We start from the raw sequence: 56563 nt of genomic DNA, 5'->3' as shown, positions 1-56563 counted from the left end.
GGACGGTCAAGCCATCCACGCCCTCGACGAACGCAAGCTGGCAGCGGTGCGCCGACGGCGGGTCGGCTTCATCTTTCAGGCCTACAACCTGCTGCCCGCACTGACCGCCCGACAGAACGTGACCCTGCCGGTCGAGCTCAACGGTGAGCGGCCCGACCGGCGTCTCGTCGACGAGGTCATCGCCGCGGTGGGCATGACCGAGCGTGCCGAACACCGGCCAGCGCAGCTCTCCGGCGGTCAGCAGCAGCGCATCGCCATCGCTCGCGCCATGGTCACCCGGCCCGCCGTCATCTTCGCCGACGAGCCGACCGGCGCACTCGACAGCCAGTCGGCCATGGACGTCCTACAGCTGCTAAGGGAGGCGGTCGATCGGCACGGCCAGACCATCATCATGGTCACCCACGATCCGAGCGCGGCGGCGTACGCGGACCGGGCCGTCTTCCTGCGCGACGGCAAGCTGGCCGGGTCGCTGACGAGCCCCTCCGCGGACCGGATCACCGGGTGGACCCAACAGATCGACGCGGTACTCGGAGGTGGTTCCGGTGTGGCGAATTAGCCAGCGCATGCTGCGGCACCACCGTCTCGCGTTCATCGGCAGCTTCGTCGCGATCCTCTTCGGTGTCATCCTGGTCCAGGCGTGCGCCGGGCTCGCCGAGACCGGCATCCGCGCGGCGGCGAGCCCTCAGCGCTACGCAGCCGCGCCGGTCGTGGTCGTTGGTGACCGCGGCATCCGGATCGCCGCGCCCGGCGGCAACGAGTACGACACCGTCAGCCTCGGTCAGCCGGTCCAGGTTCCCCCGGACGTGGCCGGGCGGCTGTCCAGGGTCGCCGGTGTCGCGCGCGCCGTCGAGGTCGTCACCGGCCCGATCGCGGTGATCCGGGGCAGCGAGGTCGTGCTGCCCTCGGCCGTGGCACTGGACTGGCGCACGGCCGAGCTGGCGCCGTACCACATCGCCGCCGGGACCGAACCGAGGCCGGGCGGCGTGGTGATCGACAAGAGGACCGCTGACGAACTGGGCGCCCGGCCGGGTTCGCCCATCACGTTGCAGTCACGCGGTGTCACCCGCGGCTTCACCGTTGCCGGGCTCGCCGGCGGGACCGACGGTGCCGAGGCACCGGTGTTCTTCACCGGCGACGACCTGACCTCCTTCGTCGGGCCGGCACCGGTGACCGCTGTCGGCGTGCTGCTCACCGAGGGCGCCGCCCCGGAGCGGGTCGCCGACGACATACGCACCGCGCTGAAGGGCACCGCCGTCGAGGTGCTCACCGGTGACGACCGCGGCGGCGCGGAGTCGACCCAGGTCGTCGCCGACGCGTCGGACCTCGTGGCGCTCGGCTCCGTCATCGGCGCGATGGCGGCGATGATCGTTATGTTCCTGGTCACCGCCATGACCGGGGTGTCGCTGCAAAACCGCCGCCGCGAGCTCGCCGTGCTCCGAGCGGTCGGTGCAGCGCCCCAGCAGGTCCGGAGCCTGCTGCTCAGCGAAACCCTCACCGTGGCCACGGCCGCCGGGATCCTCGGCTGCCTGATCGGTTCGTTGCTCGGCCGCTGGCTGCTGCGGGCGCTGACCGGGCTCGGCTTCGCGCCGGCACAGATCGAGTACCGGCAAAGCTGGATCACTGTCCTGATCTCCCTGGGCATCGGCACCGTCACGGCCACCGTCGCGGCTCTCGTCGGCACCCGCCGCATCGTCCGGTCGGCACCCCTGCACGACCTCGCCGACACGGCCGTGCCGCGCCGTTGGCTCAGCTGGCCGCGGTTGCTCGTCGCGCTGCTCTTTGCGGCCGGTGGGGTAGCCCTGATGATCGTCACGATGTCGGTGATGGAGGGCGAGTTCATCGCGGCGACCGCCGGTCCGACCTTCCTGCTCTGGGCGGTAACCGTAGCGCTGCTCGGCCCGCCACTAGCTCAGGGTGTGCTGCGGTTGGTCGGACCGGCGGCCCGGGCGATGGCCGGCTTCGCGGGCCGGATGGCCGTTCGCAACGCGAAGGCCTCCCCCGTCCGGTTCGCCGCCGTGGTCACCCCGATCATGCTTGCCAGCAGTTTCATCCTGAGCAACTACTACCTGCAGACCACGGTGGACGACTCGACAATACGCTCACATGCCCGCAGCACCGTGGCTGATTTCGTGCTGACCTCGGCGACCGCGGCTACCACGTCCGGGCTGGCGGACCGGGTCCGGGCGGTCACCGGTGTCCGCGGGGCCGCCGAGGCGGTCAACACCGTCGGTTTCGTACGAGAGCCGCGCGACTCGTCACAGCAGGACGACGGCTACATCGTCACCGGGATTGAAGGCGCACACGCCGCTGCCGTCATGACCCCGCCGTCGGCCGGTTCACTGACCGCCCTGCGGGGCTCCACTGTCGCTCTGACCGAGCGGCACGCCGATCGGCTCGGGCTGCACCTCGGCGGCACCCTCCGTCTGACCATGGACGACGGCGCCGATCTCACCCTCCAGGTGGTGGCGCTGTTCCAGGCGGCACCCGGCGCCGACAGCATCCTGCTGCCCGTGGACGTGGCGGCGGCGCACACCCCGTCGCGACGGCCGGACACCATCCTGGTCAGGGCCGCACCGGACGCCGACAAGGACGCCCTGGCGCGGAACCTACGTGACGTGACCGCAGCCGAACCCGGCGTGGTGGTGGCCGATCGGTCCGCCCTGACCGCACAGCTCGAGGAGCAGCTGCGCCGCGGCAGCGCGGTCAACTACCTACTGCTTGGCCTGATCGCCGCATACACGGTCATCGCGGTGGTCAACACGCTGGCCACCGAGACCCTGCGTCGCCGCCGGGAGTTCGCCCTGCAGCGTCTGGTCGGCGCGGACAGGCGCAACGTGCTGCTCATGGTCGGGGTGGAGGCCGTACTGGCCACCACGGTCGGCCTGGTACTCGGAACCCTGGTGTCGCTGACCACCCTCATTCCGTTGAGCCGCGCGCTGACCGGAAGCCTGCTGCCCACCGGTCCGGTCCTCACCACCGCCGCCGTCGTGGCCGGCGCTTTCGCGCTCAGCGTCGCGACGGCGCTGACCGCGGGCCGGGCCGCGGTCGCCGGACGGCCGGTCGACGACCTGGCCACCGAGTAGCGGTCCCCCGTGCGCGGAACGCCCGGCGCGCCGGCGAGACGCAGTGATCCGTCTCGCCGGCCCGCTCCGACTTTCCTTTCAACCCTTCAAGAGCTGGCGCGCCATGACGATCCGCTGCACCTGGTTCGTACCTTCGTAAATCTGGGTGATCTTGGCGTCCCGCATCATCCGCTCCAGCGGGTAGTCCCGGGTGTAGCCGTAGCCGCCGAGCAGTTGCACCGCGTCGGTGGTGATCTCCATGGCGGCGTCCGAGGCGAAGCACTTCGCCGCCGCGCCGAAGTACGTCAGGTCCGCGTCGCCGCGCTCGGACTTGCCGGCCGCCGCGTAGGTGAGCTGCCGGGCCGCCTCCAGCTTCATCCCCATGTCGGCGAGCATGAACTGGATGCCCTGGAAGTCGGCGATCGGCTTGCCGAACTGCTTGCGCTCGGTGACGTACCCCTTGGCGTAGTCCAGCGCGCCCTGGGCGATGCCGATCGCCTGCGCGGCGATGGTGACCCGGGTGTGGTCCAGGGTGCGCATCGCGGTGCCGAAGCCGGTGCCCGGCTCGCCGACCAGCCGGTCGGCCGGGATCCGGACGTTGTCGAAGTAGACCTCGCGGGTCGGCGAGCCCTTGATGCCGAGCTTCTTCTCCGGCGCGCCGAAGCTGACCCCCGGGTCGGACTTCTCCACGACGAAGGCGGAGATGCCCCGGGACCGGGCGGTCGGGTCGGTCACCGCGAACACCGTGTAGTACTCCGACACGCCGGCGTTGGTGATCCACCGCTTGACGCCGTTGAGCACGTAGTGATCTCCGTCACGCACCGCCCGGGTGGTCATCGAGGCGGCGTCGCTGCCGGCCTCCGGCTCGGAGAGGCAGTACGAGAACATCGCCTCGCCGGACGCGACCGGGGTCAGGTACCGCCGCTTGAGTTCGGCCGAGCCGGCCAGCAGCAGCGGCATGGTGCCGAGCTTGTTCACCGCCGGGATCAGCGACGACGAGGCGCAGGCCCGGGCCACCTCCTCGATCACGATCGCGGTGGCCAGCGCGTCGGCCCCGGCGCCGCCGTACTCCTCCGGAATGTGCGGGGCGTGGAAGTCGGCCGCGCGCAGCGCGTCGTACGACGTCTTGGGGAACTCGGCGGTCTCGTCCGCCTCGGCGGCGTTCGGGGCGACCTTCGCGTCGCACACCTCCCGGACCGCCGCACGGATCGCCTCGTGCTCCTCCGGCAGGCGGTAGACGTCGAACGATGACTCCACGGCGGTGCCTCCCCTTCAGCGTGTGGCCACAGTTGTACCGCGCCGCCGGCGCGCTGTGACTACCGGTCGGTAGTCAAGTGTCCATCACCACCGTCCGTCGGCCCACCCCGACATGCGCCACCCGGCCCGATGCCGCCCGCCGCCGGCCGCGCCGGGGCCGACCGGCACCGGCCCGGGCGCGGTCGGACGCCCCGGCCGCCGGGGTCGTGTCGCCGTACCCCATGTAGAACATGTCGTAGTTGAAGTAGCACTCGGTGCTCGAATCGTCGCGGCAGGCGCCGTTGTAGCCGAATCCGGCGGCGTTGGCGGTGCCGATCCGGTTGATCCAGTCGACCACCTCACCCGCGATTTCGTGGTGGATCGGGTCGGCATTCGGCGGGAAGAAATACTGCCGGCCGCCCATTTCGTGCGCGTCGACGTACACCTGCGGCGGACAGCGGCGCAGCAGTTCCAGTTTCGCGTCGGTCTCCGGCCGGGACCGGACGAACCAGTCCCGGTTCAGGTCGAAGCCTGCCGCCGGCCGGCGTCCCGACCGTCCGGGTCCTGGGTCGGCACGATCACCGTGACCACTACCCGGTCGGAGGCGGCGTCCACCGCCCGCAGGTAGCCGCCGATCTCCTCGTTGGTGACGGTCCGTTGCTGGCCGGCCCCGAGCGGGAACCCGAGAAACGATTCCGGGCTGGGCACCGCGGCGGACCGGGTGCCGGCGACCGGATCGCGGGCCGGGAGACGGAGGTGACGGCGGGGTGGCAGTCTGCGTGACACGTCACGCATACTGGCGACGCGGCGCAGAGTGACGTAAAAATGACCAGCCGCGCCCGCGGCCGCCCGGCCGGCCATGCGGATGCAGACCGACTCCACCGGGCCGCGTAGGCTCATCCCCGGTCAGCCACGACAGGCGGCCGAAACGGTGAACATCTACAAATGACCCAAATCGGCACCAAAGCCACCGGTGCCGTCCTCCCCACCGCGACGCGAGGAAGCGCCGCCAGTGCGAGCGGAGAACACAGGCGTGACCATCCCGTACCCGAGCTCCCAACCCCTGCCGGCCATCGCCGCCGTCGCCCCGCCGTCCGGGGCGGCCCGCCCGCGGCTTACCTTCCTCGGCACGGGATACCTGGGCGCGACGTACGCCATCTGCTTCGCCGAACTCGGTTACGAGGTGATCGGATTCGACGTCGACGCGGAGAAGATCGCCAAGCTGTCGGCCGGCGAGGTGCCGTTCCACGAGGCCGGCCTGGACGAACTGCTGCGGCGCAACCTCGCCGCCGGCCGGTTGCGGTTCAGCACCGACATCGCCGAGACGGCCGCCTTCGGGGACGTGCACTTCATCTGCGTCGGCACCCCGCAGCGCGCGGACGGCATGGGCGCCGACCTGTCGTACGTCGAGGCCTCCGTCACCGGGTTGGCCCAGCACCTGACCCGCAAGGCGCTGATCGTCGGCAAGTCCACCGTCCCGGTCGGCACCGCCGAGTGGATCGAGCAGTTGGTCGGCAAGCACGCCCCCGCCGACCTCGGCGTGGAGGTCGCCTGGAGCCCCGAGTTCCTCCAGGAGGGCTTCGCGGTCGAGGATGTGCTGCGACCCAACCGGATCGTGGTCGGCGTCAAGAGCGAGTGGGCCAACGGCATGCTCTACGCGGCGCACAAGGGCGTGTTCGACCTGGCCGCGACCGAGGACCGCGAGGTCCCGGTGGTGGTCACCGACTTCGCCACCGCCGAGCTGGTCAAGGTGGCCGCCAACGCGTTCCTGGCCACCAAGATCTCGTTCATCAACGCGATGGCCGAGGTGTGCGAGGTGGCCGGCGGTGACGTCACCCAGCTGGCCCGGGCCATCGGCTACGACCCGCGGATCGGCAACCGCTTCCTGCAGGCCGGCGTCGGGTTCGGCGGCGGCTGCCTGCCCAAAGACATCCGCGCCTTCCAGGCCCGGGCCCAGGAACTCGGCGCCGGCGAGGCGCTGCGCTTCCTGCACGAGGTCGACCTGATCAACCTGCGCCGGCGCAGCCGGGTGCTGCAGTTGGCCGCCGAGCTGCTGGGCCGCCGCTACGGGCCGGCCGGTCCGGACCTGTCCGGCACCCGGGTGGCCGTCCTCGGCGCGACCTTCAAGCCCAACTCCGACGACGTACGCGACGCGCCGTCGCTGGCCGTCGCGGCGCTGCTGGCCAAGGCCGGCGCGGACGTGCGGGTCTACGATCCGGAGGGCATGGAGAACGCCCGGCGGGCACAGCCGGACCTCAGCTACGAGCCGACCATGACCGACGCGGTCCGGGGCGCCGACCTGGTCTGCGTACTCACCGAGTGGGCCGACTTCCGCAACGCCGACCCGGTCGCCCTGGGCGAGCTGGTCGCCGGCCGCCGCGTGGTGGACGGCCGCAACTGCCTCGACTCCGCACTGTGGACCCAGGCCGGCTGGGACTACCGGGGCATGGGCCGCCCCTGACCCCCAACGTCCAAAGGAAACGCCGGCCGCTGCGCGGCCGGCGTTTCCTTTTACCTCCCAGCCCTGCCATGGGGGTGTTGATCATGAAGTTGTTGACGACAAATCAGACACAATTCGACAATAACATCATGATCGACCCGAGGGGGTCGGGGTGGGAGGTCCTTTTCGGATCTTTGCGGTTTGGGGCTGTTCAACCGTTGCCTGGCTTGGGCATGCTTCGTTAGTAGTCCATGCGGCGGGCCGCCGTGCGAAGGAGGGGCACCATGACCCGGTTCCGGTGTGCTTCGTGCGGCCGCGACATCGAGGCGGCGCCCCGCTGTCCGCACTGCGGCGCCGAGCAGGGCCAGTCGGTCGACGAGGTGCAGCGGATCGAGCGGTCCATCGCCGAGATGAAGGCGCGCGACGCGGAGATCGCCAGCGAGCGGGCGAAGATCGCGGCGCAGATGCAGGCGGCCCTGTTCCAGCGGGACATCCTCGCCCACGCGAACGAGGAGAAGACCAAGCAGGCGACCCGGTCGCGCCGCTTCCGGCGTACCCCCGGGCGGCGGCCACCGAAGGCCGGCGCCGCCCCGCCGCCCCGGACCACGACGGGCGCGGCGCCGCCCCGGGTGCCCCGCCAGGGCGCGGGCGGCCGGGACCGGACGGCTCCGCCACCCACCGCGCCGCCGCCGGACGGGCCGGACCTGCCCACCGACGCGGCGTTCCCGGCCACCGACCCGGACCTGGGAACCCGGACCCACCCGTCCTCCGACACCGACGCGACACGGGGCAGGGGCGGCACCGGCGGCGCGACGGACGCCGGCGGAAGGGACACGGCGGGCGGCGCGCGCGGCTGGAGCGGCGTTCGCGCCCGCCGGGGCGCCCGGGGGCCGGCCGGCGCGGGCGCGTCGACCGGCGCCGGCTTCCGCACCGGTCCGGGCTTCCGGGACGGTACGAACCTCCGGGGCGCCGCCGACTTCCCGGGCAATGCCGACTTCCCGGCCGGTGCCGACTTCCCGGACGGTGCCGGGCACGAGCCGGAGGCCTCGCCCCGCGAGGTGCAGAACGTGCTGCTCGGCCTGGGCGCGCTGCTGCTCGGCGTCGCCGCGGTGGTGTTCGCGGTGGTGGCCATCACGTCGTTGGGCGCGGGCAGCCGGCTGACCATCCTGATCGCCGCCACCGCGCTGATGCTGGCCGGCGCCCCGATGGTGGCCCGACGCGGGCTCACCTCCACGGCGGAGACCGTCGCCGCGATCGGCCTGCTGCTGGTGCCGCTCGACGGGTACGCGGTGTGGACCCTCGACGCGGTTTCCACCAGCGGGCTGTCCGGCGCCGTCTTCGCCAGCCTGACCCTGCTGGTCACCGCGCTGATCGCGGGCGGCTACGCGGGCGCCACCGGGCTCGCCGTGCCGCGCTACGCCACGGTCCTGGCCGTGCAGCCGGTCGTCCCACTGCTGGCCTACGAGTGGATCACCGGGGCGGCCGGCTGGGCGTTGGCGCTGACCGCCGTGGCGGCCGTCGACCTGGTCCTGGCCCGACTGTTCGACCAGGACGGTCGGCTGGTACTGACCCCGTGGCTGGCCCGCCAGCCGGGCCCACCCGTCCCGGACGATCCCGCCCCGGTCGATCCGGGCCGGCCGGAGTCGGCCGGCGAGGAGGCCGACGCGATTCTGACCGCACCGGGCGCCGGCCCGCGCCGGCGTCCGGGCACCGCCCCGGCCGACGGCCTCGCCGGACCGGACCTCGCGGCACCGACCACCACCGGCGCCTCGACGTACTGGCTGCGCGAGCTGACCTGGGGACTGCACGCCCTGGCCGCCGTGCTGGCGGTGGTGTGCGCGGTGGCCGCCCTGGTCGACGCGGGCGCCGTGCCGACCGCGGTACGGGCGGCCAGCGCGCTGCTGCTGGCCGCCGCCGTCGCGTTGGCCGGTGCGCTGAGCCTGGACCGCCCGACGGTACGGGACCTCGCGGCCGGACTGATGACGCTGGCCGTGATCGGCGCGTTCGGTCGGGTCGCCGCGGTGGCCCTGCCCGGCCGGGCGCTGCTGCTCATCGCCGCGGTCGTCGCGGTCGTCGGGCTGGGCGTACGGGCCGTGCCGGAACACGCCCGGCGCGGGCCGCAGTTCGCCTCGGCGGTGGCGCTGGCGGTGATCGGCGTGGTGGTCGCCGGGGACGCCATCCGGGCCGCGCTCGCGCCGATCCGGGCGGCCCTGCCGCTCTGGGCCGCCGACCTGTCCACCTACCCGGACCGGCTGGCCGCCTCGGTCGGCGCGACGACGTGGCAACTGGCCGCCGCCGCGTTCCTGCTCACCGTCGCCGCCGCGCTGGCCCTGCCGCCGGACCTACGGCGCGAGTGCGCCGTGGCCGGTGCCGGGCTGACCGCGCTGGCCGCGCCCGCCTCGTTCGGGCTGCCCTGGTCGGCCGCGCCCTGGCCGCCGGTGCTCGCCGCGATCGGCATCGGACTGCTCGGGCTGTCGGCGGACAGTGAACGCGCCGCCCGTACCCATGCGGCGGTCGCCGGCGTGGTCGGCCTGGCCGGGGCCGCGATGGCGGTGTCCCGACCGAGCCTGACCGCGGCGGTGCTGTCCGTGCTGGCCATCGCCGGGATCCTGATCGCGCTCGCGCCGACGGTGCCGACCAGCGTGCTGGGCCGCACCGCCCCGACGGTGGCCGACTGGGCCGCCGGTGGTGCCGCCTTCGCCACGCCCGGCGCGGTGGCCGCCTTCGTGGCGGCGGCCGTGCCGCTCGGCCCGGAGCCGTCCACCGCCGCGGTGGAACGGGCCAGCCTGACCGTGCTGGCCGCCAGCTTCCTGGCGGTCTGCGCCACCCTCGGGTACGCGGCGGTCACCCAGGTGGCGCACCGGCATCTCAGCATGCCGCTGACCCTGGGCACCGGCCTCGGCGCGCTGGCGGTCACCGCCGCCGCGTTCGGCGCGCCCGGCGCCACCCTGGTCGACGCGCTCGTCGGCGCGCTGTTGCTGGTGGCCGCCGTGCTGCTGTTCCTGGCACCGTCGATCGACGCCGGCCGGCGGGCCGACCGGATCCTGGACGGCCCGGACCTCGCGGCCGCCGCGGCCACCGTGGCGCTGGTCGCCGCGCTGGCCCGGATCGCGGCGATCCTGGTGCCCGGCGCCGAACTGGCCGCCGCCGCCGGGCTGCTGCTCGTGGTGGCCGCCGGAGTACGGGCCATGCCGGCGGACTGGCGTCGCGGTCCGGTGCTCGGCATCGTGCTCGGCGGCGCGCTGGTCGCCGCCATCGCCGGCTGGACCACGCTGCGCGGCGGGATCCGGGTGCTGGCCACCCCGGGCCCCCTCTGGGCCGGCGACCTGAACGCCTGGCCGGCCGGTACGCCCGGCGGGCACGGCTGGCAGGCGCCGCTGGCCCTGCTGCTGCTCGCCGGGGCGGCCGCGATGGCCCTGCCCCGGCCGTGGGGCTACGACGTGGCCGGGGCCTGCGTCGGGCTGGCCACCATCGGCACCCCGGCGGCCCTCGGCCTGCCCTGGTGGTCGCCGATCCTGGTCGGCGGCGTGGTCGCCACGGTGTGCGCGGTGACGGCGGTGGCGACGACCGACCCACGGGCCGGCCTGACCCGGATCGCCGTGGCCGGGGCGGTCGCCCTGCACGCCGTCGGGGCGGGCCTGGTCCGCCCGTGGACCACCGCGCTCGCCCTCGGGCTGGTGACCCTGCTCGGGGTGGTCGTCGCGGCGCTCGCCCGGGTGGTCGGGGCGCCACCGGACGAGTTGCCGGTCGACCGGCCGGACGTCGACCCGATGCCGCTGCACCTGGCCCAGATCGGTGGGCTGGCCTGCGGGGCCGCCCTGCTGGCCTGGCCCGGCGCGCTGGCCGCCCTGGCCGCCGAGTTGGGTTGGCCGGCCGAGATCGTCCTCGCCGCCGCCCTGGCCGGGTCGAGCCTGGGCGTCGCCGTGCTCGCCGCGGCCCGCCGGCAGGTGCCGCACTACCTGCCGTACGCCACGATCGGGATCGCCGGTGGGGCGACCGCGGCTGCCGTCGCCGCCGTGCCGACCGACCTGCCGGCCGGTGTGTTCGCCGCCGCCGCGGCCCTGCTCGGGGTGCTGGCCGAGTTGCTGCGGGCGGCCACCCCGCCGCCGGGCCGCACGCCCGCGCCGACCGGCCGCTGGTCGGGGATGCTCGGTGGCGCGCTGCGCCGGATGCCCGGACCGGTCCCGGGCCGCTGGTCGGTCTCCCCCGCCGTCGGCGCGCTGCTGGTGGCCGTCGTGCCGACCCTGATCGCCCTGGTCACCCTGGCGCCCGCGCTGGTCGCCGCGCTGGTCGCGCCGTACGCCGTGCTGTCCCGGATCTGGCAGGGGCCGCCGCCGGAGCTGATCAGCCCGCCACCGGAGGCGGTGGACGGCACCAACGTGCTGGCCGCGCTGCTGCTGACCATCGCGGCGGCGTTGGCCGCGACCGGGTTCAGCGGCGGCCGCCCGGCCCGGGCCGTGCCGGTGGTGCTGCCCGGCGCGGCGGTCACCCTACTGATCACGCCGATCTCGCTCGGCCTGGGCTGGCCGAACTCGACAATGGCCGCGCTCACCGTGTTCACCATCTCGATGCTGGGCCTGGCGCTGACCCCGCCACCACCGGCGTCGGAGCGGGCCCGGTCGCTGCGGGTGGCCCGGATCCTGGTCTTCGGCATCGGTCAGGCCGCCGGCGGGGCGGGCCTGGCCGGCAGCCTGGCCACCCGGCCGATGACCCTGTTCACGGTGGGCAGCGCGGTGGGGGTGGGCGCCGTCGCGGCGTTCGCCGGCCGGACCCAGACCGCCCGGATCCTGGGCTGGCTGTTCGCGTCGGTGATGGCCCAACTCTTCGTGCTCACCGTCAGCCTGGTCACCGGCCTGTCCCCGGTCTGGTCGGCGTTCGGGGTGCTGGCCGTCGGCGCCGTGCTGCTGGTGGTCTCGGCCACGCTGCCCCGGTTGCGCCGGCCCGAGGCGACCCGCGAGGCGGCCACCGTGGAGTGGACCGGGTACGGGTCGGCGCTCATCGCGCTGGCGTTGGCGTACCAGTCGCCCCGGCACATCGCGGCGCTGCTGGCCGCCTGGGGTGCGGTGGTCGGGGTGGCGGCGACCCGACCGAACCGGTCGGCGGCCGAACGGCGGGTGCTGTTCTGGTCGGCGGTGGCCTGCGAGATCAGCGCCTGGTGGCTGTTGATGTGGGTGTCGGACGTCGCGCTGCCGGAGGCGTACACCCTGCCGTTCGCGGCGCTGGCCATGCTGGTCGGGGTGCTGGAGCTGCGGCACCGGCCCGACCTGAGCAGCTGGCTGGCGTACGGCCCGGCGCTGGTGGCGGCGTTCCTGCCGACCCTGGTGATCGTGCTGACCTCCGACACCAACACGCTGCGACAGGTGCTGCTGCTGCTCGGCGCGGTGGCGGTGCTGATCATCGGTTCGATGACCCGGCAGCAGGCCCAGGTGGTGGTCGGCGCCGTGGTCACCGCGATCGCCGCGCTGCACGCGCTGACCATGTACGGTCCGTGGCTGGTGCTGATCCCGGTCGGCGTGGTGCTGCTGGTCCTCGGCGCCAGCAACGAGCGGCGCCGCCGTACCCAGGAGCGCCTGCGCGGCGCCCTGCGCGGCATGCGCTGATCGGCTCCCCTGCGCGGCATGCGCTGATCGGCTCAGCCGAGCGAGGCGCGCAGCGTCGCCTCCTTGTCGGCGACGAGGGCCTCCAGGGCCTTCTGGAAGTCGACCATCCGGCCGCGCAGGGCCGGGTCCGTGGCGGCCAGCATCCGGACCGCCAGCAGCCCGGCGTTGCGGGCGCCGCCGATCGACACGGTGGCCACCGGTACGCCGGCCGGCATCTGCACGATCGACAGCAGCGAGTCCATCCCGTCGAGGTGTTTCAGCGGCACCGGCACCCCGATCACCGGCAGCGGGGTGGCGGCGGCGACCATGCCCGGCAGCGCGGCGGCACCGCCCGCCCCGGCGATGATCACCTTGATTCCCCGGTCGGCCGCGCGCTGCGCGTAGTCGATCATCTTGACCGGGGTACGGTGCGCCGACACGACGCCGACCTCGTAGCCGACGGCGAACTCGTCGAGCGCCTCGGCGGCGCCCTTCATCACCGACCAGTCCGAGTCGCTGCCCATGATCAGGCCGACCTGCTTCACGCGCCCTCCCGCAACCACCGCGCGGCCCGTACGGCACGGGCCCGCGCCTTGTCCAGATCGTCGCCGAGCACGGTGACGTGCCCGATCTTGCGGCCCGGCCGCACCTGCTTGCCGTACAGGTGGACCTTGACGCCCGGGTCCTCGGCGAACATGTGGTGCAGCCGCTCGTCGATCGACATCCCGCCCGGCTCGCCGCCGAGCACGTTGGCCATCACCACGGCGGGGGCGGTGAGCCCGGTGTCACCCATCGGGTAGTCGAGCACCGCCCGCAGGTGCTGCTCGAACTGGGAGGTCCGGGCCCCCTCGATGGTCCAGTGCCCGGAGTTGTGCGGCCGCATGGCCAACTCGTTGACCACCAGGCCGGCGGGGGTCTCGAACAGCTCGACGGCGAGCAGCCCGACCACGTCCAGCGCTGTGGCGAGGTCGATGGCGAGCTGCTGGGCGGCCACCGCGCGGTCCTCCGGCAGGCCGGGCGCCGGCGCGAGCACCTCGACGCAGATCCCGTCCCGCTGCACGGTCTCCACCACCGGGTACGCCGCCACCTGGCCGAACGGGGAGCGGGCCACCTGCACGGCCAGCTCCCGGGTCAGCGGCACCCGCTCCTCGACGATCAGCTCGGTGCCCCCGGCGAGCAGCCGGTCGACCTGCTCGGTGGCGGTCGTCGGGTCGGCCAGCGGCCACACCCCGCGCCCGTCGTAGCCGCCCCGGGACGCCTTGAGCACCACCGGCCAGCCCACCTCGGCACCGAAGGCGCGTACCTCGTCGGCGGCGGTCACCGGGCGCCAGCGCGGCACCGGTGCGGCCAGGGCGGTCAGCCGTTCCCGCATCACCCGCTTGTCCTGGGCGTGCAGCAGCGCGTCCGCGGCCGGGTGGACGGGCACCCCGGCCTCGGCCAGCGCCCGGACGTGCCCGGTCGGCACGTGCTCGTGGTCGAAGGTGACCACGTCGCAGCCCTCGGCGAAGGCGCGCAGCGCGGCGAGGTCGGTGTGGTCGCCGTACCGCACGTCGGCGGCGACCAGGGCGGCGCCGTCGTCGGGTGTCAGGGCGAGGACGCGGAGCGACTGGCCGAGGGCGATCGCCGCCTGGTGGGTCATCCGGGCAAGCTGGCCCCCGCCCACCATGCCGACCACGGGCAGACCGGTTCGAGAATCCATAACGGCCGTCAGCCTAGTTGATCGGCTCTGGCACCCGCGCGGCTCGTGGGCGAGGACCGGACCCGCCGGGGATCAACGCACGGCGGGGCTGGTGACGGTGACCGCCGGGCGGGTGGCGGCGATCTCCCGAGCCGTCCGCCGGGCGATCAGCAGCGAGCCGATCACGGTCGGCGCGATCCAGGCGATCAGGTTGCCGTGCGTGGTCTGCGCGGCGAACCCGGTGACGAACGAGATCACCGTGCTGCCCATCAGGTTGAGGTGCCAGATCCGCCAGCCGCGCGGCCCGAGCGACCGCGGCCGGCGCCGGGCGAACCACAGGCCGCCGGCCAGCCAGCCGAGCGTCAGCACACCCAGGATCGCCAGCCCGAACAGCTCGGCCGGCCGGTAGGCGAACAGGCCGAAGCCGCTCAGGCTGAGCCCGAGCGCGGCCACCGCGTACGCCCGGCCCAGCACGGTGTGCCGGCCGCGTCGCTTGGGTGCCAGCAGCACCGGTACGGCCAGCAGCAACCCGAGGGCGCCGCAGGTGGCGTGGACCGCGACGAGAACGGTGTGCATGATCGGATCCCCCGTTCCGACCTCCCACATTGGGATGTCGCCCGACTCAGGTTGCAACCTGACACAATGGAATGTCAAGTCCTTCCCGAGGAGAGCCATGCCGGACCGTCCGTTGAACGCCACCGCCGCGTCCCTGCTCGGCTTCCTGCACGAGGGGCCAATGACCGGCTGGGACCTGGTCGCCGCCGCGAAACAACGGATCGGCGACTTCTGGTCGTTGACGCAGAGCCAGGTCTACCGGGAGTTGACCTCGATGGCGGCCGCCGGTCTGGTCCGGGCCGGCGAACCCGGCCGACGGGACCGGCGACCGTACGAGATCACCGACGCCGGCCGGGCCGCGTTCACCGAGTGGGTCACCCGTCCACCCGGGCCGGAGACCATCCGCATCCCGCTGCTGCTCACCGTGCTGTTCGGCCGACACCTGCCGGCCGATCTGCTGCGCGGTCACCTCGCCGAGCACCGCCGGGCACACGCCGAACGGCTCGCCTTCTACCAGCAGGTCGACGAGCAGCTCCCGGCCGAGGCGGCCGAGGAGGAACCGTACGGGGTGGCCACCCTGCGCTTCGGCCTGGCCTACGAACGCGCCGTGCTCGACTGGTTCGACGCGCTACCGTCGCACCTCAGCCCGACCCCCGACCCGCCCCCCTGACCGACCCCGCGCCTTCCGGTGTTCTGACAATGTCAGGGATATTGCTGCTTCAGCGACCCGGCGAAGCAGCAATATCCCCGATATTGCGGCTTCGCCCGCGATGCGGGGCGGTGCGGGTCAGGTGAGCTGGGTGGTGAGGTCAGGGACGGTGGTGACCGGGCGGTCGCAGACGAAGCCCCGGCAGACGTACGCGGTGGGGACGCCGTCGCGCGCGGACCGGCCGGCCAGCAGCGGCACGCCGGGGCGGTCGGCCTCGCCGGCCACCACCACCGCGCCGGGCGGCGCCAGCCGGTGCGCCGCCGCGCGCAGCGGGTCGGTCGCCGGGTCGTCGGTGACCACCGCGATCTCGTACGGCCCGGAGAGCAGCGCCTCCCCGACGGCGGCCGACCAGCCGGTGAACCGGGCGTGCCGGTCCACGATCGGTGCCACCGTGGCCAGCGCCCGTTCGGCCGCCTCCCGGTAGCGCGGCTCGCCGGTCAGCGCGGAGTAGGTGGTCAGCGCGGCGGCGATGGCCGCGAGACCGCTCGGGGTGGCGTTGTCGGTCGGGTCGGCCGGTCGGGTGACCAGCCGCTCGGCGTCGTCGGCGGTGTCGAAGAAACCGCCGTTGTCGGCGGCGAAGCGGGCCAGCGCGGTGTCGATCAGCTCGCCGGCCAGGGTGAGCCACCGGCCGTCCGCGGTGACCTGGTGCATCGCGCAGAACGCCTCGGCCACGCAGCCGTAGTCCTCCAGCACCCCGGCCGGCTCGCCCACGGTGCCGTCCCGGGACACCCGGCGCAACCGCCCGTCGACCAGATGCACGGCGGCGAGATGCTCGGCGGCGTCCCGCATCGCCCGCCGGGCCGCGTCGACCACCCGCGCCGGCGGCTGTGCCGGGCCGTCCTGGCTCGCCCGGGCCGGGGTGCTGTCGGAGATCTCCCCACCGTCCGCCGGTCCGGTCACCGCCAACGCGTCCGCCAGCTCCACGAACTCGGCGAGGGCGGTGATCGCCAGGCCGTTCCAGGCGGCCACCACCTTGTCGTCCCGCAGTGGCTGCGGGCGCCGGTCGCGGGCCGCCGACAGCCGGGCGCGGACCGACTCCCAGCGGGCCCGGATCGCCGGGTCCGCGTCGTCCACGTCCCGGGCCAGCCGCAGCACGGTGGCCGGGGTGTGCCGGCCCGGCGTCTCCAGGGTGAAGTTGCCCTGTTCGGTGACCCCGAACAGGTCGGCGGCCCACCGGCCGTCCTGCTCGCCGAGCACCTCGACCAACTGCGCCGGGGTCCACACGTAGGTGGCGCCCTCCACCCCGTCGGTGTCCGCGTCCAGGGCGGAGACGAACCCCTGCCCGGGTACGTGCATCCCGTCGGCCAGGAACCGGGCGGTGTCGGCGGCGACCCGGGCGGCCAGGCCGTCGCCGGTCAGCCGCCAGAGGTGGGTGTAGAACCGCAGCAGCAGCGCGTTGTCGTAGAGCATCTTCTCGAAGTGCGGCACGGTCCAGTGCCCGTCCACCGAGTAGCGGGCGAAGCCTCCGGCCAACTGGTCGTGGATGCCGCCGCGGGCCATCGCCTCGGCGGTGTGCCGGGCCACCTCCAGGCTGGCCGCCCGGCCGGTGCGCTGGTGGTGGCGCAGCAGGAACAGCAGGTTCATGTGCGGGGGGAACTTCGGCGCGCCGCCGAACCCGCCGTTCGTGGCGTCGTACTCGGTGTCGAGTTGCGCGGCGGCGGCGTCCAGTTTCTCGGCGGTGAGCGGCGCGGTGATTCCGCCCACGGCCTGCGCGCCGCCGATCGCCTCGACCACGGCGGCACCCTGCTGCACCACGGCGTCCCGCTGGTCGCGCCAGGCGGTGGTGACCGACTCCAGCAGCCGGAGGAAGTTCGGCCGCGGGAAGTACGTGCCGCAGAAGAACGGCGTGCCGTCCGGCGTGGCGAAGACGGTCATCGGCCAGCCGCCCTGGCCGGTCATCGCCTGGGTGGCCGTCATGTAGACCGCGTCGACGTCGGGGCGTTCCTCCCGGTCCACCTTGATCGACACGAAGTTGTCGTTCATCAGCCGGCCGACGGTCTCGTCCTCGAACGACTCGTGCGCCATCACGTGGCACCAGTGGCAGGCCGCATAGCCGACCGAGATCAGCACCGGTACGTCCCGCCGCTTCGCCTCGTCGAACGCGTCGGCGCACCACGGCCACCAGTCCACCGGGTTGCCGGCGTGCTGGAGCAGGTACGGGCTGGTGGCATCGGCCAGTCGGTTCACGACTTCCACCCTCTCACGCCAAGGATGCACGCCGCCGGTATGGCTTCCTCCCCGGTCGCTGTAGTCGGTCGGCGCGGCGGGGGAACATTCTGATCTCCAAATCGTCATGTAATCTAGTAGAGCTATGACGATCGGGAGGCTTGGGGACCGTAATGGCCAGACGCACCATCGAGGTCGATGACGAAGTTTTCACCTTCCTACAGCAGCACTGCGAGCCGCTGGTCGACACACCGAACGATGTGCTGCGCCGGCTGCTTCTCAGCGGAGACTCCGAGGAATCGCCGAAGAAGTCCGCACCAACCGTAAGGCGTTTGCCTCGACGGCCAGGAGCCCTGTTGCCGTTGATCAACGCCGGCGTCCTCACTCCCGGAGACGTTCTGAGGCACGAGCAGCCGAGACGGCGCATGGTTCACGAGGCAACCGTCACGCCGCAAGGCTGGCTCGAGCTTGCGGACGGAAGGTCGTTCTCGACTCCGTCACGAGCGCTTGCGGAGCAGACCGGCACAACGATCAACGGCTGGTTCTATGTCCACGTGCCTAGCGGCGAGCCGCTTCATAAGCTCCGACGCCAAGTTGAGCAAAGTTAGACTCGCTCTCCCAATCTTCAACCTCTACGATTTGGAGAGCTAGCCTCGGCGGTCGCTCACACGGGACAGCCATAGGCCCATCTGATCGGGACTTAGTACGTACAAAACCCCGGCGGCATGCCCTCACAGGCAGAGGCGGACCGGGGTCTTCGTGCTGAATCATAGCGTATTTTGGCCAGGAGCGGGAGACAGGGATGCAGGCGGAAGAGCTGATGGTGCTCGAACGACGCCTCTCACCTGAACGCCTTGGTCCCTACAAGGTGGCATGCGGCGGCGATCTGCGGGCAGCACTCGCGCTGTATCGGTGGAACGTCGAGGTCACCGCAGCGCTCTCGGCGACCTTGGGCCACGTCGAAGTGCTGTTGCGAAACGCCCTACACTGCGAGCTCGAAGCCTGGTCTGCCCGTACCTTCGGCGAGCCACGCTGGTACCTGAATCCCCGATCTTCGGCGCTACCGCACGGTTTCCTGTTCGCCGAGGCTCTCGATGACATCGCTAAGGCGAGGGCGCGTGCCGTACGTAACGGGCGGCCAGAAACGCCTGGACGCGTCGTCGCAGAACTGAACCTTGGGTTTTGGCGGTTCCTTCTCGCTCGTCGGTACGACCGTGGGCTGTGGCATCCCTGTCTTCACAAGGCTTTTCCTCGTCAGCGGCGGGTAGCCGTCTTCGATGCGGTCGGCTTGCTACACAAGGCACGAAACCGGATGGCCCACCACGAACCGATGTTCAATCGGTCGCTGGTCAGCCTGTACCAAACTTCGCTGCAAGTCGCCGACTGGATTTGTCCCACGAGTCGACGCTGGGTCGAGCAGGGCAGCCGGGTCACCACCGTTCTCACGGCCCGACCCGGCCGCCGTTGGCCGGTTACTCAGAATGACCGACGTGGCGTCACGGATGCCTGATGTGGTGTGGCGTCACGGAAAGGTGGCGCAGATGGCCCGTGCTGGATTGCCACTGTAACGTGTGCTATATAGGAACTAGCTGGCGTGCCAGATAGGCAGGGCAGGGCGTGCCAGATCGTCACCTACTGGAGTCATCGCTGAACGCCTACGTCTCTCGCATCGCCGACACGGAGCTCGCCGAGATCCTGGCGACTCATCCCGCCGCGCTCGTCGTCGGCCCGCGCGCCTGCGGAAAGACCACCACGACGCGGCGATTGTGCCGTTCCATCCTGCGGCTGGACGTCCCTGCTCAGGCTGCGGTCGTTCGCGCCGATCCCGACGCCGCACTCCGTGCTCTCGACGAGCCGATCCTCGTCGATGAGTGGCAGATGGTCCCCGAAGTCCTCGGCGCGGTCAAGCGGGCTGTCGATGACGATCCGCGCCCCGGCCGATTCGTTCTGACCGGTTCCTCCCAGACCGACCTGACCACCGCGGGCTGGCCCGCCACTGGTCGGATCGTCCGACTGACGATGCACCCGCTCGTCGGTCGAGAACGGCACGGTGACCCGTCCGCGCCATCACTGATCGACCGAATCCTCGCCGACGGCTCCGACAGCTTCAGCGACCCCTCGGCCGAGTGGGACGTGCACCGGTACGTGGCAGAGGCACTCACCAGCGGCTGGCCGGAAGCTCTCCGCGCCCCCACCGAGCGAGCGCGCGACCGGTGGCTGACCAGCTACGTCGATCATCTGGTCACCAGAGAGGCCGCAGCGCTCGGCATCTCCCGAGACCCGGTCCTGATGCGTAGATATCTACAAGCACTCGCCGCCAACACCGCCGGCGTGCCGAACCACAAACTGCTCTACGACGCCGCCGGCATCACCCGGCACAGCGCGGTCGGCTACGACGACCTCCTCGACACGCTCATGATCACGCAACGCGTGCCTGCCTGGGCCGGCAACCGGATGGATCGCGCCGTTCGGCTACCCAAGCGGTACCTCACCGACCCGGGCCTGCTCGGCCCGCTGCTCCGCATCGACCAGCGCCGCGTTATGCGCGATGGCGACCTCCTCGGGCGCGTCCTGGACACCCTCGCCGCCGCCCAACTACGAGCCGAATGCGCCGCCAGCATTGTCGGCGCTGATCTGTTCCACTATCGCGATGCGAACGGCCGGCACGAGGTCGACCTGCTCATCGAAGCCAGAGACGGTCAACTGATCGCTGTCGAGGTCAAAGCCACTGCCGCCCCCGCAGCCGCCGACGCTCGGCACCTGGAATGGTTCGCCGAACGCGTGGGCTCGGCCTTCGCGACCGGCATCGTCCTCCACACCGGCCCTCACGTCTTCCGGCTGGCCGAACGGATCGTCGCCGTACCAATCGCCAGCTTGTGGGCATGACAAGTGGCTAATTGAGTCCTGCTACACAGCCAGCGACGCCGCTCCGCCGCGTCGACGGCTACGACGCGCCGTCGGCGCGCAGCGGGAAGATCCGGGCCTGGGCCGAGTCCAGCAGCGAGTGCAGCACCGTCACAATCTTGTCGGACGGCATCGGCTTGAAGAAGTGGTAGCCCTGCGCGGCGGTGCAGCCGAGCTGGGCCAGCGCGGCCCGCTGGTCGGCCGTCTCCACGCCCTCGGCGACCACCCGCAGGCCGAGTTCCCGGCCCAGGTCCACGGTGGTACGGACGATCGCCGCGGCCTCCGGGGACTCGGCCATCGCGGTGACGAACGACCGGTCGACCTTGAGTTCGTCGACCGAGATCCGGGTCAGGAAGGTCAGCGACGAGAAGCCGGTGCCGAAGTCGTCCACGGCGAGCTGGACGCCCAACGTCCGCAGCGCGGCCAGCACCTCGTCGATGACCTCCAGCTCGCTCATCACCACGGTCTCGGTGATCTCCAGGACGAGCAGGTCCGGCGGCACCTTGTGCCGGCGCAGCGACTCGGCGACCTCGGCGGGCAGTCGGGGGTCCAGCAGGCTGCGGGCCGACAGGTTGATCGAGATGGGCACCTCGACGCCGTGCCGGCCCCAGTCCGCGGCCACCGCGAGCGCCTGGTCGACGACGTACCGGGTGAACGCGCCGAGCAGTTCGCTGCCCTCGATGGTGCGGACGAAGTCCGCCGGGTTGAGCCAGCCCCGACGGGGATGGTTCCACCGGATCAGCGCCTCGACACCGGTCGGCGCACCGGTGGTCAGGTCGACCGCGGGCTGCAGCGCGAGGACCAGTTGGTCGGTCACCTCCAGCGCCTCGCGCAGCTCGGCGAGCAGGGCCAGCTGATCGGTGCTGGCGGCGTCCCGGGCACTGTCGTACCAGGCGATGCTGCTGCCGCCCTCCTTCGCCTGGTACATCGCGATGTCGGCCCGGCGCAGCAGCTCGGTCATGTCGGCGGTGCCGGCACCGGCGACCACCACCCCGAGGGACGCCTCCACCGAGATCCGGACCCCGGCCACCTCCAGCGGGGTGGTCAGCAGGTCCACGATGTCGCGCGCCCGGCGCAGCGCGAACGGCATCGGCGACGGCCGGTCGCCGAGCGCCGTCGTGTCGTCCTCGTCCGGCACCAACGTCGTGATCATCAGGGCGAACTCGTCGCCGCCGAGCCGGCCGAGCAACTCGCCGGGCTGGGCCAGGGCGCCCAGCCGGACGGCCATGGCCTGCAGCAGTTCGTCCCCGGCGGCGTGCCCGAGGGTGTCGTTGACCTCTTTGAAGTGGTTGATGTCCAGCAGCAGCAGCGCCACCGGGTGGTCGTGGGTGAGCTGGTGCAGGGCGGCGTCGCCCTTGCCGAGCATCGCCGACCTGTTGATCAGGTTGGTGAGCGGGTCGTGGACCGCCTCGTAGCTGGACCGGGCGGTCACCACCCGCAGCTCCCGGTGGGTGGCGGCGTCGTGCAGGGCGGCGCCCAGGGCGTCCGCGAAGGCGGACAGCGCCGCCTGGTCCCGCTGCCCCGGGACGACCTGGCGGGGGAACCGGACCCGCAGCTCGCCGACGTGCACCGGGCCGACCACCAGCGTGCGGACCAGTTCCTGCTCACAGCCGGCCGACCAACCCTCGGCCGGGGCGGCCGGCCCGTCGTCGGGCTCGTCGTCGGGGTCGTCCCGGTGGACGATCACCCCCTCGGCGTCGCCGCGGTAGCGCCGGAGCTGACCGTCCGGTCGGACCACGTCGATCTCCACCAGCTCCGCGCCGAACAGCGCGAGCGCCCCGTCGACGCCGGCGGTCGCCACGCCGCGCTCGTCGAGCTGGTTGAGCGCGCTGGTGGCCTCGGCCAGGGCCCGCCAGGTGCGGCGCTCGTCGTCGGCGCGCAGCCGGTGGCCGTAGGTCTGCTGCAACAGCCACAGGGCCGGCGGCAGGAGCAGCAACCAGCGCGGTTCCGTGTCGACCATGATGATCACGACGAGGCCGACCACCACGTTGCCGACGACCATGAGCAGCTTGCCGCGCAACGTGGGGACCAGCATCGGGGTCACCGGGTTACCGGTTCGCAGCGCGAAGGAGAGCATCGCCAGCGAAACGGTGGCGACCAGGTAGACCAGCGAGCCCAGGACCAGGGCGCCGGCCACCGCCGGGGTCGGTTCCGACCCGTACGCGGGGTGGACGGCCGTCGTCACGACGGTGGCCAGGGCGGCGGCCACGGACAGCGAGGCGGCGATGTGGGCCACATCGAGGGCGGGCCGGTGGTCGCCGCTGACCGACAGCACGATCCAGGCCAGGGCGGCGCCGACCAGCGTGGCGCCGGGCACCCAGCCGGCGGGCACCAGGAACAGGGAGATGATGAGCGCGGCCTCGCCCCAGGCGACGTTGATCATGCCGATGCCGACCCGGACCCGCAGCCGCGCCAGTTGGGCCAGCATGATGACGCCCACGGCGACGCCCAACCGGGCCAGCAACGACCGTGGGCTGTCCGGCACGGAGACCGGCGAGAGGACGAAACCGGCGCCGGCCGAGGCCAGCGCGGCGGCGACGAGCAGCCCGGTCAACAGCAGCAACCGGGCACGGGACGGTGCGCCGTCGATGGGGGTGGACGTCCGGGCACCGGCCTCGCGGCCGGTCGTCACGGATACCCTCCGTCCACGGTACGACGGCACGCGGTCATCCCGGCCACCACGGACCGGTGGGCGTCGCGTCCGGCGAACATCGGCGCCCCCTTCCACGCACGGCGCGGAGACTTTTGGTCTCCCGGCGGAAGGCTAAGCCAAAGCGATGAAGGGCAACAGGGGGCGGAATCGGCCGGGCACTTGATTCACGGCGTCACGTTCGGGTCATTCCGCAGGTCAGAGCCCTTGGGAGCGCTCCCGGAAGATTCATTCGGGGCGTACCCGTCTGTCGGATCAAGGACATCATCCGCGGACCGGTCGAGCTGCCCGTCCGGCGCCTGTCCCGGCCCGACCGGAGGCTGCCCGGGGAACCGGTCGGGCAGCCGCCGCAGTCGGGCGTTCATGTTACGGATCAACAGCACGGTGGCAACCCCGAGCACGACGATCATGAAAAGACCCATCGGCCCGGCCAGCGACCCCGACCGGGTGTCCCCGAAGTTGTTCGTCGCGAGCACCTGCGCGGTGGTCAGCATTGCCGGATCCCTTCGCCGTCCGTCCCGGGGGCCGTGACGGGGTCGTCCCGCCGGGACGACCCCCGCACCCACACGGTACGCCTAGCGTCGGTCAACTGGCGTGTACGGTGTCCCGCACCCCGGCGAACAGGTCCGTCTCCGGGGTCGGGCTGTCCACCAACGACCGGGCCAGCTGGTAGTCCTCGGTCGGCCAGGCCTCGCGCTGCACCCGCATCGGCACGTGGAACCAGAACCCGTCCGGGTCGATCTGGGTGGCGTGCGCCCGCAGCGCGTCGTCCCGGACCGGGAAGTACTCGGCGCACTCGACCCGCGTGGTGATCCGCGGGCCCTTGTCCGGACGGTCCTCCCAGCGCTTCAGCCAGTCCTGGTACGGCGACTCCAGGCCGGCGGCCAGCATCGCCTCGTGCAGGGCGGTGACCTTGCCCCGGGAGAACCCGATGTCGTAGTAGAGCTTCAGCGGCTGCCACGGCTCGCCGAGCTCCGGGTAACGGTCCGGGTCGCCGGCCGCCTCGAAGGCCGCCACGGACACCTTGTGGGTCATGATGTGGTCCGGGTGCGGGTACCCGCCCTCCTCGTCGTACGTGGTGATCACGTGCGGCCGGAACTGGCGGATCAGTCGGACCAGCGGGCCGGCCGCGACCTCGACGTCCTGCAGGGCGAAGCAGCCCTCGGGCAGCGGCGGCAGCGGATCGCCCTCGGGCAGCCCCGAGTCGACGAAGCCGAGCCACGCCTGCTCGACCCCGAGGATCGCGCGGGCCGCGTCCATCTCCGCCCGGCGGATCTCGGCCATGTTCTCCCAGACCTCGGGGCGGTCCATCTTCGGGTTGAGGACGCTGCCCCGCTCGCCGCCCGTACACGTGACGACCAGGACGTCGACCCCCTCGGCGACGTACTTGGCGGTCGTCGCGGCGCCCTTGCTCGACTCGTCGTCGGGATGGGCGTGGACGGCCATTAGACGCAGTTGATCTGCCAACTCCGGTGCTCCTCGTCCGTGCCGGCGCCGGCCGGGGACCCGGCTGGGTGACCCACGGTTACCGGCTGAGATGATGGACTTTCCGTATTCTTGCCGATGGCACCGACGACAACCGCAGGAGATCGCCCCCGGTGACCGAGACGCACGCCACAACACCGATCACCGCCCCGGTGTTCCCACCGGGTCGCTACGGTCGCCGCCGCGCCGCCCGCCGGCGCCGGCCCTGGGTGGCCGCCGCGCTGGCGGTCGCCCTGGTGGCGGTGCTGGGCCTGGTCTCCGTCCGGCTCTACCGGATGTACGGCGACCCGAACTACCAGGCCGAGGTGCTCACCTACACGCAGATCACCGACCGGCAGGTGGTGGTGGACTTCCGGGTCACCGTGCCGCCCGGCGGTTCGGCGGTCTGCGTGCTGCGGGCCCGGTCCCGGGACGGCGCGGAGGTGGCCCGCGAGGAGGTGCCGGTGACGGCTCCGGCCGGTGAGCGACAGGTCACCGTCCAGCACCGGCTGGCCACCACCGGACGTCCGCTGCTCGGCGAGGTGTTGCGCTGCCGGGCCGCCGGCTGACCGATCCGTCGGCGCCCGGATACACCGGAAATCATCTCGCGCCCGGTGTGTAGTGCCCTGGTAACTTGGTAATTCGTCCCTGTCCGCCTATCCACGAGGAGAACGCCTGTGTCCACCACCGACCGCGGAGGGCCCGCCACCTGGCTGTCCCAGGACGCGTACGACCGGCTGCAGGCCGAACTCGACGAGCTGATCGCGGGTCGGCCGATCATCGCGGCCGAGATCAACGAGCGTCGCGAAGAGGGCGACCTGCGGGAGAACGGCGGATACCACGCCGCCCGCGAGGAACAGGGCAAGCAGGAGGCCCGGATCCGCTACCTGCAGGAACTGCTGCGTACCGCCCAGGTGGGCGAGGCGCCGACCGCCGACGAGGTGGCTCCGGGCACGGTCGTCACGATCCACTTCGACGACGACCCGAGCGACACCGAGACGTTCCTGCTCGGCTCCCGGGAGATCTCCTCCACCACCGACCTGACCGTCTACAGCCCGGAGTCGGCGATCGGCCAGGCCATCCTGGGCGCCCGGTCCGGCCAGACGGTGACCTACACCGCGCCGAGCGGCGCCGACATCAAGGTCACCGTGGTCAGCTTCGAGCCGTTCGGCGGGTGAGGCGGGGCATTCGTCCCGGTGACGACCTCGGGCGACGGCCGGACTCGGCGGACCACACCGCCGACCCGGCCGTCGTCGCATCCGCGGCTGCCGGCCCCGCCGGCGGAGATACGACGGCCCGGCGGCACGACCACCGTGCCGGCCGGACCGACCCGGTCAGGCCGGCTGGTCGGCGAAGGTGACCGTGTAGCCGCTGGCCCGCAGGGCGCTGATCAGCCGGTCGGAGTGCTCGGCGCCACGCGTCTCGACGGAGAGGGCCACCTCGACCTCGCCGAGCCGCAGGCGCGGGTTCTGCCGCTGGTGCTCGACGTCCACCACGTTGCCGCGGTGCTCGGCGATCTCCCGCAGCAGCGAGGCCAGCTGCCCCGGCCGGTCGGTGCACCGCACGGTGAACCGCAGCCAACGGCCGGCCGCGGCCAGCCCGTGCTCGATCACCCGAAGCATCAACAGCGGGTCGATGTTGCCGCCGGACAGCACCGCCACCGCCGGGGTGGCCACCTCCACGGTCCCGGCCAGCAGCGCCGCCACGCCGACCGCGCCGGCCGGCTCGACCACCATCTTGCCGCGCTCCAACAGCATCAGCAGGGCGCGGGAGATGTCCTCCTCGGTCACCGTCACCACGTCGTCGACCAGCTTCGCCACGTGCGCGAAAGTGATCTCGCCGGGCCGACCCACGGCGATGCCGTCGGCGATGGTGCCGAACTCCGGCAGCCGGACCGGCTCGCCGGCCCGCAGCGAGGGCGGGAAGGCGGCGGCCCCGGCCGCCTGCACCCCGATCACCCGTACGTCCGGCCGCAGCGCCTTGGCCACCACCGCGATCCCGGACACCAGGCCGCCACCGCCGACCCCGGTGACGATGGTCCGCACCTCCGGGCACTGTTCCAGGATCTCCAGCGCCACCGTGCCCTGGCCGGCGATGACGTCGGCGTGGTCGAACGGGTGGATGAACACCGCGCCGGTCCGGTCGGCGAAGTCCTGCGCCGCGACCAGCGCCTCGTCGACGGTGCTGCCGACGAGTTCGACGCTCGCGCCGTACCCCTTGGTGGCCGCCACCTTGGGCAGCGGCGCGCCCACCGGCATGAAGACGGTGGCGGCGGCGCCGAGCAGGCCGGCGGCGAGCGCCACCCCCTGGGCGTGGTTGCCGGCGCTGGCGGCGACCACGCCGCGGGCCCGCTCCGCCGGATCGAGCCGGGCGATCCGCACGTACGCGCCGCGGACCTTGTACGACCCGGCCCGTTGCAGGTTCTCGCACTTGAGCCAGACCGGCCCGCCGAGCGCGGCGGTCAACGGCCGGCACGACTCGACCGGGGTGACCCGGGTGACCCCGCTGATCAACTCCCGGGCGACCCGCACATCCTCAAGCCCCACCAGCTCCGTCATGCCCCCGATCGTGCCACCCTCACCCCGCCCCCCACTCAGAAGGGCCGACCGGTATTCGATCTTGGTTGGGGTTCACCGTGCGACGGAGAGGTCAGGTGGCGGGGGTGGGGACGCGGGGCCAGCCGGGGGCGTGGCGGGGCCAGGGGGATTCCATCTCGAACTGGCCGGCGACGGCGAGCAGCAGCAACTCCGAGCCGGGCGGGCCGACCAGTTGCACGGCGACCGGGAGACCGTCGGGACGCAGGCCGACCGGCACCACCAGGGCCGGCAGGCCGGCGATGTTCCAGGGTGCGGCGTAGGGGGCGTACCGGATGCTGGCCGACACGTTGGCCGGCCAGGAGCGGGTGGACCAGCCGGTCGCGGCCGGCGGGCTGGCCGCGAGCGCCGGGGTGAGCAGCAGGTCCACCGCGTTGTCGGTGAAGAAGTCGATGCTGCGTTCCCGCCACGCGGCCCGGTCGGACTCGCGGACGTAGCCGCGCCGCTCGACCCACTCGCCCACCGCCGCGTGCCGGCGGGTGCGGGCCTGCAACGACCGCTTGTCCAGGCCGGCGGTGCGGACCTCCCTGGCCGCCGCGGCCAGCCAGGTGGCGATGGCGCGCAGGCCGAGCGAGGTGGGGTAGACCGGGTCGGCGGAGATGGCGTCGTGCCCGGCCGCGGCCAGCAGCCGGGAGGCGGCGGCCACCGCGTCCCGGTTCGGCTGGTCCGGGCGTACGCCGGTGACCGGTGAGCGCAGCGACACCGCCACCCGCAGCCGCTGCGGCGGCACCAGTTTGTCCGGTCGCCGGCCGGCCAGGACGGCGAACCCGAGCGCCGCGTCCGCCACCGTGCTGGCCAGCATGCCCTGCTCGGTCAGGCCGAACCAGTCGTCGGCGCCGAGCTGGCAGGGCACCACCCCGCGGCCGGGTTTCAGCCCGACCAGGCCGCAGCAGGCGGCCGGGATGCGGATCGAGCCCAACCCGTCGTTGCCGTGCGCGATCGGCACCAGGCCGGCCGCCACCGCGGCGGCGGCCCCGCCGGACGACCCGCCCGGGGTACGGTCCGGCTGCCACGGGTTGCGGGTCACCGCCGTGTCGTCGTCGGTGTACGCGAACAGGCCCAGCTCCGGCATCCGGGTGACCCCGACGATGACCGCGCCGGCGCCGCGCAGCCGCCGGACGATCTCGTGATCCTCCTCCGCGACCGGGCTCCGGGCCGCGGCCGAGCCGTTCCAGGTGGGGAGGCCGGCGACGGCGGTGTTCTCCTTGACCGCCACCGGCACCCCGGCCAGCGGCAGGTTGGCCAGGTCGTCCTGCTCGTCGACCTTCTCCGCCTCGACGATCGCCTCGCCGCCGCGGACCACCCGGAACGCGGAGACCTCGCGGTCGGCCCGGGCGATGTGGTCGAGATGGTCCGCCACCACCTGTGTCGCGGAGGCGTCGCCCCGGCGCACCGCCCGCGCGATCTGTTTCGCGGTCGCGCCCACCCAGGTAGCCGTGATGTCCTGCACCGCCATGCCTCCCCATCCCACCCACGTAGCAGACGTCCAGCTCGGACGGGTCGCACGCCACCCCGGGCGCCCCGGGGCGCGGACCGCCCCGGGGCCGCGCTCCCGGCCACCGGCGCCGGCCGGCCCGTGGGTCGGGTCGGCTGCGCCGGTGCGCCGGCCGATCCCGGTACGCCGGCTCAGCCCAGCGCCTGCTCCAGGTCGGCGAGGAGATCGTCGGCCGTCTCGATGCCGACAGACAGTCGCACGAGATCGGCGGGAACTTCAAGCGGCGAGCCGGCAGCGCTGGCGTGCGTCATCCGACCGGGGTGCTCGATCAGGGACTCCACCCCACCCAGCGACTCGGCGAGGACGAACAGCTTCGCCCGGTTGCAGATGTCCACGGCCTGCTGCTCGCCGCCGGCCGCCCGGAACGAGATCATGCCGCCGAACCGGCGCATCTGCTTGGCCGCGACCTCGTGTCCCGGGTGCTCGGGCAGGCCGGGGTAGATCACCTGGGCGACCGCCTTGTGCCCGTCGAGGTAGCGGGCGATCCGCTCGGCGTTGTCGCAGTGCCGGTCCATCCGTACGCCGAGGGTCTTGATGCCACGCAGGGTGAGCCAGGCGTCGAACGGGCCGTTCACCGCGCCCATCGCGTTCTGGTGGAAGGCCAGTTCCGCGCCGAGACCGGCGTCCGCGGCGATCAGCGCGCCGCCGACCACGTCCGAGTGACCGCCGACGTACTTGGTGGTGGAGTGCACCACCACGTCGGCGCCGTGCACGATCGGCTGCTGCAGGTACGGCGAGGCGAAGGTGTTGTCCACCACCAGCAGCGCGCCCGCGTCGTGCGCCACCTGGGCCAGGGCCGCGATGTCGGCGATGCCGAGCAGCGGGTTGGTCGGCGTCTCGATCCAGACGATCTTCGTACGACCGGGTTCCACCGCGGCCCGAACCGCGTCGGTGTCGGACACCTTGGCCGGGGTGAAGTCCAGCCCCCAGCGCTGCGCCACCTTGGCGAACAACCGGTACGTGCCGCCGTACGCGTCGTCCGGGATCACCACGTGGTCACCCGGCTGGCAGACGGTCCGCAGCAGGGTGTCCTCGGCGGCCAGGCCGCTGGCGAAGGCCAGCCCGGTCCGGCCGCCCTCCAGCGCGGCGAGCGCCTCCTGCAGGGCGTCCCGGGTCGGGTTGCCCGACCGGCTGTACTCGTAGCCCAGCCGTGGCGCGCCGACCGCGTCCTGGGCGTAGGTGCTGGTCTGGAATATGGGAGTCACCACGGCCCCGGTACGGGGTTCCGGCTCCTGGCCGGCGTGGATGGCGAGTGTCTCGAAGCCGTACGTCATTCGTGTGAGGCTAGTCTGCCGGGATGGCCGACTGCGTCTTCTGTGCGATTGTGGCTGGCGCCACACCGGCGTTCCGGGTGAATCTTTTTCAACCTGAACCGCGCGGCGCGCATGCGCCGCCTTCGACCTCGGCCGGCGACGGCCCGCAAGGGGAGGTTGAGAAAGGTTCAGCGGTCGAGGAGCCCGAGGTGGTGGCCTTTCTCGATGTCCGGCCGGTGTTCAAGGGGCACCTGCTGGTGGTGCCGCGCGAGCACGTGGAGACGCTGGGTGACCTGCCGCCGTCGGCGGTGCCCGGCTACTTCGCCGCGGTCCGCCGGCTCGCCGTGGCCGTCGAGTCCGGCCTGGGCGCCGGTGGCACCTTCGTGGCGATGAACAACCGGGTGTCCCAGTCGGTGCCGCACCTGCACACCCACGTCGTGCCGCGGACCAAGGGCGACGGGCTGCGCGGCTTTTTCTGGCCCCGGCACCGGTACGACTCGGACGCCGAGGCACAGACCTACGCCGACAAGATCGCCGCCGCGCTGTCCTGACCAGGTGGGAGCGCTACGGGCGCGGCGGTTGGGCCGGGTTGCCGTGCGGCGCGAAGCCCGGCGGCGGGTACCCGCCCGGTGCGCCGTAGCCGGCCGGCGGGGGCGGCATCTGCGGAACCGCCGCCGGTGCCGTCGCGAGGTGCCGGTTGATCTGGAAGCCGACCCCGCCGAGCATGGCGGTCAGCCCACCGATGGCCACGACCAGCGCCGTCGTCGTCTGGCTCTGCCCCTCCACCTGGCACTGGACGCTGACCCACGGGGCGGTGCTGGCGGAGAGCGAGTCGCAGGCGTCGGTGGCCATCGCCGCCATGATCGCGGCGGCGATCATGGTCAGCAGGGACAGGATGAAGAACATGATGAAGGCCGGATGAATCTTCGCGTTCACGGTCCGGACCCTACCGCCAACGGCGCAGGCCATGGGTCCCGGCAACTGCGGCGATCCGGTCCGCCTGCGGACGACGGCACCGTCCGCAGGCCTGAGCCGGCCGGCGCCGGGTAAGGAACCGGGGGCGCCCGGCGTTGCAGGCTGGGAGAGGTACGAGAGGAGTCCCACCGTGTTCCTGCGCCGTATGAAGGCCCAGCTGCCCTCCCCCGACCAGATCCTGCCCGGCCGACCGATCGCGATGCCGGTGGCCGACCGGCACGAGGTGCTCGGCACCCCGCTGAAGGGTCCGTGGCCGGCGGGAGCCGAGGTCGCCGTGTTCGGAATGGGCTGTTTCTGGGGCGCCGAGCGGCTGTTCTGGGTGCAGCCGGGGGTGATCTCCACGTCGGTGGGCTACGCCGGTGGGCAGACCCCGAACCCGACGTACGAGGAGGTCTGCTCGGGCTACACCGGGCACGCCGAGGTGGTCCAGGTGGTCTACGACCCGACGAAGATCAGCTACGCGGATCTGTTGAAGGTCTTCTGGGAGAACCACGACCCGACCCAGGGCATGCGCCAGGGCAACGACGTGGGCACCCAGTACCGGTCGGCCATCTACACCACGACCGACCAGCAGGCCACCGAGGCGGAGGCGTCCCGGGAGGCGTTCGCGCCGGTGGTGGCGGCGGCCGGGCACGGCGAGATCACCACGGAGATCGACCGGCTCGGTGACTACTACTACGCCGAGAACTACCACCAGCAGTATCTGGCGCCGACAAAAAATCCGGGCGGTTATTGTAACCATGGCCCCAATGGCATGACTTGTCCGGTTGGCGTGGCCAAGACCGCATAGCACCGGCAGGCTACCGGGCCGATGGCCCGGTAGCCTGATCCGCCAAGCCGCAAAATCTGTACGGACTTCGCGCCAGCAACTGCCTATACTTCGAGCATGACTGTGGTGCCGTTCACCGACGCTCGCAACCGCCTCTCGGAACTCATCGACGAGGTGACCTCGACCCACGAGCGGATAGAAATCACCAAACACGGCCACGCCGCCGCGGTGCTCATCTCTGCCGACGATCTCGCGGCGTTGGAAGAGACGCTGGAGGTCCTGTCCAGCACCGAGGTCATGCGGCAACTTGCCGAGTCCAAGAAAGCCGTCGAGGCCGGTGACATCCTCGACGCCGACGAACTCGCGGCGTTGATGGCAAAGCGGTCGAAGCAGGCACGGTGACTGGCCCAGCCCCCGACCGCTACCGACTTCAGGTCGCCGGCCCGGCCGCACGCGCCTTGGCCGGACGGCTGCCAGAAAAGATCGCCGCAGCCGTCTACGAGTTCGTCACCACCGCTCTCCTCGACAACCCGCATCGCGTCGGCAAACGACTGCTTCTGCCGCCGTTCGAGGGGACCTGGTCGGCCAGACGGGGCACATACCGCGTCCTCTACCAGATCGACGAAGACGACCGCGTCGTGACCGTGACGGCAATCGAACACCGCGTCGACGCCTACCGGTCGCGCTGATCAAGGGCGCGAATCAGTACATCACTGTTCGCCAGGGTTCAAAAATCCGGATGGCTACTGCACCCACGGCCCGAACGGCATGACCTGCCCGGTGGGCGTCGCCAAGGTCGCCACCGACCGCTGACCGCTGACGACGGCAAGATCGTCCGACGGACTCGGTGCCATACGCCGGGCTCCGATCGGACGATCTTCGCTGACGACCGCTGGCATACTCGCCGACGTGGCTTCCGGTGTTGGAGGGTTGAGCGTTGACGTACGCCAGCTGCGAGAGGCGGTCAGCGGCCTGCTCGGTCAGATAGAGGCAGAGCACGGACCGCTGGTGGCGGTCGATCGCGACAATTACTGGCTCGTGGAGCTGCAGGACGCCTTCGACTTCGGTTCGGATGCCGCCGGCACGCCAGTCGGGCTCGGGGTCGGGCAACTCTCCGACGATGTCGAGTCGGTCGACCAGACGGTGCGCAGCCTGAGAGCCGACGGCCGCGTCGTGTCGCCGTGGCACGACCTTGAACATGCTGTGGGTTTGCTGCGGGCTCTGGCCTGGCTCGACCTTCCGTGAATCGAAGCGGCACGCTTTGACTCGCGGGCGGCTGTCCGGCCGGTACGGCGCCCAGAAATACCTCACCGTTCGCCAGGATCCAAAAATCCGAGTGGCTATTGCAACCACGGCCCGAACGGCATGACCTGCCCGGTCGGCGTCGCCAAGAGAAGCGGAGGTCGACCGAACGGCGCGGTCAGCGATCCGCGGCAGGGCGGCACCAATCTGTCCATTTTCCTATACAGTTGGGCCATGGCGATTCTGCACGATCCCCGCGAGGTGACGGTCACCGAAGCCGCCCAGCGAGGTGTGGCGGGCCTGGTGGCCGACGCGGAACACGGCTCCGACATCATCGTCACTCGCAGGCAGCGGCCGGTCGCGGCGGTAGTGAACATCCAACGTCTCACCGAGATGGAACAGACCCTCGCCGACCTGCGCGATCTCGCCCTGGTGCTGGCCCGGTCAGCAACCGATGGGGGTAACCGCACGTCTCTGGACGACGTGCTGAGCGCGTTCGGCCACACCCGGGACACCCTGGACGCCCTGCCGGACGACGACGACTGATGGCGGAGATCGTCTTCACCGACGCGGCCATCGACGATTTGCGCCGCATCGGCCCGGCAGCCGCACCGAAGGTGCTCAAGAAGATCAAGTTACTGACCGAGGACGCGGAAGCGGGACATCCACTCGGTGGTGACTTGACCGGATACCGCAAGCTGGTGGTCGGCCGCAACACCTGGCGGGTGGTGTACCGGGTCACCGCCGACAAGGTCGTCGAGATCTGCGAGGTATGGGCGATCGGGGCACGCGCGGACGCGGAGGTCTATCGCGAGGCGAGCATGCGCGTTCGCGCCGCTGCCGCGACCCAACCTGGCTTCATCCCGCTCGTCGAGCTCATCGAGCGGCTGGGCCGGGTAGCCGGCGACTTCGAGGTCGATCCGTCGCCGAAGCGGGAAGTCGTCCCCGACTGGTTGGCAGATCGACTCATACACACCGTCGGCATGTCACGGGCGCAGGTGGCCGCCTTGGATCTCCAGCAGGCTGTTGATCTCTGGACCGCCCACCTGACCAAGCCCCTGTCGACCGACGGCGAGTGATCTAAAAAGCGTTGCCGGTGCGGGCGGGAAGTGGCTATGTTGGCCGTACACGGGAAGGGAGGTGGTCCAGACTTTGTGTAGCAATCGGACTCGTGAGGTGGCTGTCCGCTAGCCGCTGTCCTTGACAGTTCCGTTCGTCGAGACCGTGTGGCAGCGGTGCGGCGAAACCACGACAGCCACCCGACCCCCGGGGCGCCGGCCCAGTCCAGCCGGTCCGCGTACGCGCGGAAACCCCGGGGGTCGCTTCATGATCAGATCCCGGAGGGCCGGCGTGTCCGTTCGCGAACTGGTGGTGCTCGGCACGGCGAGCCAGGTTCCCACCCGGCGCCGGCAGCACAACGGCTACCTGTTGCGCTGGGACCGCGAGGCGCTGCTGTTCGACCCGGGCGAGGGCACCCAGCGGCAACTCCTGCTGGCCGGCGTCGCGGCCGGTGATCTGACCCGGATCTGCGTCACCCACTTCCACGGCGACCACTGCCTCGGCCTGCCCGGGGTGATCCAGCGGCTCTCCCTGGACCGCGTCGACCGCCCGGTGGACGCCCACTTCCCGGCCGGCGGCGCCGACTACTTCGCCCGGCTCCGGCACGCCAGCTCGTTCCACGAGACCGCGGAGATCCGCGAGCGACCGGTCACCGCCGACGGTCAGACCTTCGCCACCGACGCCGGGACGCTCACCGCCCGCCGGCTGCGGCACCCGATCGAGACGTACGGCTACCGGCTGGTCGAGCCGGACGACCGGCGGATGCTGCCGGAGCGGCTGCGGGCGTACGGGATCGGCGGGCCGGCCGTCGGTGAGCTGATCCGGGCCGGCCACCTGGACCTCGACGGGCGCCGGGTGACCCTCGACCAGGTCAGCGAGCCGCGCCCCGGGCAGCGGTTCGCGTTCGTGATGGACACCGGCCTGTGCGACGCGGTCTACGCGCTCGCCGACCGCGCCGACCTGCTGGTCATCGAGTCGACCTTCCTGGCCGAGGACGCCGCGCTGGCCGCCCAGGTCGGCCACCTGACCGCGGCCCAGGCCGCCCGGGTGGCCACCGAGTCCGGGGTACGCACGCTGGTGCTGACCCATTTCTCCCAGCGGTACGACAGCTCGTCCATCGGGCCGTCGTCGGCGCAGCGGTACGCGGCCGAGGCGGCCGAACACTTCACCGGTGACCTGGTGATCGCCGAGGAGTTGACCCGGGTGCCGGTCCCGCGCCGCCAGCCCGGCTGACCAGCGGCCCGGCGATCGGGTCCGGCTGACCAGCGGCCCGGCGGCCGGGTCCGGGCCGGGCCGGTCTCCGGTCGACCCTCCCGCCCGGCCGGGTGGATCCCGGTCACTAGGCTCGGCGGATGCTCCTCACGTTGCGGCCCGCCACCGCCGACGACCTGATGGACGTCGGAGAGTTGCACCACCGGTCCCGAACCGCCGCCTACCAGGGGTTGGTGCCGGACGACGCGCTGACCGCCCAGTCGGGTGCCATGCTCGGCCGCTGGTGGAGCGAGCGCTGGCCGTACGAGCGGGACACCCACCTGATGACGGTGGCCGAACACGACGACGAGCTGGTCGGGTTCAGCTACGTCGGCCCGGACTCCGACGGCGAGCCCGGGACCGGGATGCTGTACGCGATCCATCTCGACCCGGATCAGCAGGGCCGGGGCGTGGGCCGCGCGCTCATGATCGACGCGCTGGCCACCCTGCACGACCAGGGCTTCCACCGGGCCGCCCTGTGGGTGCTCACCGACAACGCGCACGCCCGCCGGTTCTACGAGCGGGGCGGCTGGTCCCCCACCGCCACCACCCGCACCGACCACATCGGCCCCGCCCTGACCCCCCAGATCCGCTACACCCGCCCCCTCCCCTAACCCCCACCCACCCCCGGGCCTACGGGGTCGATCATGAAGTTGTTGTCGCGACACGCCGGGCCGGACGACAACAACTTCATGATCGACGCTGTGGGGGGTGGGGGTGGGGGTTAGCGGGCGCCGAGGTGGGCCAGGAGGTCTTGGCGGGTGATGACGCCCTTGGGCTTGCCGTCGACCAGGACCAGGGCGGCGTCGGACTTCTCCAGCAGGTTGACCGCCTCGCTGACCGGCTGGCCGCCGCCGATCATGGGCAGCGGCTCGGTCATGTGCCGCTCGATGGTGTCGTGCAGGTGGGCCTGGCCGGTGAACAGCGCGTCGAGCAGGTCCCGCTCGGCGATCGAGCCGGCCACCTCGCCGGTCACCACCGGCGGTTCGGCTTTGAGTACCGGCAGCTGGGAGACGCCGTACTCGCGCATGTAGTCGATCGCGTCCCGGACCGTCTCGGTCGGGTGCACGTGCACCAGCTCGGGCAGGCCACCCGGCTTCTCGGCGAGCGCCTCGGCCACCGTGGCCTCGGCACCGCCGTGCTCCATGAAGCCGTAACGGGACATCCACTCGTCGTTGAAGATCTTGGAGAGGTAACCCCGACCGCCGTCCGGCAGCAGCACCACGACCACGTCGTCCGGCCCGGCCCGGCGGGCCACCTCCAGGGCGGCCACCACGGCCATCCCGCACGAGCCGCCGACCAGCAGGCCCTCCTCGCGGGCCAGCCGCCGGGTCATCTCGAACGAGGCCTTGTCCGACACCTCGACGATCTCGTCGCAGATGTCCTTGTCGTACGTCTCCGGCCAGAAGTCCTCGCCGACCCCCTCGACCAGGTACGGCCGGCCGGTGCCGCCGGAGTAGACCGAGCCCTCCGGGTCCGCCCCGACGATCCGCACCGCACCGCCCGACGCCTCCTTGAGGTAGCGGCCGATGCCGGAGACGGTGCCGCCGGTGCCGACGCCCGTCACGAAGTGGGTGAGCCTGCCCTCGGTCTGCTCCCACACCTCGGGGCCGGTCGTCTCGTAGTGCGACCGGGGGTTGGCCGGGTTGGCGTACTGATTGGGCTTCCAGGCGCCGGGGATCTCCCGGGCCAGCCGGTCGGAGACGTTGTAGTAGGAGCGCGGGTCCTCCGGCGCGACGCTGGTCGGGCAGACCACCACCTCGGCGCCGTACGCCTTGAGCACGTCCTGCTTGTCCTGGCTGACCTTGTCCGGGCAGACGAACACGCACTTGTAGCCCTTGAGCTGGGCCACCAGGGCCAACCCGATGCCGGTGTTGCCGCTGGTCGGCTCGACGATGGTGCCGCCGGGCTGCAGCAGACCGGCCCGCTCGGCGTCCTCGACCATCCGCAGCGCGATCCGGTCCTTCACCGAGCCGCCCGGGTTGACGTACTCCACCTTCGCGAGCACCGTGGCCTCGATGCCGGCGGTCACGTTGCGTAGCCGTACGAGCGGGGTGTTACCGATCATCTCGACGACGTTGTCGTAGTAGCGCACCTCGTTGTGCCCCTTCTCGGCGTCCGCGGCAGGCGGCCCGGGCCTTCGTTTTTGGTTGTCCGGGCCAGCCTACGTGCCTCAGCGCACCGCGTGGCCCGGGACCACCCGATGCCGGGCGGCCTCCCACTCCAGGAAGCGACCGGTCTCGGCGAGCACCGCGCCGGCCAGCCAGGTGATCATGAGCGCGTCGTCGGCCAGGCCGAAGATGGCCAGGAACATCTCGGGCACGAAGTCGATCGGTGACACCACGTAGGCGGTCGCCGCGGCCATCAGGGCGAGCCGCATCCCGCCGTCGTACTCGCCGCGGCTGGTCGCCCTGATCATCCGGGGCAGCGCCGCGAGTCGGGTGCTCAGCGACGGTCCGCCCCGGGCACCGGAGGTCAACGCCCGGGCGAGCGCCGTGAAGGCCGCGGTCCGTTTGAGTGTCCTGGCCATGTCCTGCCTCCCTCGTCCCGCCAATGATGCACACGCCCGCGCAACTGCCGGCCGACCGTCGTCCGCACCGCGCGGGCCGACTTCCGCCGGCGTCGATGGCTCCGTGCCGGGAACGTACCCAGTTCCGGCCCCGCCGAGACACCGCCCGGTCATCGGGGATGGCGGGCTGCCGACAGCGCGACGTCACACCGCCGAGATAGCCTCGAATGTTGCAGGACGAATATCGATGGGCGGGGGGCGCAGAGATGGGTCAGGCCGCGTCAACGGTGCGGACCTCCGGCACGTGGGGCGCCGCGCGACGGGTCGCCAAGATCACGGCCCTGGGCGCGGGCGTCACGGCGGTGACCGCACTGACCGCGACGGGAGTGCTGATCGGGCAGGCCCGGCAGGCCCGCCGGGTCATCCCGCTGGCCGAGGCCCCGCCGCCGCGCGGCGACGGACTCTACGGGGCCAAGTTTCCCGGCCCGCCGCTGTGTCTGGTCGTGCTGGGCGACTCGTCGGCCGCCGGCTACGGCGTGCACCGGCCGCGGGAGACCCCGGGAGCGCTGCTGGCCACCGGCATCTCCCGACGGCTGCGCCGACCGGTACGCCTGCACCGGCTGGCCGTGGTGGGCTGCCTGTCGGCGGGTCTGCGTCCCCAGGTCGAGGCCGCGCTCGAGCACGAGCCGGACCTCGCGGTGATCCTGATCGGCGGCAACGACGTCACCAACCGCACGCCGCTGGCGGTGGCCGTGCGCTACCTGGTCGACGCGGTCCGTACGCTGCGCGCGGCCGGCGCCGAGGTGGTGGTGGGGACCTGTCCGGACCTCGGCGCGATCCAGCCGATCAAGCCCCCGTTGCGCTGGTTGGCCCGGCGGTGGAGCCGGCAGCTCGCGGCCGCGCAGACGATGGCCGTGGTCGAGGCGGGCGGCTGGACGGTGTCGCTCGGTGATCTCATCGGGCCACGGTTCGCCGCCGAGCCGACCCGGATGTTCGCCTGGGACCGGTTCCACCCGTCCGCGGAGGGGTATGCCATCGCCGCGGCGGCCCTACTGCCCACCACGCTCTCCGCGTTGGCCTCGGCCGGCGAACGGCGGGTCAGCCTGGCCGAGGGGCACGGCGTACCGCTGGCGGAGGCCGCGCAGGCGGCGGCCCGGCGGGCCGGCACGGAGGTCCGGGCGGCCCAGGTCGCCGGCCGGGACCGGGGCCCGGCCGGCCGGTGGGCGCAGTTGCGGCACCGCCGGCCCTGGTTCGGCCAGCCGCGCGGTGACGAACCGGATCCGGCGGCCCCCGGCCGCCCGAGCACGTCGACGGTGGAGGAACCGGCATGACCGAGAGCAGTCGAAGGCCCGGCGACACCGGCCCGGGCGGCGGTGCCGGCCTGGCCGGCAAGGCCGGCCGGGCGACCGTGCTGGCCCTGCTCGCCGGCACGGTCGGCGGCGCGGCGGTGCTGGCCGGCGAGGCGCTCCTGGCCCGCAGCCGCCGGTACGCCCAGCCCGAGTTCGGCCTGGCCCTGCGGTCCACGGTCGGTCGGCCCGGCGCCCCACCGCTGCGCCTGGTGCTGCTCGGCGACTCGGCGGCGCTGGGGGTGGGGGTCGACCGGGTCGACGACACCATCGGCGGGCAGCTCGCCCGGCTGCTGGCCGAGGGCGGCCGACCGGGCGGCACCGAGCGCCAGGTCCGGCTCTCCAGCGTCGGGGTGGCCGGTTCCCGATCGACCGATCTGGCGACTCAGGTGGCCCGGGCGCTGCTGGGCGAGCGCCCGGACGTGGCGGTGATCCTGGTCGGCGCGAACGACGCCACCGGCCTGCGCCGCCCGGCCGAGGCCGCCGAGCACCTCGGCATGGCGGTCCGCCGGTTGCGCGAGGCCCGGGTCGAGGTGGTCGTGGGCACCTGCCCCGACCTGGGCGCCGTCCGGGCGATCGCGCCGCCGCTGCGCCAGCTCGCCGGCTGGTACGGCCGGCGTACCGCCCGGGCGCAGACGGCCGCCGTGCTGTCGGCCGGCGGCGCCGTGGTGGACCTGGGGGCCGAGGCAGGCCCGGTGTTCCGGGCCGACGCCGGCACGCTCTGTTACGACGGGTACCACCCCTCCGCGGACGGCTACCGCGTCTGGGCGCACGCCCTGCTCCCGGCGGTGGTCAACGCCGCCACGGTGGCCAGCCAGCGCTGACCGGCCGGGCCCGGCCGGCCTTCCACCCGAAGTTACTCGCGGGTTAACGTTGGTTCATGCCGACTGAGCCGTCCCGCACCGCCGTCATCGTCGCCACCGCCCGGTCCCCCATCGGCCGAGCCGGCAAGGGTTCCCTCCGGGACCTCCGCCCGGACGACCTCGCGGCCACCATCGTCCAGGCCGCCCTGGACAAGGTTCCCCAGCTGGACCCGGCCGAGATCGACGACCTCTACCTCGGCTGCGGGCTGCCCGGCGGTGAACAGGGCTTCAACATGGCCCGGGTGGTCGCCACCCTGCTCGGCCAGGACGGCCTGCCCGGCGCCACGCTGACCCGGTACTGCGCCTCGTCGCTGCAGACGACCCGGATGGCGATGCACGCCATCCGGGCCGGCGAGGGCGACGTCTTCGTCTCCGCCGGCGTCGAGTGCGTCTCCCGGTACGCCCGGGGCAGCTCCGACGGCCTCCCGCCGGAGGCCCAGGCGCTGGTGGGCGGCGGCTGGGAGAACCCGCGGTTCGCCGAGGCGCGGACCCGGTCCGCCGAACGCGCCCGGGGCGGCGCGCCGACCTGGACCGACCCTCGGCGGGACGGCGGGCTGCCCGACATCTACCTGGCCATGGGCCAGACCGCCGAAAACCTGGCCCAGGTGTACGACGTCAGCCGCGCCGACATGGACGAGTTCGGCGTACGGAGCCAGAACCTCGCCGAGAAGGCCATCGCCGACGGCTTCTGGGCCCGCGAGATCACCCCGGTCACCACCCCGGACGGTCGGGTCGTGGACACCGACGACGGTCCGCGTCCCGGGGTCACCCTGGAGGGGGTGGCCGGGTTGAAGCCGGTGTTCCGCCCGGACGGCCGGATCACCGCCGGCAACTGCTGCCCGCTGAACGACGGCGCCGCCGCGGTGGTCGTGATGAGCGAGCAACGGGCCCGCGACCTGGGCATCACGCCGCTGGCCCGGATCGTCTCCACCGGCGTCACCGCGCTCTCCCCGGAGATCATGGGGCTCGGCCCGGTCGAGGCGTCGAAGCAGGCCCTGGCCCGGGCCGGCATGACCATCGCCGACGTCGACCTGGTGGAGATCAACGAGGCGTTCGCCGCCCAGGTCATCCCCTCGTACCGGGAACTGGGCATCCCGCTGGAGAAGCTGAACGTGATGGGCGGCGCGATCGCCGTCGGGCACCCGTTCGGCATGACCGGTGCCCGGATCACCGGCACCCTGCTCAACGCCCTGAACTGGCACGACAAGACCGTCGGACTGGAGACCATGTGCGTCGGCGGCGGCCAGGGCATGGCCATGATCGTCGAACGCCTGAGCTGACCGCCGCCGGCGCCGGTCAGCGCAGGACGGGGCCCGCGGACGTCAGAGCGACGCGCGGGTGGCGGTCACCTGGGCGGTGGCGTCGGCCAGCATCTCGGCCGGGGCACCGGCGGCGATCAGGTCGGTGGCGACCACCCGGAGCTGGTCGGGCAGCGCGAGGTCGTTGTCCAGCCGGGGCACCGCCCGGCGTGGCTCGCCCTCCGCGTCGGCCGCCAGGTCCGCGATCCGCTGCACCAACCGGTGCATCAGTTCGGCCCGGGACACCCCGCCGCCCGGGCCGTGCGGACCGGTCCCACCGGGCACAGCGGGCGGCGTGACCGCACCGGCGCCGGCCCGGGCCGCCGCCCAGCGCGGCGGCTCCCAGTGCGCCACCTGGTTCACCAGCAGTCCGACCACCCGGCTCAGCTCATCCCCGCCCATCGCGGCAGTCTACGACCGGCAGCGGCACGACCCGCGGAGCCCGACCGCAGGAGCACGGCCGGCGGCGGCGGACGGTCCCGGACGGCGGACGCCCGCCCTCCGGGAGCGGAGGGCGGGCGTCCGGGGACGGGCGGCAATCGTCAGTCGTCGCCCTGGAAGTAGCTGATCAGGCGCAGCACCTCCAGGTAGAGCCAGATCAGGCTGACCAGGATGCCGAACGCGGCGGTCCACGAGTAGCGCTGGGGCAGCCCCATCCGGATGCCCTCCTCGATCTCGTGGAAGCTCAGCACGAAGCTCAGCGCCGCCACCACGATGCAGACCAGGCTGAAGCCGATCGCCAGCGGCCCGCCGCTGCGCAGCCCGGTGTCGAAGCCGAACAGCCCGAGCACGAGGTTGATCAGCATGACGGCGAACAGGCCGGCCATCACGGCGATCATGCCCCGGACGAACTTCGGCGTGGCCCGGATGACCCGGGCCTTGTAGAGCATGGCCATCACGAAGAAGACGCCGAACGTGGCGACCACGGCCTGCAGGACGATGCCGCTGTAGAAGTTCTCGAACGCCCGGCTGATCAGTCCGACGAAGACGCCCTCGACCACCGAGTAGGCGACCACCAGCGCCGGATTGGCCATCCGGGAGAACGAGATCACCAGGCCGAGCACCAGGCCGACCAGCATCGAGCCGATCGCCAGGGGGAACGCCAGCGAACCCGGCACCAGCACCCAGGCCGCCGCCGCGGCGACGCCGAGGATGCCCAGCAGGGCGACGGTCTTGACCACCACGTCGTCGATCGACATGGTCTGGCCGGTCGCCGGTGCGGCCGGGTAGGCCGGTGCCGGCGAGAAGGGCTCGGCGTGCCCGGGTTGTTGGTATCCGGCCGGTCCGTAGCCGGGCTGCTGCGGGTAACCGGGCTGGCCGTACGGGCCGGGCGCGTACCCGGCGTGGCGCTCACGCTCGGCCGCCTGGCCGAGCCGGGCCAGCACCGGGTTGGATGTCTTCACTGTTATCAGGCCTCCCTTAGGGGGTCGTCACACGGTAACCGTGTGACTCAAGGGTAATCGGCCTCGACGGGTAAATCCGGGTGCCCGGGGCGGGGATCGAACCCGCACGCCTTGCGGCAGCCGCTTTTAAGGCGGCCGTGTCTGCCATTCCACCACCCGGGCGGGGTGGTCCGGGGCGCCTCGACGGCCCCGGTTCCTGTCACCGTAGCGGGTCGGTACCCACGGGACGCACCCCGCCGGGCGTACGCACTAGGGTCAAGGCCGTGACCAGCAGAGTCCGCGCGACGCAGGACGCCGATCCCGGCACGACGGCCACACCGGGCGAATCGTCCGTCACCACCGGCTCCCGATGGGCGAGATGGGAGTCGACGCCCTTTTCGCGGCGGGGTGGCGCGACCCCACCACCGACGTCCTGGCGTGCCCGGTGGCTGGCCGCCGCCCGGGCCCGCCGGGTCGACCTGGTCGTCTGCCTGTTCTTCGTGCTGCTGGCGGGCTGGCTCACGCACGGGCTCTGGCCCGACCCGGCCGGCCGGGTGCTCGCCCTCAACCCGCAGGACCAGACCCTCTACGAGTGGTTCCTGGCCTCCGACGCGCGGGTGCTGTACGGCGACTTCAGCCTGCTCAGTCACCGGCTGAACGCACCGGACGGGGTGAACCTGATGGCCAACACCACGGTCATCGCGCTGGGTGTGCTGTTCGCCCCGGTGACCTGGGCGTTCGGTGCGGCCACCAGCTTCGCGTTGCTGGTCGCCGGCGACCTGGCCGGTACGGCGATCGCCTGGTACCTGCTCTACCGGCGAGCCCTGGGCGCCGGCCCGCTGGCCGCCGGGCTCGGCGCCGGGCTGTGCGGCTTCGGCCCGGGCATCGTCTCCCAGTCCAACAGCCACCTGCACATGACCGCGCAGTTCCTGATCCCGGTGATGGTGTGGATGATCGTCCGGATGGTCCGCGCCGCGGATCCGGCGGCCCGGCCGGCGGGCGGGGCGCGGACCGACTGGCGCCGGGTGTTCACCTCGGCCGTCGGGCTGGCCGCCACGGTCGTCGTCCAGGTGTTCATCGGCGAGGAGGTGCTGCTCCTCACCGCGCTCACCCTGGCCGCGGTGACCGTGACGTACGCGCTCGCCCGGCCGTCGCTGGTCCGCCGGGTGCTGCCCGGCTTCCTGGCCGGCATGACGGTCGCGACCGGCCTGGCCGGTCTGCTGCTGACCTATCCACTGTGGTTCCAGTTCGCCGGTCCGCAGAGCGTCAGCGAGGGGATGTTCAGCCCGCACTACTTCTCCGCCGACCTGGCGAGCTGGCCCGCGATCTCCCCGCTCTCGGTGGCCGGCAGCAACGCCTCGGCCCGGCTGAGCACCGGACCGGCCGAGTACAACACCTTTCTCGGCCCGTCGCTGCTGATCGTGGCGGTGCTCTGCGCGGCCTGGCTGATCCGGCGTCCCCTGGTGATCGCCTGCGTGGTGGCCGGTTTGCTGATGGCCGCACTGTCGCTCGGGCCGCTGATCGTGCTTGAGGGCGACCAGACCGGCCTCACCGGGCCGTACTCGGCGCTGCTGGAAATGCCCGTGGTGGACGGCGCGTTGCCGATGCGGTTCGCGCTGGCCGTGCTGCCGTTGCTGGCCACCGTGCTGGTGGTCGCCGTCGAGCGGGCCCGGCAGGCCCCCGGGTCGCTGGCCAGTGCGGTGGTACCGGTCGTGGTCGTGGTCGCGCTGCTGCCGATCTTCCCGGCCCCGCTGCCGACCACCGACCGGTCCGCGGTGCCGGAGTTCATCTCGGCCGGCCACTGGCGGGACTGCGTACAACCGGGCGGGGTGCTGGTGCCGGTGCCGCTGCCCACCCCGCCGGAGCCGGAGGCGATGCGCTGGGCGACCACCGCCGACGTGTCCTTCGGGCTGCCGGAGGGCTTCTTCATCGGCCCGTACGGCGAGAACCGGGGACCGTCGATGGGCACCTACAAGCAACCGACCTCCGCCCTGCTGGCCGAGGTCGCCAAGACCGGCGTGGTGCCGCCGATCGGCGAGACGGAACGCCAGCGGGCCCGGCAGGACCTGTCGTTCTGGCGGGCGTCGTGCGTGGTGCTGGCCGACGGCGCGCCGTACCCGGACAGCCTGCGGGCCGCCGTCGAGGCGCTGCTCGGACCGGCCGAGCGGGTCGCCGACGCCTGGACCTGGAAGATCCGTTAGGAGCGGGCGTCCGCCTCGATGCGCGGGGTGGCCTCGAGGAACTCCTCGCGCGGGTCGTGCAGCTGGCCGAGGGCGACCACCTCACGCTTGAGGAAGAAGGCCAACGTCCAGTCGACCACCACCCGCAGCTTGCGGTTGAGCGACGGGATCCGGCTCATGTGGTACGTCCGGTGCATCGCCCACGCCGCGATGCCGGTCATCTTGATGCCGTAGACCTGGGCCACGCCCTTGTGCAGGCCGAGGCTCGCCACGCTGCCGGCGTACTTGTGCGCGTACGGCTCGGGCAGCCGGCCGCGGATCACCGCGCGGAGGTTGTCGGCCAGCTGCTTGGCCTGCCGCACCGCGTGCTGCGCGCTGGGCGAGCAGGTCGCGCCCGGCGGCTTGGTCAGGTCCGGTACGCCCGCGCAGTCACCCGCGCTCCAGGCGCCCTCGACGACGGTACCGCCGTCCACCACCTGGAGGTTGGCGTTGCAGGTCACCCGGCCGCGGCTGTCCCGGGGCAGGTCGGTCCGGTCCAGCATCGGCGCGGGCTTCACCCCGGCCGTCCAGACGATGGTGTCGGCCCGGAACGCGTCACCGTCGGAGAGCTTCACCAGGCCACCCACGCAGGATTCCAGCCGGGTGTCCAGCCGGATGTCCATCTTGCGCTTGAGCAGCTGCTGGACGGTGTAGGCGCCCATGTCCCGGTCGACCTCGGGCAGCACCCGCTGGGTCGCCTCGACCAGCACCCAGCGCATGTCCTCGGGCTTCAGCTCCGGGTAGTACCGCAGCGCGTCGCGGGCCATGTCCTCCATCTCGGCCAGCGCCTCGATGCCGGCGTAGCCGCCGCCGACGAAGACGAAGGTGAGCGCGCACCGACGGGTCTCCGGGTCGGCCGTGGCGGCCGCCACGTCGAGCCGGTCCATCACGTGGTTGCGCAGGTAGATGGCCTCACCGATGGTCTTGAAGCCGATGCCGTGCTCGTGCAGGCCGGGGATCGGCAGGGTCCGGGACACCGAACCGGGCGCGACGACGATCTGGTCGTACTCGATCTCCCGGGGCGGGCCGATGATCGGCTGGACGGTGGCGACCTTGCGGGCGTGCTCGATCCGGGTGACCGCACCGGAGACGACCTGGCAGCGGCGCAACTCCCGGCGCAGCGGCACCACCGAGTGCCGGGGCGAGATGTTGCCGGCCGCCGCCTCGGGCAGGAACGGCTGGTACGTCATGTGCGGTTGGGGGTCGACCACGACGACCTGAGCCTCGCGCGAGCCCAGTTTCTTCGACAGGCGCAGGGCCGCGTAGAGCCCGACGTGGCCGGCACCGACGACAAGGATCCGCTGCGGGTTCACGCCATCCATCTTTCCCCGGTCCGGCCCGGCGTGTGCGGCAGATGCCGCCTTCTGTGACCGAGGACGCCGGTGTGACCTGCGCGACCGCGCGCTGACCTGGGCCGGCCGGCCGCGACCCCGGGCCGCGCCGGACGCCGGGCCGCGCCGGACGCCCTCAGCGGCGGCGCAGCAGGCGGGCGAGCAGGACGGTGGCGAGCACCGCCACCAGCAGGCCGGCCAGGCCCGCGGCGAGGAACCGCGGGCCGCCCCGGTCGCCCACCGCCAGCAGCAGCACCCCCAGCACCCCCGCCGCCAGGACCACCCCGGCCGCCCGGGACAGCCAGCGGACCAGCACCCCGGGGTCCACCACCGCGTCGTACGGCACCAGCGCCGCCAACGCGCCGAGGCTGTGCGTGAGGTAGACGGCGGTGGCCAGGGCGAGCACCCGCCACAGCGGGCGCGACTCGCCGTACCCGGCGGTGGCCAGCAACCAGCCGCCGACCGTGACCAGGACGACGAAGGTCGGCCAGACCCGGCGCGGACCCACCGCCGGCACCACCGCGACCACCACCAGCAGCCCCACGAAGCGGCTGGTCGACACCGCCACCGGGTACGCCAGCAGCAGGCCGGCCAGCGCGCTGGCGAAGACGCCGAACCGGACCAGCAGCGGGGTCAGCGTGGCCCGGGCGACCGTCTCCCGGACCGACCGGATCCGGTCGGTGAGGGCCGTGATCACCGCAGGCCCGCCTTCGGTGCCGAGGCCAACCGGGCCACGTCCCGCAGCACCAGGTCCAGGCTGCCGGCGCCGGCCCAGCCGACCACCGGTACGCCGTGCTCGCGCAACTGGCCGACGGTGTTCTCCCGGTCCAGCCGCCACAGCCGGAACGCCACCTCCGACCAGGCGCCCCGGCGCGGCGGGCCGACCTCGGCGGGCAGCGTGTCGACGGCGACGACGAACCGGCCGGAGCGGGCCAGCCGGGCCAGCATCTCGGCCGACCGGGCGTCCACCAGCGGGGTGAGCACCACCACCAGCGCGTCCGACGACAGCAGATGCGGGCCGAAGACCTGGTCGTACGGCTCGTACTCGGCCTCGTCGACGGTGACGTCGAGCAGCCACTCCAGGACCGTCAGGTACTGCCGGCGGCCGGTGGCCGGGCGCAGCCGGCGGGCGGCCGGCCCGTACTCCAGCATCGACACCCGGTCACCCCGGTGCAGGTAGTGCTCGGCGATGGCGGCGGCGGCCCGGACGGTGGTGTCCAGCACCGAGGCGGCGCCCTGCACGCCGCCGGATCGGCCCGCCTCGGCCAGCACGTCCAGCAGCAGCACCACCTCGGCGTCCCGGTCGGACAGGGTCGCCGCGACGTGCAGCTGGCGGGCCCGCAACGACACCCGCCAGTCGATCCGGCGCAGCCGGTCCCCGGGGCCGAAGATCCGTACGCCGGCCAGCTCGCCGCCCTCGCCGGGACGCCGGGACCGGTGCCCGCCGACCAGGCCGGCGGCCCGGGGCATCGCGTCGACGGCGTCGAACGGGTCGGTGACCGGGTAGACCTTCACCCCGTGCGGGTCGGCCAGCACCGGCCGGCTGGCCAGCAGCCCGTCGCAGGCGGCGGCCCGGGTGCCGGCCGGACCGAACGGGTGCCGCCCCCAGCGGGCCGTCTCGCCGCGCAACTCCACGTCGGTCTCGGTGCCCGCCGGCACGGCGAGCAGGTAGGGCCGCTCGGCGGCGTACGACCGCGGCGGTGGTTCCGGGTCGCCGGCGAAGCCGGCCCGGTCGATCCGCAGCCAGGGCGACACCCGGGTCCGGACCACGGCCAGGTCGTAGCCGACCGGGTCCGGGTTGCCCACCGTGACCGTGCCGGCGACCGGGCCCCCCTCGACCAGGTAGTCGTCCCCGGCGTGCGCCCGCACCCGGGGCGGTTCGGCGGGCCGGCGGCGCAACGCGTACGCGGTGCCCAGGGCCAACGGGGTGGCCAGCACGATCAGGTCGACCCGGCCGAGCAGCACCGCCCCGATCAGCAGCAACCCGGTGAGCAGCACCGCCCGCCCGAACGCCGCGGTCGGCGCCCAGGTCGGCGTCGGGTCCGCCGGCGCCGGCTCCGGCCCGGGTACGGCGTGCCGCAGCGCGACCGACGGGCCCGGGTCACCACCCGGGGCGGCCTGCAGGCCGGCACGCGGGAAGAGGCTCAATGGGCGCTCCGGCCACCGGCGTAGCTGGGCAGCGCTCCGCTGGCCGGCGCGGGCGTCCGGTCGAGCACCTCGTTGACCACGAACGCCGGGTCGACCCGGCGCAGCCACATCTCCGGCCGCAGGGTGATCCGGTGCGACAGCACCGGCACCGCCACGTCCTTGACGTCCTCGGGGACCACGTAGTCCCGGCCGGCCAGCACGGCCTTGGCCCGGGACAGCAGCAACAGCGCCAGCGAACCCCGGGGGGACGCGCCGACCAGCACCGACGGGTGTTCCCGGGTGGCCGCGGTGAGGTCCACGATGTACCGCCCGATGGAGTCCTCGACCGCCACGTCCTCCAGGGCGGCCTGCATGCCGCGCAGGGTGGCCGCGTTCACCACGGGTTCCAGTTCGGTCTCCTCGCGGCGGCGGGACATCCGGCGGCGCAGCACGTCCCACTCCTCGTCCCGGTTCGGGTAGCCGAACGACACCCGCAGCAGGAACCGGTCGAGCTGGGCCTCCGGCAGCGGGTACGTGCCCTCGTACTCGATCGGGTTGGCCGTGGCGAGCACGTGGAACGGCGGGTCGAGCCGGTAGGTCACGCCCTCGACCGAGACCTGCTTCTCCTGCATCGCCTCCAGCAGCGCCGCCTGGGTCTTCGGCGGCGTGCGGTTGATCTCGTCGGCCAGCAGCAGGTTGGTGAAGAGCGGACCGGCCCGGAAGGTGAAGTCGGCGCTGCGCTGGTCGTACAGGAAGGAGCCGGTGACGTCGGCGGGCAGCAGGTCCGGGGTGAACTGCAACCGGCGGAAGTCCAGCCCGAGCGCCTGCGCGAAGGACCGGGCGGTCAGCGTCTTGCCCAGCCCGGGCAGGTCCTCCAGCAGCACGTGACCGCCGGCCAGGATGCCGGCCAGGACGAGTTCCAGGGCGTCCCGCTTGCCGACCAGGACACTGCCGACGGCGTCCAGCACCGCCCGGGCCAGCCCGCCCACCTCGGCGGTGGGTACGACCGGGTCCACGTCGTTCTTCACAGCTTCTCCAATTGGGCGACGACCGCCGCCCAGTCGCGCGGCCCGGGGCCACGTCGGGGACGGACGGTGAGAAAGCTCCACAGGTGCTCGCCGAGCAACTCCCGGGCCCGGGTCGGGTCGGACTCCCGGGTGAGTCCGTGCCGCTGGCGCAGTCGCTCGTCGACCAGCTCACCGAGCCTCGGCAGCACCTTCTCGGCGAACCGGTCCGGCTTGCCCTCGGTCCAGCCGAGGACGCGTTCCCACGGGTTGACCGCACCGCGCAGGGCGTCCCGGGTGGACCACCGGTAGTGGCCGTCCTCCTCGCCCCGGCGGCCGGAACCGCCGGTCCGGACCGGCGGCGGGGCGACCGCCACGGCGACCCGCCGGACGACCAGTACGGCCAGCCAGCCGGCGAACACCTCCACCATGGGCAGTTCGAGCGAGGCGAACCGCAGTCCGACGACGGTGACGGCGGTGAGCCCGGCCGCGGCGGCCACCGCGCCGACCCAGGCACCCGCCCCGGTACGTCGGCGCCGTCGGGGCCGGTCGGGCGAGTCGTCCTCGTCGTGTTGCAGCAGGTCGTCGATGCTCGAAAGCACGCTCATGCCGACACTCCGCTGCGCTCCGTGCCGTCATGAGGCACACCCGCACCGAGCCCGATGATTCGCTCGCTCCGCTCGCTCATGCCGACACTCCGCTGCGCTCCGTGCCGTCATGAGGCACACCCGCACCGAGCCCGATGATTCGCTCGCTCCGCTCGCTCATGCCGACACTCCGGTCAGTTCGGCGCGGAGGCGGCGTAGGGCGGCTCGGGCCTCGTCGCGCATCGCCTGGTCGACGGTGTGGGTGGCGTACCGCGCCTCCCGGTAGACGTGCGCGAAGGCGGCCAGCACGTCGGCGCTGACCACGACCGGGCCGGCGCTCGCAGGGGCGCCGGCCGTCCGTACGGTGGCGTCCGGGTCCGCCGCGTCGTCGGGCCCGCCGGCACCGCGCAACAGCCGGGTGACCAGGTCGGTCGGGGTGTCACCGACCCGCCGTGGCACGCCGGCCGACGCGGCGGCCTGTTCCAGCCGTACCCAGCAGGCGATCACCGCGGTCCGTGGGTCCGTGTCGGTGTCGGAGAGCTCGACTAGACCGGCGTCGAGCGCGGCGACCACCTCCTCGGTGGTGCCCGGACCGGCCCGATCGACCGGGGTCAGCGCCCGGGTCCGCCGGCGCAGCACGTCCCGGGTGACCCGGCGCAGCACCAGGACCACCACCACGACCCCCAGCACGGCGACCAGGACGGCGGCGGCCGTGCCGAGCCACTGCGGCAACCCGCCGTCGTCCGGCGGGGGCGGCGCCGCGGCCGGTCCGGCCGACGGCAACTCGGTCGGGAAGCTGGGCGAGGGCTGCGGGCTGCCGGGCAGGTCCAACTCGTCCAGGCCGTCCGCGGCGACCCGGCTGAATTCCAGCGACGAGTGCCCGGCGGCCAGCGCGGCGAGCCCGAGCAGCGCCACGGTGCCGGCCACCGGCCACCATCTCCGCGTCAACGACAGGGTTCAGACTCCTCAGGGCACCCCGGCCAGCCGCTTGGCCCGGTCGAAGATCTCGTCCAGCATCGCCGGGGTGAGCCGACCGGTGAAGGTGTTCTGCTGACTGACGTGGTAACAGCCCAACAGGTCCGGCGCGTCCCCGTCGGACCAGTGTGCCCCATGGCCGAAGGCGGGGCGAGGGCTGGGCGGGCGCGTCCCGTACCCGGATCGCAGGGCCGGCCACCACGCGGCCCAGGCGAACGCGCCCAGCGCCACCACGACGCGCAGCGTGGGCCGCAGCAACGCGACCTCGCGGTGCAGCCACGGCGCGCAGGTGTCCCGCTCGCCCGGGGTGGGCTTGTTGTCCGGCGGCGCGCACCGGACCGCGGCGAAGATCCGGGTGTCCCGCAGGGCGAGCCCGTCGTCGGCCGCGACGCTGGTCGGCTGGTTGGCCAGGCCCGCCCGGTGCAGGGCGGCGAAGAGCACGTCGCCGGAGCGGTCCCCGGTGAAGATCCGGCCGGTGCGGTTGCCGCCGTGCGCGGCCGGCGCCAGGCCGAGGATGCCGATCCGCGCGTCCGGGACGCCGAACCCGGGCACCGGCCGGCCCCAGTACTCCTGGTCCCGGAACGCGGCCCGGCGGGTCACGGCGACCTGCTCCCGCCAGGCCACCAGCCGGGGGCAGGCGAAACAGTCGGCGACGTCCGCGTCGAGTGCGCCGAGGTCGGCCGCCCGCTGCGCGCGGGCGACCACCTGCTCGGGGGTACGGGACTCAGCCAACCCGGGCCCGGAGGAATTCGAGGGTACGGGCCCAGGCGCGACCGGCGGCCGGTTGGTCGAAGCGCTCCGGCCGGTCGTCGTTGAAGAACGAATGTTTGGTGTCCGGATAGTCGTACAGCCGGCAGCAGCCGCCGGCGGCCTCGACGCCCTGCCGGACGGCCTTGATGTGTTCGGCGGCCGAGGTCCCGTCGGCCTCGCTGCAGTGCACCAGGGCGTCCCGGCCGGCGTAGCCGGACCAGTCCGGGTCCAGCTGCCCCCAGCGCAGGCTCGGGTAGAACGCGGCGGCGGCCACGATCCGGTCGGTGAGGGTGACCGACCACAGCGCCAGGCTGCCACCGGTGGAGAAGCCGACGGCGGCCACCCGGCCGGTCACCTCGGGCCGCCCGGCCAGGAAGCCGGCCGCGCCGGTCAGGTCGCCCGCCGCCCGGTCGGCCGGCAGTTCGGCGACCAGCTTCCGGCCCTGCTCCCGTTCGCTGGCGGTGGCGCCCCGGAACAGGTCCGGCGCCAGCGCGACGAATCCGGCCTCGGCGAACCGGTCCGCCACCGACCTGATGTGCGGCAGCAGTCCCCACGCCTCGTGCAGCACCAGCACCGCCGGGCGATCACCCCCACCCTCGGGTAGGGCCAGGTAGCCCTCGGCATTCCCGTCGGCGCCGGGGTAGCTCACCATTTCGCCCATCGGCCGTCCTCCATGTCGGTCAGTCATCGTTGGCTGGTCGCACAGTGACGCAGTTACGTGCGGGTAGCCTGCCATGCCGGACCGGTACGGCGGAAGCCGGCGGCGACGTGGCATACACCTCGTCTCAACTCGGTGTTTACCGTTGTCGCCGCCGGCCGCGGGCCGGTGTCGTTACCGGCGCCGGTGGCTACTTCTTGACCGGCTCCAGGCAGAGGATGTAGCCCTTGCCGCCCTTCTCGCCCTCCCAGAACGCGCTCTCGGCGGTCGGGTACGCGCTGCACGGGTTGTCGCCCTTGGAGGCGGCGTCGAGATCGGCCTCGGTCTTGTCCTTCAACTTGCCGACCACCTTGTGCCGGGCGGCCGGGTCGTCGCACTTGACCGGCTTGATCTCGTCCTTGTTCTCGCCGGCCAGGCAGTCGCCCACCGCGGCACTGCCGGCCGAACCGGACAGGGCCTTCCAGCCCACGACGCCACCGACGACGAGGACGACGACGGCCACGGCGGCGATCACCAGTGCCTTGACCGGCAGGCCCGACGGCTTCGAGTCGGAGTCCGGGCCGGTGGGCGCCGGGCCCATCCCCTCGTCCGAACCCGGACCGGTCGGCGCCGGACCCATGCCCTCGTCGGAGGCCGGACCGGTCGGGGCCGAACCCAGTCCCTCGTCGGACGCGGGGCCGGGGCGTTCCCGGTTCGGGTCCGTGCCCCCTCCCGACGTGGGCGGGGGCACCGGCGGGCCCGGAGGCGAGCCGGGAACCCCAGGCTCCGGCGTCGGCGCAGCCTGCTCTGTCACTGCTGTTCCTTTCGAGGGGTCGATCCGCGAGCCGGTCCGGCGGAAGTACGCGAATGCCGAACCGGACTCACGGTTTGCAGACGACACCGTAGCCACCCGGGCGGACATCCGCTGACCCGCCCGACGGTCCGTTCCGCGCCGGTCGACCGTCCGCGTCGGTCCGGTCGACCCTCCGGAATGGACACCGCAGGACGGCAGCCGGCGGGCGGAGCGTGGCACGCTCCGCCCGCCGGGACGCCCGACGAGCCGGGGAGGGTCAGCGGGTCGGGGTGGTGCCGACGGTCGGGGTCGACGCCGGGGTGGGCGGCGCCGTCTGCGGGCCGGCGCCCGGTGCCGGCGGCGAGCCTGCCGTGGCGGCCGGGACGGGACTGCCGGTGACGCTCGGAGCGGGGCTGCCGACGGTGCCCGGGTCGGAACTGCCGCTGGTGGTCGGGTCGGAGCTGTCGCTGTCGGTCGGGGACGGCGCCGGGCTGGGCGCGCCGAAGCGGAACGGCGCGTTCTCGGGACAGAGCGGATAGGTCCGCTGTCGCGATGACATGTCCAGGTCGGGCCGCGAGTCGCACCACGGGTTGCCCAGCTGGATCGGCTGGCCGTTCTGGTCGAGCAACCGGACCCCCTGCAGCAGATGTCCCTCCGCGTCGTAGACGTAGACGTCCTGGATCTGCTCGTAGGGGCTGCCGTAGGAAATCTCGGCGTAGTCGGGTAACCGGGACCGGTCGTCGAGGTTGACGAACTGCACCAGTCCGATCAGGACAACGACAGCGGTGCCCGCCCAGAGGGCGTACCGGGGCCAGCGGGGCAGCACGGTCGGCCGGCGACCGAGCCAGATCGAACCGATCACGGCCAGCACCAGCATGGCCGTCCCGGCCAGCAGGCTGCCGCCGAACCGGGGCAGCACGGACCAGCTCCCGGTCAGCATGCCGAGCACCTGGGCCACCAGGTAACCCCGCAGCACCCACCAGGCGGGGCGCAGCAGCGTGAGGAAGTCACTGAGCCGGGCGTACCCGATGACCGGGCCGGCCTTGACGTCGAGCCGCCGCAGCCGGGTCCGGACGGCGGCGACGCCGTCGAGGAACCGCTGGTCCGTCCGGGGCCGGGCCTTCGACGGCGCCGGGATGCCGGCCGCCGTGCGCAGCTCCGCGGCGTACGCCTCGGGCTCGCCGAGCCGTTCGGCCAGGGTGCCGTCCCCCTCGGCCAGCACCTCGGCCAGATGCTCGGGCAGGTCCTCGACCAGTTCGTCACGGAGGGCCATCGGCAGGTCGTCCAGCGCGAGCCGCACCCGGTGCACGTAACGGGCGATCTCCTGCTCCTGCGTAGTCACGCTGATTCACCTTTCGTTCGCGACTGCGGGGCTCGCAAACCCGGCTCACTCCTCGCGCTCACGCTGCGCCAACCTTCCGTTCGCGACTGCGGGGCTCGCAAACCCGGCTCACTCCTCGCGCTCACGCTGCAATCCCCCGATCGTTGCCGAGCAGTGTGTCCACTGTGGTGGCAAAGGCCCGCCACACCTTGCCGGACCGGTCGAGCTGGTCCCGACCGGCGGCGTTGAGTGAGTAGTACTTGCGGTGCGGTCCCGTCTCGCTGGGGACCACGTACGTCGTCAGGAAACCGGCCTGGAAGAGCCGACGCAGGGTGCCGTAGACGGACGCGTCGCCGACCTCGTCGAGGCCGGCGGCACGCAGCCGTCGCAGGATGTCGTAGCCGTAACCGTCCTCGGCGCGGAGCACCGCGAGCACGGCGAGATCCAGCACACCCTTGAACAGTTGGGTGGTGTCCACGCCCGGAGACACTACTGTGCGATCCGTAATACCGTCAACAGCACAGTAGGTCGCCCGCCCCCGCTGGCGCTGGCGCCGAGACGACAATGTCGGAGACTTTGCTGCTTTGCGGTCGCGCGGAAGCAGCAATGTCGGGGATATTGCTGCTTCGGCAGCCGCGCGGCGGCACGCACCAGCCGTCAGTCGGGGAGGCGGCGGAGGAGTTCCGCATCCAGGGCAGCGAGTTGTGCCGACAGGTCCGGGATCCGGCCCAGGTGGTTGCGCCGGGTCCAGCCGACGAACCGGTTGAACATCGCAGCCGGGTCGACGGCGGCCGGGTCGAGCCGGTGCAGGTCGGCGACCGCCTCGTAGAGCACCGTGGTCATCTGGACGGGCAGGTCCGCGCGGCGGTCCCAATACTCGGCCTTGAGCAGCAGCCGGGCCAGGGAACACGGCCACGGGCCGGCGCAGGCCCGGCAGATCCAGAGCGGCCGGACCGGGGTGTGGCGGCCAAGCCGGGGCGGCAGGTTCACCAACGCCCCTGGTTGCGTCGCCAGACCCGGGCCCGCTCCAACTGGGTGAACTCGTCGGTCGTGGCCCTCCCCCAGTACGGCGGCAGGTTCCCCGACCGGGTAGTCGGCACGGCGGCGTACCGGTCCGGGCAGGATCGCCACCGGAAGCCACAACTGCACCACCGCCCCCACCGGCGCCACACCCGCCGATGCCGCGGCCCGAGTGGTACGGACTGATCAATGTGTCGAAAAGACATGCCCACAGCATGCCGCCCCTGTTGACCTGGGTCAAGGCCTCAGCAGTCTTGACCCTAGTCCCTAGTGGGGTTGCCTACGGTCAAGAGCGTGAGACTTGTCGGCGCGCACGAGATCCGCCAGATGCTCGGCGGTATCTCCAAGCAGCGCGTCCACGTGATCACCTCGCACCGAAACTTCCCCGAGCCCATCGCCGTGCTGGCCATGGGCAAGGTGTGGGACGCGGCCGACGTCGAGAAGTGGATCGCCAAACACCGCCCCGAACGCGCCGACGACGACAGGTAACGCACACCCGACCGCAGGCTGGGGACATTTATTGTCGCTCCAGCAACAAGAACCGTTCACAGCCCACCGCCCGACGGACCCACCGCCGGGTTGGCCACCACCGGGCACCGCCGGGCGAAGGATGGTTCGCCGTCAGAGGGGTTCGGGGCGGTGGCGGAGGGCGTTGCGGACGGTCGGTGGGAGCCGGAGGCGGGCGTCCGCCGTCAGCCGGCGCAGCTCGTCGGCGTGCGTGTCCGGGTCGAGGGTGAGCCGGGCCAGCTCGTCGAAGAGTGCCGCCCGCTCGTCGTCGAGCGAGTCGGCCGGCTCGGGCATGGCGCCCCAGCAGTCCCACGGCAACAGCTCGGTCCCGCACAGCGCGGCGGCGTCGCGCATCAGGTTGCCGGCGATCCACCACCAGCCGCCCTCCGGCACGCCGCTGAGCCCGCACCGGTCCGGGTCCAGCGTGCCGGCGCGGTAGCGCGCCCACGCGTCACCGGCCACCACGAACCGGTCCCGGGGTACGTCCAGCACGTCGAATTCGATCCCGAACAGCTCGCGCTGCCGCTCGTCGAGTTGCCCGTCGGTCAACACCCACCGCCCCGACCCCGCATCCCGCCGGCCCGACCCGGCATCCGACCCACCCGACCCGGCGTCCGACCCACCCGACCCGGCGTCCGACCCACTCGATCCGGCGACCCAGCGCTCGGCCACCCAGTGGTCCTCGTGCCAGCCGGTGCCGAAGTAGTTTCCGAACCCGCACCGGGCCCGCGCCGGCACGCCTCGGGTCCGCAGCGCGGTGACCAGCAGCACCGTGAAATGCCGGCAGTTGGCGGCCACCCGCCGCTCGGGCGG

The 56563-nt window shown here is 72.8% G+C and carries 54 protein-coding genes, 1 tRNA gene and 3 pseudogenes (2 of these 58 cut by a window edge); 25 read left to right on the top strand and 33 right to left on the bottom strand.

Annotated features, from left to right (window positions below; all coding sequences use genetic code 11):
- Both ACFOX0_RS23245 and ACFOX0_RS23240 read left to right on the top strand, forming a co-directional pair.
- Positions 1 to 556: the 3' portion of an ABC transporter ATP-binding protein gene (locus tag ACFOX0_RS23245; protein ID WP_377549584.1), read on the top strand. The gene continues 218 nt to the left of window position 1, outside the view; only the last 556 of its 774 coding nucleotides appear in the window; the start codon falls outside the window, past its left edge; the stop codon is at positions 554 to 556.
- Complete coding sequence (locus tag ACFOX0_RS23240) at positions 543 to 3083, top strand: FtsX-like permease family protein (RefSeq protein WP_377549582.1); 2541 nt, start codon at positions 543 to 545, stop codon at positions 3081 to 3083. The genes ACFOX0_RS23245 and ACFOX0_RS23240 overlap by 14 nt, the downstream gene beginning before the upstream one ends.
- Before the next feature lie 78 nt (positions 3084 to 3161).
- Here the strand turns inward: ACFOX0_RS23240 and ACFOX0_RS23235 are convergent, their stop codons facing one another.
- From ACFOX0_RS23235 to ACFOX0_RS23225, 3 genes are all read right to left on the bottom strand, one after another.
- The gene (locus ACFOX0_RS23235; RefSeq protein ID WP_377549580.1) at positions 3162 to 4319 is read right to left on the bottom strand and encodes an acyl-CoA dehydrogenase family protein; all 1158 of its coding nucleotides are present in this window, start codon (positions 4317 to 4319) and stop codon (positions 3162 to 3164) included.
- Between the two features lie 73 nt (positions 4320 to 4392).
- On the bottom strand, positions 4393 to 4743 hold the full coding sequence (locus ACFOX0_RS23230; RefSeq protein ID WP_377549578.1) for a hypothetical protein: 351 nt from the start codon (positions 4741 to 4743) through the stop codon (positions 4393 to 4395).
- Positions 4744 to 4817: 74 nt separating this feature from the next.
- The gene (locus ACFOX0_RS23225; RefSeq protein WP_377549576.1) at positions 4818 to 5084 is read right to left on the bottom strand and encodes a hypothetical protein; all 267 of its coding nucleotides are present in this window, start codon (positions 5082 to 5084) and stop codon (positions 4818 to 4820) included.
- Between the two features lie 247 nt (positions 5085 to 5331).
- On the opposite strand from ACFOX0_RS23225, the gene ACFOX0_RS23220 reads away from it, so the two are divergent.
- Both ACFOX0_RS23220 and ACFOX0_RS23215 read left to right on the top strand, forming a co-directional pair.
- Positions 5332 to 6759, top strand: a complete 1428-nt coding sequence (locus ACFOX0_RS23220; protein WP_377549574.1) for a UDP-glucose dehydrogenase family protein — start codon at positions 5332 to 5334, stop codon at positions 6757 to 6759.
- Between the two features lie 263 nt (positions 6760 to 7022).
- Complete coding sequence (locus ACFOX0_RS23215; RefSeq protein ID WP_377549572.1) at positions 7023 to 12338, top strand: SCO7613 C-terminal domain-containing membrane protein; 5316 nt, start codon at positions 7023 to 7025, stop codon at positions 12336 to 12338.
- A 32-nt stretch (positions 12339 to 12370) separates the two neighbouring features.
- On the opposite strand, the gene purE is transcribed toward ACFOX0_RS23215, so the two are convergent.
- From purE to ACFOX0_RS23200, 3 genes are all read right to left on the bottom strand, one after another.
- Positions 12371 to 12862 (bottom strand): 5-(carboxyamino)imidazole ribonucleotide mutase, encoded by a 492-nt coding sequence (gene purE, locus ACFOX0_RS23210; RefSeq protein WP_377549569.1) that lies wholly within the window; start codon positions 12860 to 12862, stop codon positions 12371 to 12373.
- On the bottom strand, positions 12859 to 14016 hold the full coding sequence (locus tag ACFOX0_RS23205) for a 5-(carboxyamino)imidazole ribonucleotide synthase (protein WP_377549567.1): 1158 nt from the start codon (positions 14014 to 14016) through the stop codon (positions 12859 to 12861). The genes purE and ACFOX0_RS23205 overlap by 4 nt, the downstream gene beginning before the upstream one ends.
- A 72-nt stretch (positions 14017 to 14088) precedes the next feature.
- On the bottom strand, positions 14089 to 14571 hold the full coding sequence (locus tag ACFOX0_RS23200) for a hypothetical protein (protein WP_377549565.1): 483 nt from the start codon (positions 14569 to 14571) through the stop codon (positions 14089 to 14091).
- Between the two features lie 97 nt (positions 14572 to 14668).
- Here ACFOX0_RS23200 and ACFOX0_RS23195 point away from each other — a divergent pair, with 97 nt between their 5' ends.
- Positions 14669 to 15220, top strand: coding sequence for a PadR family transcriptional regulator (locus ACFOX0_RS23195; RefSeq protein ID WP_377549563.1), 552 nt, complete (start codon positions 14669 to 14671; stop codon positions 15218 to 15220).
- Between the two features lie 117 nt (positions 15221 to 15337).
- Here ACFOX0_RS23195 and ACFOX0_RS23190 read toward each other — a convergent pair.
- A pseudogene (locus tag ACFOX0_RS23190) lies at positions 15338 to 16060 on the bottom strand (hypothetical protein); the annotation flags it as partial.
- A gap of 116 nt (positions 16061 to 16176) precedes the next feature.
- Positions 16177 to 17446, bottom strand: a pseudogene (locus ACFOX0_RS23185) (thioredoxin domain-containing protein); the annotation flags it as partial.
- A gap of 152 nt (positions 17447 to 17598) precedes the next feature.
- Here ACFOX0_RS23185 and ACFOX0_RS23180 point away from each other — a divergent pair.
- The 3 genes from ACFOX0_RS23180 to ACFOX0_RS23170 all read left to right on the top strand — a co-directional run bounded on the left by ACFOX0_RS23180 (position 17599) and on the right by ACFOX0_RS23170 (position 20311).
- Positions 17599 to 18033: a restriction system modified-DNA reader domain-containing protein gene (locus tag ACFOX0_RS23180; protein ID WP_377549561.1), complete on the top strand. Its 435-nt coding sequence runs from the start codon at positions 17599 to 17601 to the stop codon at positions 18031 to 18033.
- Positions 18034 to 18227: 194 nt separating this feature from the next.
- Positions 18228 to 18935, top strand: a complete 708-nt coding sequence (locus ACFOX0_RS23175; protein WP_377549559.1) for a hypothetical protein — start codon at positions 18228 to 18230, stop codon at positions 18933 to 18935.
- A 107-nt stretch (positions 18936 to 19042) separates the two neighbouring features.
- A complete protein-coding gene (locus ACFOX0_RS23170) occupies positions 19043 to 20311 on the top strand; it encodes an ATP-binding protein (RefSeq protein ID WP_377549557.1) in 1269 nt (422 codons plus the stop codon).
- Positions 20312 to 20369: 58 nt separating this feature from the next.
- On the opposite strand, the gene ACFOX0_RS23165 is transcribed toward ACFOX0_RS23170, so the two are convergent.
- From ACFOX0_RS23165 to mca, 3 genes are all read right to left on the bottom strand, one after another.
- Positions 20370 to 22961 carry a putative bifunctional diguanylate cyclase/phosphodiesterase gene (locus ACFOX0_RS23165; RefSeq protein ID WP_377549554.1) on the bottom strand — a complete coding sequence of 864 codons (2592 nt, stop codon included), beginning with the start codon at positions 22959 to 22961 and terminating at the stop codon, positions 20370 to 20372.
- 185 nt (positions 22962 to 23146) lie between these two features.
- Entirely contained in the window at positions 23147 to 23473 is a 327-nt protein-coding gene (locus tag ACFOX0_RS23160; RefSeq protein ID WP_377549552.1) for a hypothetical protein, read from the bottom strand.
- Positions 23474 to 23564: 91 nt separating this feature from the next.
- The gene (gene mca / locus ACFOX0_RS23155) at positions 23565 to 24446 is read right to left on the bottom strand and encodes a mycothiol conjugate amidase Mca (RefSeq protein WP_377549550.1); all 882 of its coding nucleotides are present in this window, start codon (positions 24444 to 24446) and stop codon (positions 23565 to 23567) included.
- A 131-nt stretch (positions 24447 to 24577) separates the two neighbouring features.
- Here mca and ACFOX0_RS23150 point away from each other — a divergent pair, with 131 nt between their 5' ends.
- Positions 24578 to 25012: a DUF4307 domain-containing protein gene (locus ACFOX0_RS23150; RefSeq protein ID WP_377549548.1), complete on the top strand. Its 435-nt coding sequence runs from the start codon at positions 24578 to 24580 to the stop codon at positions 25010 to 25012.
- 108 nt (positions 25013 to 25120) lie between these two features.
- Complete coding sequence (greA, locus tag ACFOX0_RS23145; RefSeq protein WP_377549546.1) at positions 25121 to 25621, top strand: transcription elongation factor GreA; 501 nt, start codon at positions 25121 to 25123, stop codon at positions 25619 to 25621.
- Positions 25622 to 25777: 156 nt separating this feature from the next.
- Here the strand turns inward: greA and ilvA are convergent, their stop codons facing one another.
- From ilvA to ACFOX0_RS23130, 3 genes are all read right to left on the bottom strand, one after another.
- The gene (ilvA, locus tag ACFOX0_RS23140) at positions 25778 to 27001 is read right to left on the bottom strand and encodes a threonine ammonia-lyase (protein ID WP_377549544.1); all 1224 of its coding nucleotides are present in this window, start codon (positions 26999 to 27001) and stop codon (positions 25778 to 25780) included.
- A 91-nt stretch (positions 27002 to 27092) separates the two neighbouring features.
- Positions 27093 to 28493: an amidase gene (locus tag ACFOX0_RS23135; RefSeq protein ID WP_377549541.1), complete on the bottom strand. Its 1401-nt coding sequence runs from the start codon at positions 28491 to 28493 to the stop codon at positions 27093 to 27095.
- Between the two features lie 170 nt (positions 28494 to 28663).
- Entirely contained in the window at positions 28664 to 29806 is a 1143-nt protein-coding gene (locus ACFOX0_RS23130) for a cystathionine gamma-synthase (RefSeq protein WP_377549539.1), read from the bottom strand.
- 23 nt (positions 29807 to 29829) lie between these two features.
- Here ACFOX0_RS23130 and ACFOX0_RS23125 point away from each other — a divergent pair, with 23 nt between their 5' ends.
- On the top strand, positions 29830 to 30336 hold the full coding sequence (locus tag ACFOX0_RS23125) for an HIT family protein (protein ID WP_377549537.1): 507 nt from the start codon (positions 29830 to 29832) through the stop codon (positions 30334 to 30336).
- A 13-nt stretch (positions 30337 to 30349) separates the two neighbouring features.
- On the opposite strand, the gene ACFOX0_RS23120 is transcribed toward ACFOX0_RS23125, so the two are convergent.
- Positions 30350 to 30721 carry a hypothetical protein gene (locus tag ACFOX0_RS23120; protein ID WP_377549535.1) on the bottom strand — a complete coding sequence of 124 codons (372 nt, stop codon included), beginning with the start codon at positions 30719 to 30721 and terminating at the stop codon, positions 30350 to 30352.
- 169 nt (positions 30722 to 30890) lie between these two features.
- On the opposite strand from ACFOX0_RS23120, the gene msrA reads away from it, so the two are divergent.
- The 9 genes and pseudogenes from msrA (at position 30891) to ACFOX0_RS23075 (ending at position 35695) form a co-directional block, all read left to right on the top strand.
- Positions 30891 to 31550 carry a peptide-methionine (S)-S-oxide reductase MsrA gene (gene msrA, locus ACFOX0_RS23115; RefSeq protein ID WP_377549533.1) on the top strand — a complete coding sequence of 220 codons (660 nt, stop codon included), beginning with the start codon at positions 30891 to 30893 and terminating at the stop codon, positions 31548 to 31550.
- A 96-nt stretch (positions 31551 to 31646) separates the two neighbouring features.
- Positions 31647 to 31931, top strand: a complete 285-nt coding sequence (locus ACFOX0_RS23110) for a type II toxin-antitoxin system Phd/YefM family antitoxin (protein ID WP_377549531.1) — start codon at positions 31647 to 31649, stop codon at positions 31929 to 31931.
- On the top strand, positions 31928 to 32218 hold the full coding sequence (locus ACFOX0_RS23105) for a type II toxin-antitoxin system RelE family toxin (RefSeq protein WP_377549529.1): 291 nt from the start codon (positions 31928 to 31930) through the stop codon (positions 32216 to 32218). Before ACFOX0_RS23110 ends, ACFOX0_RS23105 begins: the two co-directional genes overlap by 4 nt.
- Positions 32219 to 32438: 220 nt before the next feature.
- The gene (locus ACFOX0_RS23100; protein WP_377549527.1) at positions 32439 to 32774 is read left to right on the top strand and encodes a hypothetical protein; all 336 of its coding nucleotides are present in this window, start codon (positions 32439 to 32441) and stop codon (positions 32772 to 32774) included.
- 78 nt (positions 32775 to 32852) lie between these two features.
- Positions 32853 to 32930, top strand: a pseudogene (locus tag ACFOX0_RS23095) (peptide-methionine (S)-S-oxide reductase MsrA); the annotation flags it as partial.
- 75 nt (positions 32931 to 33005) lie between these two features.
- Entirely contained in the window at positions 33006 to 33317 is a 312-nt protein-coding gene (locus ACFOX0_RS23090) for a type II toxin-antitoxin system prevent-host-death family antitoxin (protein ID WP_377549525.1), read from the top strand.
- Positions 33317 to 33850, top strand: a complete 534-nt coding sequence (locus ACFOX0_RS23085; RefSeq protein WP_377549523.1) for a type II toxin-antitoxin system RelE family toxin — start codon at positions 33317 to 33319, stop codon at positions 33848 to 33850. Before ACFOX0_RS23090 ends, ACFOX0_RS23085 begins: the two co-directional genes overlap by 1 nt.
- A gap of 271 nt (positions 33851 to 34121) precedes the next feature.
- Complete coding sequence (locus ACFOX0_RS23080) at positions 34122 to 35063, top strand: ribonuclease Z (protein ID WP_377549521.1); 942 nt, start codon at positions 34122 to 34124, stop codon at positions 35061 to 35063.
- A 119-nt stretch (positions 35064 to 35182) separates the two neighbouring features.
- Positions 35183 to 35695 (top strand): GNAT family N-acetyltransferase, encoded by a 513-nt coding sequence (locus tag ACFOX0_RS23075; protein WP_377549519.1) that lies wholly within the window; start codon positions 35183 to 35185, stop codon positions 35693 to 35695.
- 110 nt (positions 35696 to 35805) lie between these two features.
- Here the strand turns inward: ACFOX0_RS23075 and ACFOX0_RS23070 are convergent, their stop codons facing one another.
- Together ACFOX0_RS23070 and ACFOX0_RS23065 are read right to left on the bottom strand one after the other, a co-directional pair.
- A complete protein-coding gene (locus ACFOX0_RS23070; RefSeq protein WP_377549517.1) occupies positions 35806 to 37176 on the bottom strand; it encodes a cystathionine beta-synthase in 1371 nt (456 codons plus the stop codon).
- Between the two features lie 78 nt (positions 37177 to 37254).
- Positions 37255 to 37611, bottom strand: coding sequence for a YkvA family protein (locus ACFOX0_RS23065; protein ID WP_377549515.1), 357 nt, complete (start codon positions 37609 to 37611; stop codon positions 37255 to 37257).
- Between the two features lie 245 nt (positions 37612 to 37856).
- On the opposite strand from ACFOX0_RS23065, the gene ACFOX0_RS23060 reads away from it, so the two are divergent.
- Genes ACFOX0_RS23060 through ACFOX0_RS23050 form a run of 3 tightly spaced genes read left to right on the top strand, consistent with a single transcriptional unit; the run spans position 37857 to position 41079 of the window.
- Entirely contained in the window at positions 37857 to 38921 is a 1065-nt protein-coding gene (locus ACFOX0_RS23060; protein ID WP_377549513.1) for an SGNH/GDSL hydrolase family protein, read from the top strand.
- Positions 38918 to 39760: an SGNH/GDSL hydrolase family protein gene (locus ACFOX0_RS23055; protein ID WP_377549511.1), complete on the top strand. Its 843-nt coding sequence runs from the start codon at positions 38918 to 38920 to the stop codon at positions 39758 to 39760. Before ACFOX0_RS23060 ends, ACFOX0_RS23055 begins: the two co-directional genes overlap by 4 nt.
- A gap of 56 nt (positions 39761 to 39816) precedes the next feature.
- A complete protein-coding gene (locus tag ACFOX0_RS23050; protein WP_377549509.1) occupies positions 39817 to 41079 on the top strand; it encodes an acetyl-CoA C-acetyltransferase in 1263 nt (420 codons plus the stop codon).
- Between the two features lie 42 nt (positions 41080 to 41121).
- Here the strand turns inward: ACFOX0_RS23050 and ACFOX0_RS23045 are convergent, their stop codons facing one another.
- The 3 genes from ACFOX0_RS23045 to ACFOX0_RS23035 form a co-directional block, all read right to left on the bottom strand.
- Positions 41122 to 41499: a hypothetical protein gene (locus ACFOX0_RS23045; protein WP_377549507.1), complete on the bottom strand. Its 378-nt coding sequence runs from the start codon at positions 41497 to 41499 to the stop codon at positions 41122 to 41124.
- Between the two features lie 140 nt (positions 41500 to 41639).
- A complete protein-coding gene (locus ACFOX0_RS23040) occupies positions 41640 to 42500 on the bottom strand; it encodes a Bax inhibitor-1/YccA family protein (RefSeq protein WP_377549505.1) in 861 nt (286 codons plus the stop codon).
- Between the two features lie 81 nt (positions 42501 to 42581).
- Positions 42582 to 42662 (bottom strand) — tRNA-Leu (locus ACFOX0_RS23035).
- A gap of 101 nt (positions 42663 to 42763) precedes the next feature.
- On the opposite strand from ACFOX0_RS23035, the gene ACFOX0_RS23030 reads away from it, so the two are divergent.
- On the top strand, positions 42764 to 44680 hold the full coding sequence (locus ACFOX0_RS23030) for a hypothetical protein (protein ID WP_377549503.1): 1917 nt from the start codon (positions 42764 to 42766) through the stop codon (positions 44678 to 44680).
- On the opposite strand, the gene ACFOX0_RS23025 is transcribed toward ACFOX0_RS23030, so the two are convergent.
- From ACFOX0_RS23025 to ACFOX0_RS22970, 12 genes are all read right to left on the bottom strand, one after another.
- On the bottom strand, positions 44677 to 46011 hold the full coding sequence (locus ACFOX0_RS23025; protein WP_377549501.1) for an NAD(P)/FAD-dependent oxidoreductase: 1335 nt from the start codon (positions 46009 to 46011) through the stop codon (positions 44677 to 44679). The genes ACFOX0_RS23030 and ACFOX0_RS23025 overlap by 4 nt on opposite strands.
- Positions 46012 to 46165: 154 nt before the next feature.
- Complete coding sequence (locus ACFOX0_RS23020; protein WP_377549610.1) at positions 46166 to 46723, bottom strand: hypothetical protein; 558 nt, start codon at positions 46721 to 46723, stop codon at positions 46166 to 46168.
- A complete protein-coding gene (locus tag ACFOX0_RS23015; RefSeq protein ID WP_377549608.1) occupies positions 46723 to 48111 on the bottom strand; it encodes a DUF58 domain-containing protein in 1389 nt (462 codons plus the stop codon). Before ACFOX0_RS23015 ends, ACFOX0_RS23020 begins: the two co-directional genes overlap by 1 nt.
- Positions 48112 to 48173: 62 nt before the next feature.
- Positions 48174 to 49184 carry an AAA family ATPase gene (locus ACFOX0_RS23010; RefSeq protein WP_377549499.1) on the bottom strand — a complete coding sequence of 337 codons (1011 nt, stop codon included), beginning with the start codon at positions 49182 to 49184 and terminating at the stop codon, positions 48174 to 48176.
- The gene (locus ACFOX0_RS23005) at positions 49181 to 49768 is read right to left on the bottom strand and encodes a hypothetical protein (protein ID WP_377549497.1); all 588 of its coding nucleotides are present in this window, start codon (positions 49766 to 49768) and stop codon (positions 49181 to 49183) included. Before ACFOX0_RS23005 ends, ACFOX0_RS23010 begins: the two co-directional genes overlap by 4 nt.
- Positions 49769 to 49924: 156 nt before the next feature.
- Complete coding sequence (locus ACFOX0_RS23000; protein WP_377549495.1) at positions 49925 to 50695, bottom strand: DUF4129 domain-containing protein; 771 nt, start codon at positions 50693 to 50695, stop codon at positions 49925 to 49927.
- 18 nt (positions 50696 to 50713) lie between these two features.
- Positions 50714 to 51454 carry a uracil-DNA glycosylase gene (locus ACFOX0_RS22995; RefSeq protein ID WP_377549493.1) on the bottom strand — a complete coding sequence of 247 codons (741 nt, stop codon included), beginning with the start codon at positions 51452 to 51454 and terminating at the stop codon, positions 50714 to 50716.
- Complete coding sequence (locus ACFOX0_RS22990) at positions 51447 to 52133, bottom strand: dienelactone hydrolase family protein (RefSeq protein ID WP_377549491.1); 687 nt, start codon at positions 52131 to 52133, stop codon at positions 51447 to 51449. Before ACFOX0_RS22990 ends, ACFOX0_RS22995 begins: the two co-directional genes overlap by 8 nt.
- Before the next feature lie 187 nt (positions 52134 to 52320).
- Complete coding sequence (locus tag ACFOX0_RS22985; RefSeq protein WP_377549489.1) at positions 52321 to 52749, bottom strand: LppU/SCO3897 family protein; 429 nt, start codon at positions 52747 to 52749, stop codon at positions 52321 to 52323.
- Positions 52750 to 53179: 430 nt separating this feature from the next.
- Complete coding sequence (locus tag ACFOX0_RS22980) at positions 53180 to 54244, bottom strand: HAAS signaling domain-containing protein (protein WP_377549487.1); 1065 nt, start codon at positions 54242 to 54244, stop codon at positions 53180 to 53182.
- 121 nt (positions 54245 to 54365) lie between these two features.
- Positions 54366 to 54701, bottom strand: a complete 336-nt coding sequence (locus ACFOX0_RS22975; RefSeq protein WP_377549485.1) for a PadR family transcriptional regulator — start codon at positions 54699 to 54701, stop codon at positions 54366 to 54368.
- Positions 54702 to 54880: 179 nt separating this feature from the next.
- Positions 54881 to 55213, bottom strand: a complete 333-nt coding sequence (locus ACFOX0_RS22970; protein WP_377549483.1) for a hypothetical protein — start codon at positions 55211 to 55213, stop codon at positions 54881 to 54883.
- A 324-nt stretch (positions 55214 to 55537) separates the two neighbouring features.
- On the opposite strand from ACFOX0_RS22970, the gene ACFOX0_RS22965 reads away from it, so the two are divergent.
- Positions 55538 to 55732 carry a helix-turn-helix transcriptional regulator gene (locus ACFOX0_RS22965; RefSeq protein WP_377549481.1) on the top strand — a complete coding sequence of 65 codons (195 nt, stop codon included), beginning with the start codon at positions 55538 to 55540 and terminating at the stop codon, positions 55730 to 55732.
- Between the two features lie 132 nt (positions 55733 to 55864).
- Here the strand turns inward: ACFOX0_RS22965 and ACFOX0_RS22960 are convergent, their stop codons facing one another.
- On the bottom strand, positions 55865 to 56563 hold the 3' portion of the coding sequence (locus tag ACFOX0_RS22960; RefSeq protein ID WP_377549479.1) for a transglutaminase domain-containing protein. It continues 261 nt past the right edge of the window; only the last 699 of its 960 coding nucleotides appear in the window; its start codon lies off the right edge, out of view; its stop codon occupies positions 55865 to 55867.

Origin of the sequence: Micromonospora zhanjiangensis (genome assembly GCF_042650605.1) — a bacterium.
Taxonomy (GTDB): domain Bacteria; phylum Actinomycetota; class Actinomycetes; order Mycobacteriales; family Micromonosporaceae; genus Micromonospora_J; species Micromonospora_J zhanjiangensis.
This window is presented reverse-complemented; position numbering and strand designations above follow the sequence as displayed.

Excerpts from the sequence above, each read along its gene's own strand:
- ACFOX0_RS23215 (WP_377549572.1), top strand. The coding sequence starts at position 7,023 with ATGACCCGGTTCCGGTGTGCTTCGTGCGGCCGCGACATCGAGGCGGCG.
- ACFOX0_RS23205 (WP_377549567.1), bottom strand. The coding sequence starts at position 14,016 with ATGGATTCTCGAACCGGTCTGCCCGTGGTCGGCATGGTGGGCGGGGGC.
- ACFOX0_RS23200 (WP_377549565.1), bottom strand. The coding sequence starts at position 14,571 with ATGCACACCGTTCTCGTCGCGGTCCACGCCACCTGCGGCGCCCTCGGG.
- ACFOX0_RS23195 (WP_377549563.1), top strand. The coding sequence starts at position 14,669 with ATGCCGGACCGTCCGTTGAACGCCACCGCCGCGTCCCTGCTCGGCTTC.
- ACFOX0_RS23180 (WP_377549561.1), top strand. The coding sequence starts at position 17,599 with ATGGCCAGACGCACCATCGAGGTCGATGACGAAGTTTTCACCTTCCTA.
- ACFOX0_RS23175 (WP_377549559.1), top strand. The coding sequence starts at position 18,228 with ATGCAGGCGGAAGAGCTGATGGTGCTCGAACGACGCCTCTCACCTGAA.
- ACFOX0_RS23160 (WP_377549552.1), bottom strand. The coding sequence starts at position 23,473 with ATGCTGACCACCGCGCAGGTGCTCGCGACGAACAACTTCGGGGACACC.
- ilvA (WP_377549544.1), bottom strand. The coding sequence starts at position 27,001 with ATGACGGAGCTGGTGGGGCTTGAGGATGTGCGGGTCGCCCGGGAGTTG.
- ACFOX0_RS23135 (WP_377549541.1), bottom strand. The coding sequence starts at position 28,493 with ATGGCGGTGCAGGACATCACGGCTACCTGGGTGGGCGCGACCGCGAAA.
- ACFOX0_RS23130 (WP_377549539.1), bottom strand. The coding sequence starts at position 29,806 with ATGACGTACGGCTTCGAGACACTCGCCATCCACGCCGGCCAGGAGCCG.
- ACFOX0_RS23125 (WP_377549537.1), top strand. The coding sequence starts at position 29,830 with ATGGCCGACTGCGTCTTCTGTGCGATTGTGGCTGGCGCCACACCGGCG.
- ACFOX0_RS23110 (WP_377549531.1), top strand. The coding sequence starts at position 31,647 with ATGACTGTGGTGCCGTTCACCGACGCTCGCAACCGCCTCTCGGAACTC.
- ACFOX0_RS23090 (WP_377549525.1), top strand. The coding sequence starts at position 33,006 with ATGGCGATTCTGCACGATCCCCGCGAGGTGACGGTCACCGAAGCCGCC.
- ACFOX0_RS23085 (WP_377549523.1), top strand. The coding sequence starts at position 33,317 with ATGGCGGAGATCGTCTTCACCGACGCGGCCATCGACGATTTGCGCCGC.
- ACFOX0_RS23075 (WP_377549519.1), top strand. The coding sequence starts at position 35,183 with ATGCTCCTCACGTTGCGGCCCGCCACCGCCGACGACCTGATGGACGTC.
- ACFOX0_RS23065 (WP_377549515.1), bottom strand. The coding sequence starts at position 37,611 with ATGGCCAGGACACTCAAACGGACCGCGGCCTTCACGGCGCTCGCCCGG.
- ACFOX0_RS23060 (WP_377549513.1), top strand. The coding sequence starts at position 37,857 with ATGGGTCAGGCCGCGTCAACGGTGCGGACCTCCGGCACGTGGGGCGCC.
- ACFOX0_RS23055 (WP_377549511.1), top strand. The coding sequence starts at position 38,918 with ATGACCGAGAGCAGTCGAAGGCCCGGCGACACCGGCCCGGGCGGCGGT.
- ACFOX0_RS23050 (WP_377549509.1), top strand. The coding sequence starts at position 39,817 with ATGCCGACTGAGCCGTCCCGCACCGCCGTCATCGTCGCCACCGCCCGG.
- ACFOX0_RS23045 (WP_377549507.1), bottom strand. The coding sequence starts at position 41,499 with ATGGGCGGGGATGAGCTGAGCCGGGTGGTCGGACTGCTGGTGAACCAG.
- ACFOX0_RS23005 (WP_377549497.1), bottom strand. The coding sequence starts at position 49,768 with ATGAGCGTGCTTTCGAGCATCGACGACCTGCTGCAACACGACGAGGAC.
- ACFOX0_RS22990 (WP_377549491.1), bottom strand. The coding sequence starts at position 52,133 with ATGGGCGAAATGGTGAGCTACCCCGGCGCCGACGGGAATGCCGAGGGC.
- ACFOX0_RS22985 (WP_377549489.1), bottom strand. The coding sequence starts at position 52,749 with ATGGGTCCGGCGCCGACCGGTCCGGGTTCGGACGAGGGGATGGGCCCG.